Consider the following 56,350-nt stretch of genomic DNA (forward strand, 5'->3'; position numbering starts at 1 on the left):
ACGCCGATGGACGTGTGGCAGCGCACCGGCAGGAAGCTGCGGGTGTTGACCGTGCCCCCGTTCCGCGGTGCGGAGAGCAGTACCAGCTTCGGCACGGTCTTGCCGGACACGTCCCCCATGCCCATCAGCTTCGCCGCCTCAACCCGGATCCGGGCCAGCCGGTCCGCCAGGGCGGTGTTAGTTTCCAGCTCGGCCGGGTCCTCGTAGCCGGTGACCCCGAGATCGGCCGCACGCAGCAGGACCGAGGGCATGCCGTTGTCCACGCACGTAACGTCGACGCCGTCCGCCACGTCCGTCTCCTGCCCGGTGGGCAGCAGCGCTCCGGTGGAGGAGCCGGCCGTGTCGGCAAAGTCCAGGGTGATTGGGGCGGCGGTACCGGGCACGCCGTCGATGGCCGCGTCCCCTCGGTAGTCCACCCTGCCGCCGGGCGTCGGGAAGGTGGCGGTGGCCATGCTGTCCGAATTCACCATTCGGATGCGCACCGCCGTCGTGCTTCCCTGTGCCGGGAGCAGGCCGCGTTCGACGGCGAAGGGTCCGACGCCGGCGAGGATGTTGCCGCAGTTCTGGCTGTCCGTGACCGTCGCCTCGTCCACGGCGACCTGCAGGAACAGGTAGTCCACGTCGGCCCCGGCACCGGTCGACGGCGAAATGACCGCCACCTTGCTGGTCAGCGGGTGCGCCCCGCCGATCCCGTCGATCTGGCGGGCGTCCGGGCTGCCCATGATCCGCAGCAGCAGGTCGTCGCGCTCGGCAGGATCCGCCGGCAGGTCTTCGGCCAGGAAGTAGGCGCCCTTGGACGTGCCGCCGCGCATCAGCATGCAGCGGACGCCGTTTCCGTGTTCCCCGCCGGCGCCGAAAGGTGCACCCGCGCCCATGCGCCGGGCATCGCCGTCGTGATCAGCCGTCATAGTCCTCGGCCGCCACGTACTGAACGCCGAGCTTCTCCAGCAGCGGCCGCAAACCGTAGTAGTCCAGCCCCAGCGTCCCCTCCTGGAACCGTGACCGGGTCTTCTCTTCCTTGTCCAGGCGCGCCTGCGAAGCCTCGATCGCTGCCGGTGCTTCCAGCCGCGGCACGCAGACCACGCCGTCGTCGTCGGCCACGATCACGTCGCCGGGCCGGACCGTGACCCGGCCCAGGGTGATGGGGACGTTGACCGCGCCGGCGCTCGCCTTTACCGTGCCCTGGGCGTGGACGGCCGCCGACCAGGCGGGGAAGCCCATCGCCTGCAGCTCGGTCACGTCGCGCACCCCGGTGCTGGTGACCACGCCGCGGACGCCGCGGTACTGCAGGGCGGTGGCGAACAGTTCGCCGAACAGGCCGTCGGTGCATTCGGAGGTGGTGGTGACCACCAGGATGTCGCCGGGGCGGCACTGCTCAATGGCGGCGTGGATCATCAGGTTGTCGCCGGGCCAGCAAAGCACGGTGACGGCGGTGCCGGCCACCCGGGTGCCGGACTGGATCGGCCGGAACTGCGGGCCGGCCAGGCCGGTGCGGCCCATCGCTTCGTGGACCGTGGCGACGCCGAAGCCGGCGAGCGCGTTGGCGTCGGCCAGGTCGGCGCGGGGCGGGTTGGTGACGATGACGTTTTTCATGCCAGCGTGTCGGTTACTTGGGGGTAGTAGCGCATGTAGGCCTCGCCCTTGGTGTCCGTGGGGAGGCCGAGGTTGGGGCCGGCGTTGCGTTTGACCTGCACCCCGCGGCGGGTCGCCAGGTCCGTGTAGTAGTCCCACATGTGCTGCTGCGCCGGCAGGCATTCCATCGCCTTGCGCTTGGCCGGGAAGGCTTCGGTGATGTCGAGCAGCACGTTGGGCTTGAAGTCGCTTTGCTCCGGCTGGTGCGGTTCGAAGAAGAACACCGGCGGGGCGCCCAGCGGGTCGCCCGGGGCGTCGTAGCCGATGGCCTGCGCCAGCACCCGAGCGTCCAGCGCCATCCGGGCCGCGGCCGGGTGGTCCCCGTTGTAGGGGTCGGCGAGCGGATGGGTCAGCACCACCGTGGGCTTAACCTCGCGGTAGATCTTCACCAGCTCGTCCACCAGTTCCCGCGTGGGCACCAGCGGATAGTCGCCGGCGTCCAGGAACCGGACCTCGGCCCCCAGCGCGGCGGCTGCGTTCTCCGCCTCCTGCCGGCGGATCACCTTGATCTCTTCAAGCTTCTTGCCTTCGCGCCAGGCCTTGGCGGACTCGCCGCGTTCGCCGTAGGACAGGCACACGACGACGGCGCGCTCGCCCCGCTGTGCCGCGGCGGCGATGGCGCCGCCCGCCCGCCACACAAAATCTCCCGCGTGCGCGCTGACCACTAATAGGGCCGGCTCGGTGTCGCTCAAAAGTCCTCCCGGCGTCGTTGTCCTAGGGGAAGTCAACCACCGGGAACCAGAATCGTCAACAATTCTGGTTCCACTTCCCGAACGGCCACCGCATAAGCAAAATCGTCCCCCTTTGGCCTCCGTCTCCGGGCCGCGGGCCTGCTAAGTTATTGGCAACAAATTTGTCGCTGCACCGGGCCGACGAATCGAGACGCAATGACCACCTACCCGCAGAAGCCCCCGGCGGCAGGCGCGCCCTCGGCAGAGGACCAGGGTCGACTGATCGTTCAGGGCACCGACCGGCCGGGCATCGTCGCCAGCGTTTCCACCCTGCTGACCGAGGCCGGCGCCAACATCGTCTCGCTCGATCAGCACTCCACCAATCCGGAAGGCGGCCGGTTTTTCCAACGGACCGTCTTCCATTTGCCCCATCTCACGGCCCGGGTGGAGCAATTGGCGCACAGCCTGGAGCAGCAACTGTCCGGCGACCCGGACCTGTCGTGGCGGCTGGTGGAAGTCAGCCGGCAGAAGCGCGTGGCAATCTTCGTTTCCAAGTCCGACCACTGCGTGCTGGACTTGCTCTGGCGGCAGCGGCGCGGCGAGCTGCCGGTGAACATTGCCATGGTTGTCTCCAACCACCCCGACCTCAGCTCCGATGTCCGCCAGTTCGGGATCCCCTACTTCCACGTGCCGGTGGACAAGGAGGACAAGGCCGCGGCGGAGAGGCGCCACCTCGAGCTGCTTAAGGGGAACGTCGACCTGGTGGTCTTGGCCCGGTACATGCAAATCATCTCGCCCGGCTTCCTCGAGGAGGTGGGCGTACCGGTGATCAACATCCACCACTCGTTCCTCCCCGCCTTTATCGGCGCGGCGCCCTACCGCAAGGCCAAGGAACGCGGCGTCAAACTCATCGGAGCCACGGCCCACTACGTCACGGAAGACCTGGACGAGGGCCCGATCATCGACCAGGACGTCATCAGGGTCTCGCACAGCGACTCCGCAGAGGACCTCGCACGGCTGGGCGCCGATGTGGAACGCAGCGTCCTGTCCCGGGCGGTGATGGCGCACTGCGAGGACCGGGTGCTGCGCGACGGCAACAGCACGATCGTGTTCCAGTAGCCGCCGGCGCGGCCCGGCTTCCGTTCGTGTTCCAGGAGGCGCAAGGCTCAGCCCGGCTCCCGTTGCTGCCTCCGATGGCCCGTTGACCATCGACGCCGCAGCCGCGCATCCGGGTCAGGCGCGGTAGGCCTTCCGCGCGAAGTCGGAGTACGGCACCGGGGCGACCGTTGCCCGGATCTCCACCTGGCGGTGCGGCTCGACCTGGGGCTTGCGAGTGTTGGGTTCCTCGCCCCAGAGCACGGTCACTTCCGTGCCCGCTGCGCTGTGCCGCTTGTCGAGGGTGGCCAGCGAGAGGAAGGCCTGCTCGTTGGCCGCATAGCCGCAGTCGAAGGACAGGCCGGCGGGCTCTCCGCCTGCCAGCACCTGGTCCACCTGGTAGAACGCGTAACGGGCCTTGGGCATGTCGAAGTACTTGGCCGGCAGCCCGTCTTTGCCGAGCGACTTGAACACGCTGGCCACGTCGTCGCTGTTCCAGACCAGGGTGACCTTTTCGCGGGCAGGATTCTCCCGCATCCGCTCCAGGGCGCCGCGACCGATGAAGTCATGGTCGAAGGAGACCACGCGGCCGTAGTTCAGGTCCCATGGCGTCAGGTAGTAATCCTCGATGTCCGGAGACGCGAAGCTTCCGCCGAGCGACCCGGCGGACGCGAGCGGCAGCCACTTCCGGTATTCGGCGAGCCGGTCCCCGCTGAAGATGGCAGGCACCGGCGTCGGCACCCACCCGGAGCCGAGCGGGGACGTGGAGTAGGCCTTCGCCCCCACTTGGCGCAGCTCGAGCTCTTCGCCCGCCTCCAGGATGGCCTGGTGGACGCGTTCGCCCTCCGCCCACGGGCCGAAGATCTCGAACCCGGCCTGGCCGGCGATGCCGTGCCTGATCGCCCGGACCCGGCAGCCCGCGATCGTGAAGTCGGTCATGTGGAAGAACTTCACGTCGGGAACCGGGGAACCGATGAGTTTCTCCACCAGCGGAAGCGCCTGCGGCCCCTGCAGCTCATACCGGTAGATCTTCGGGTTGCCCTTGCGGACCAGGGAGTTGCCATCGCGCTCGGCGGTGGCGTCGTAGCCGCCCTTCTCCAGGTGGAACTGCACCCAGTCCAGGACCATGTGGTGGCCCACCAGGTTGAAGCTGCCCTCGGCCAAGTAGGCCAGGATGGCGTCGCCGATCAGGTGGCCGTCCTCGTTGACCGCAACGAACTGCTTCGCGGTGTTCGGCCTGAAGTTCGCGAACTTGTTCACCCCCAGGCCGCTGAGCAGCGTCAGGGCGTCCGGCCCGTTGAGGTACAGGTCGGTCATGTGGTGGGACTGATCCAGCAAGGCGACCGATTGGTCCCAGGCACGTTGCTCCGACCGCCAGTTGGTGAACTCCGGCTGGATCGGAAAGACGATGGGAAGCGCGGGCAGGTTCCGCAGCAGCTCCACCGGGTTTCCGGTGCGCTGGATGGCATTCTCAAGGTTTTCGGCAGGCATGTCGCTCTCCATTCCGTGATCTGGTTCTGCGGCCGGGGCCGCCGGCTCGCGGCCTGGGCGGCGGCCGCCTGTGTCGTTTAGCCGGAGGTTTCGGTGAACACCGGGATCACCACGTGCGAGGCGGACTGGCCGCCGGTGTGGATGCGGTGCTCCCCGCGGTTGACTAAGTCCTCGTGGCGGGCGTAGAGGTCGGGCTTGGGGTAGCGCATGACGTCGGACCCCTGCACCACCAGGACCAGGGTGTCCCCGGCCTCGAAGCGGGTACCGGAGGGCAGGATCTCGATCTCCAGCCGGACCGGGCCCTCCTGGGGCAGCGGCAGGGCCCGCCGGTGGGCCAGCACCGGCAGGTAGTCGGTGGAGCGGTCCGGATCGAGTTCGCGGTGGGAGGCGCGCTGCCAGCCCACGGCGACGGGGCCGTCGTCGAAAATGGCGTAGTAGGGGAAGCCGACCACCGTGCCGTCCCGGCCCTTCTTGAACAGCGCGACGAAGACGTCCATGTCCTCGGCGTCCGGGGCCGACAGGAAAAGCACGGCCTTGGCGTGGCCCACGAGCATGGTTTCCTCGCGGAAGGCCAGGCTGAATTCCGCCCGGTGCGGCCGCAGCCCGCTGGCCAGCGAGTCGTAGCCGGCGGTGGCTTCCGCCGCGGGCGGCTCGTCCGCGAGCGCACCGCCAGCGGCATCCAGGTAAAGGGTGCGGTACCGGGTCTGCGGCGGCGGCCACTCCGCGGCAGCATGGGTGCTCCCCTCGTAGTAGCGGTCCCGCACCTCCAGCCGCACCGGCGGCCAGTCCGCCAGGCCGCTGTCCCGCCCGTGGAGGAAGTGGTCGAAGAAGATCCGCTGCTGCTCCACCATGTCGGGGCGGTAGTACTCGGCCCACTTCTTCCGGCCGTGCACGTAAAGCCATTTCCGCTCGGAGGCGATCCGGCGGAAGCCCTCCAGGGTCCCCCGCGTGTGCAGCCCCTGGTCCGACCAGCTGGCGACGACGAACGCCGGGACGGTGACCTTCTCCAGGTCGGCGCTCTTGGACTCCCAGAAGCCGTCGTAGAACGGATGCGCGGCCGTTTCGGCTTCCAGGTCTTCGATGGGGCCGGTGGCGTACCCCCAGCGTTCCCAGATGTAGGGCCAGAACCACGTTTCCGGGATGCCGCCGTGGCGGGCAACTTCCCGGTAGGTGTCGGTCCAGCCTTCCCAGGGGTTGATCGCGGCAAGGTGCGGCGGGTTCAGCTCTGCCACGCGCCACTGGGACACGGTCAGGTAGGAGACGCCGGACAGCCCGACCTTGCCGTTGCTCCATTCCTGCCCGCCGACCCACTCGATCAGGTCGTAGAAGTCCCTGGCTTCTTCCGGAGAGCAGTAGGTTGCCGCGCCTTCCGAGTACCAGGTGCCCGGGATGTCGGCCACGACGACGGCGTAGCCGTGCGGCACCCAGTAGGCGGGATCCGGTGCCTCGAAGGTCGTCAGGTCGCTGGTGTAACCGGCCTGCACGCCGCTGGTGGGGCGGACCACGCCCAGCTGCTCGGTGATGTGCTTTCCGTACGGCGACCAGCTGACCAGCGGAGCGGCGGGCTCCGGGCCGTCGGGCCGGTACACATCCACGCGGATCACCGCGCCGGACGACGCGGCCACGGCGATGTCCCGCTCGATGACCATGCCCGGCAGATGTTCGGTCCGCGGCTGGGGCGGACGTCCGCCGCGCTCTTCGGGAGCATGGCGGTGTCCCCTGAAGAGATAAGGGATGGAGCCAGACATCGTGTCCGCCTTTCCGCGGTGCAGCCCTGGCAGCCGCCGAACGCCTGTTGTTTCCCCTGCCTTACTACGGCGGCCATAACGTTCCCGTAACCGCCTTGACATGAGATAGATCACATCGTTAGCTTCAATGTCAACATTCTTGTTAGCACCAGCCGGCCAACGGCGCCGGAATTGAGCAGTCTCCCGCCTCCAGGAAGCGTTGAATCCATGTGGCGTATGGCAGAGAGTGTGCGGCCATGACGGCCAGGCTGACCGTCGAGGATGTTTCTCTGCACTTCGGCGGCATCAAGGTGTTGGATTCAGTTTCGTTCGAGGTGGAACCGTCGACGGTCTTCGGGCTCATTGGCCCCAACGGCGCCGGCAAGACGTCTTTGTTCAACTGCGTCAGCGGACACTACAAGCCGTCGTCGGGGTCCATCGGCATCGACGGCGCGGACGTCCTCTCCCGGGCACCGTCCGCCCTGGCGCGGTTGGGGCTGGCCCGCACGTTCCAGCATCCCGCACTGCAGCTGGACAAGACGGTGCTGGACAATGTGCTCCTCGGCGGCCACTCGCGGCTGTCCGGCGGCGCGCTGTCCTGGGCGCTCCGGCTCCCGCATGCCGTCCGCGGCGAGCGCACGCTCCGGCGGCAGGCGCATGACGTTCTTGCGCGGTTGGACCTGGACTGGGCCACCCACCTGCCGGCTGGCGAGCTGGCCCACGGCTTCCGCAAGCGCGTGGAGTTGTGCCGGGCGCTGCTCAGCCAGCCCAAACTGCTGCTGCTCGATGAGCCGGCCGCCGGGCTATCCCACGCGGAAGTCGAAGACCTGATCGGCTGGATCAGGAACCTGCGCGTGGAATTCGAGCTGACCATCGTCGTCGTCGAACATCACATGGGCCTGATTTCCGCGGTGACGGACCGCCTGGCCGTGCTCAACCAGGGGCGGAAGCTGGCGGAGGGCACGGCGGCCGAGGTCCGGCAGGACCCGCGCGTGATCGAGGCTTATCTCGGGCAGGGGGCGGCGTAATGGGCCTCCTCGAACTCTCCAACGTGCGCGCCTGGTACGGCCGGGCGATGGCGCTGCACGGCATCAACCTGAGCGTGGCCGACGGCGGTGCGACCGGCATCCTGGGTGCCAACGGCGCCGGCAAGACCACGACGCTGCGCACCATCAGCGGGATGGTCAAGACCAGCGGGGACATCACCTTCGAGGGCCGCAGGATCACCGGGATGCGGCCCGACCAGGTGGCCCGGCTGGGCATTGCCCACGTGCCGCAGGACCGCGGCACCCTGGCCAACCTCAGCGTGCAGGACAACTTGCTGGTCGGTGCTTACCGGCGCAAGGACCAACGCGGCGTCGCCGCCGACCGGGACCACTACTTCGACCTCTTCCCGCAGCTCGCGGCGCGGAGCAAGACACCCGCCGCCGCGCTGTCCGGCGGCGAGCAGCAGATGCTCGCGATCGGCCGCGCCTTCATGTCCGGCCCCAAACTCGTGCTGCTGGACGAGCCATCCCTGGGGCTGGCGCCCAGCACCGCCAGCCAGGTCTACGAAGCGATCACCAAACTGCGCACCGAAACGGGGTTGTCCATGGTGGTGGTGGAACAGAACGCCGCCCTCGCGTTCTCCATCGTGGACGAGGCCACGGTCCTGGAAACCGGGCACACCGTGCTGTCCGGACCGCGCGAAGAGCTCATGGGCATGGACGCCATCCGCAAAGCGTACCTGGGAGGGTGAGCCATGGATTCACTGTTCCTGCAGCTCATCATCGACGGCCTGGGCAACGGGGCCATCTACGCCGCCCTGGCGCTGGCCATCGTGCTGGTGAACCGGGCCACCGGGCTGATCAACTTTGCGCAGGGCGCCATGGCGGTCTTCTCCACCTTCCTGGCCTGGACCCTGTGGCAGGCGGGCGTACCGCCGGCGCTCGCCATTCCCCTGGCCATCCTGGTCTCCGCGCCGCTGGGCGCCGGGGTGGAACGCCTGATCATGCGGCGCTTCGAGCGCGGGCTGCCCGACACCGCCATCATCGTCACGGTCGCCCTGCTGGTGCTGTTCACCGGGCTGGCCGGCCTGTTCTGGGGCTACAACTCCCAGCAGTTCCCCTCGCTCTTCCCGCTGGGCACCTTCCAGGTCGCCGGGGCCTTCATCAGCTATCAGTCGCTGGGCAACATCGTCGTGCTGCTGCTGGTGGTGCTGGCCCTGCAGCTGCTGTTCAAGAAGACCAAGCTCGGCCTGGCCCTGCGGGCGGTGGCGGACAACCCGGAGTCCAGCGCCCTCTCGGGCATCCCGGTGGGCCGGCTGCTCATGGTGGGCTGGGCCCTGGCCGCGGTGCTGGGCGCCATCGCCGGCGTGCTGATCGCGCCGAAGGTCTTCCTGTCCCCGCACATGCTGGACCAGGTGCTGGTCTACGCCCTGGCCGCCGCCATCCTGGGCGGCCTGAACAGCCCGCTGGGCGCGGTGGTTGCCGCCGGCCTGATCGGCGTGGTGGAGAACCTCGCCGGCGCCTACATCGGCTTCATCGGCGATGACCTGAAGATCGCCGTGCCGCTGGTCGCCATGTTCATCGTGTTGCTGGTCAGGCCCCAGGGCCTCTTCGGACAGAAAGAGGTGGTGCGGGTATGAGGCGCCAGGTGTTCGCCTCGCGCTGGTTCCGGATCGCGGCCACCGTCGTCGTGCTGGTGGTGGCGGTCCTGGCACCGCTGCAGCTCATTCCGTATGTGAACTACCAGCTGACCGTGGTGGCCGCCTTCGCCGTCGCGATCCTGGGCCTCAACCTCGTGACCGGTTACGCGGGGCAGATCTCGCTGGGCCAGAGCGCGTTCGTGGGGCTGGGCGCCTACGTCACCGCGTATGGCGTCACCGAGGGCTGGCCGGTGCCGCTGACCTTCGTGCTCGCCGCCCTGATCCCCGCCGTCGTCGGTTTCCTGGTCGCCCTTCCCGCGGTCCGGCTGCGCGGCGTGTCGCTGGCCATGGTCACCATCTCGCTGCCGATCATCGCGGACCGGCTGGCCAAGCGGCTGGACGATTTCACCGGAGGCTCCGTCGGCATCACCGTGCAGTGGATGAACGCCCCGGACTGGAGCGGCCTCGCCGACGACCAGTGGCGGTACTACGTGGTGCTCGGCGTCGCCGCCGTGTTCTTCCTGCTGGCGGCCAACCTGACCCGTGGCCGGATCGGGCGGGCCTTCGCCATCGTCCGCGAGAACGAGGCCGTGGCCACCGCGATGGGCGTCTCCAACTACCGGTACAAAGTCCTCGCGTTCACCGTCGCGTCCCTGTACGGCGGGATCGCGGGCTTCCTCTACCTGGCCGCCGTGCAGTACATGTCCCCCGCCACCCTCAGCTTCGTGGTTTCCATCAACATGCTGGCGGCCATGATCATCGGCGGGTCGGCCAGCATCGTCGGCTCCCTGCTCGGCGGGCTCTTCTTCGTTTTCATTCCGGTCCTGGCCGGGCAAATCGACCCCTCCCACACGCCGATCATCTACGGCGCCGCCCTGCTGGTGATCCTGTTCCTGGCCCCCGGCGGGCTGGTGACCCTGCCGGCGCTGCTGCGGCGAATGCGCCGCAAACGCACCGAGCCGGAGGCCGCCATCAAGGCTCCGGACACCGGCCCGGAAGTCCATACCCCGACCACTACAGCGATGTGAGCCGGCAGGGGCAAGCATTTCGATCCAGCACAAGGCCCACAAGGCTAAGGAGAAAACAATGCGAACACGGCAGATCGGACGCGGCGCCAAGGGTGCCCTGGCCGCCGCGGCAGCCCTCGCCATCACGCTCAGCGGATGCGGCCGGGGCGACGGCGGCGGCTCGCCCGAGGGCAGCCCGGGCGCTACCGAGGGCGGCGCAGCCGAGCAGGGCATTACCGACACCAGCATCCTGCTCGGCAGCACCACCTCGCTCAGCGGTGTGGCCGGAGCGCCGGGCAGTTGCCTGGTCGCGGGCATGGAGGCCTACTTCGGCGCGGCCAATGCCGACGGCGGCGTGGAATTCGGCGACGGCAAGACCCGCACAGTGGAACTCAAGGCGTACGATGACGCCTACGATCCCGGCCGCGCCGTGGCGAACTTCCGGCAGATGATCGCCGAGGGTGTCTTCGCCAACGTCAACGGCCTGGGTACCCGGACCAACCTGGCCATCATGCCGGTGGCCACCGAGGAAGAGTTCCCGCAGGTGTTCGTGGCCTCCGGAGACTCGGTGTTCAGCGAAGACCCCGAGGCCAACCCGTGGACCATCGGCTGGATGCCCACCTACTACGCCGAAGGCAACTCTTTCGGCAAGTTCCTGGTGGACTCCGGCGACGCCGTGACCGTCGCCGTGCTGGAACAGAACGACGACGCCGGCAACGAGTTTGTCGCCGGGCTAGAGGACGCCATCGAAGGCTCGGAGGTGGAGATCGTCCAGCGGGCCACGTTCGAGCCGGGCGACCCGACCGTCGACGCGCAGATGGCCCAGCTGGCGGACAGCGAGGCCGACGTCTTCTTCTCGGCCAACACGGTGCCGGCGCTGACGGCGTCGTCGATGGTCCGCGCCCAGGACCTTGGCTGGACCCCGTCCATCTTCCTGGCAGCCGTCGCCGCCAACGAGCGGGACGTCCTGGAACCGGGCAATGCCAGCGCCTTCCCGAACGTGTACAGCACCGGCTTCACCAAGCAACCCACGCAGACCGACGACGAGGAAGTGAAGCAGTTCCTGGCCGACATCGAGGAGCACGCCCCGGATACCGCCGACCAGATCATCCCGCACTGCCTCTGGGGCTACGCCACTGCGGCCACCCTCGAGGAGGCGTTCAAGAGCATGGCCGAGCCGACCCACGAGGCCCTGATGGAAGCGGTCCGCAACGTCAAGGACTTCGAGCCGCCGCTGCTGCTCGACGGACTGAGCGTGGACACCACCACCAACATGGCCCCGATTTCCGAGGTGCAGGTCCAGGAGCACACGGGCGAGGGATACGTGCCGGCGGAGTCCTTCACGCCGTAACGGGATCATGCCGACGGCGCCGGTTCCGCCATCCACACATCACGACGGCGGTGCCGGCGCCTTCCCGTGCGCGGCGCCTTGGGGTTTGCGTCGCCGGCTTCCGGTGCCGGTTTCCATTGCCGCCGTCGCCGGCCCCGGGTAGGCTCGCGCTTGTTTCCACCCACCCCCGCGGAACAGGAGCCAGCCATGCCCAAGCCCACCATCGCCCCCGGTGCACCCTGCTGGGTGGATTTGATGACCTCCGATCCGGAGAGAGCCAAGCAGTTCTATACCGAGCTTTTCGGCTGGACCTATGAGACCGGAGACCAGGAGACGTACGGCGGCTACATCATGGCCTTCAAGGACGGCAAAACCGTTGCGGGCATCATGCAGAGCCAGGAGGCCGGCAACCCGGATACGTGGAGCACCTACCTGCGGGTGGACGACATCGACGCCATCACCCCCATCGCCGCGGCCCACGGCGGCCAGGTGCACATGGAGCCGATGGATGTCCCGGAGCAGGGCAAGATGGGCATGATCGCCGACCCGGGAGGGGCCGCCGTCGGCCTGTGGGAATTCGCCGGCCATACCGGCTACCAGCTGGCCGCCGAGCCGGGCTCCCCCGCCTGGCACGAACTCTTCACCCGCGACTACCCCGCCACCGTGAAGTTCTACCAGGACGTGTTCGGCTGGGACACCGACGTCATGAGCGATACCGACGAGTTCCGTTACACCACCCTCGGCTCCGGCGACACCGCGGCGGCCGGCATCATGGACGCCGGCGCCTGGCTGCCCGAGGGCGTCCCAGCGCACTGGCGCATCTACTTCGCCGTCGAGGACACCGACGCGGCCGTCGAAAAGGCCACGGCCCTGGGCGGCAGCGTGGTCCAACCCGCCGAAGACACGCCCTTCGGCCGTGTCGCCACCCTGACCGACCCGACCGGCGCCATGTTCCTCGTTGTCCAGGGGCTGCCCGGGCAGTAGCCGTCCGGACATGCGGCCGGTCACCACTCCTTGAGCGCCTTGTGAGCCGGTCCTGCCGTCAGCCCAGCCGCGGGGTCCGGGGCGGCTCGGTGCGGCGGTCGCCGGTCGCCTCGAAGGCGGCCGCCACAGCCAGCAACGCGTTGTCGTCGTAGGCTCGCCCGGCGAAGGTGAGTCCCACGGGCATGCCGATGTCCGCCGTCGTGCCCATGGGCACGGTGACGGTGGGAATGCCCAGGTGGCGCGGGACGAGATTCCCGTTGGCCACCCAGACGCCGTTGCGCCAGCCGAAGTCTGCCGAAGCCGGGTTAACGTCCATGTCCGCGGGGCCGATGTCCGCCATCGCAGGGAAGACGACGGCGTCCAGCGCCTGGTGGTCCAGCCAGGCTTCCAGGTCCACCCGGCGGGTTTCCTCGAGTCCGCGCAGTCCCTCCGCGAGATGGGGGATGTCGGTGAACGAGGCAACGCCGTGTTCCCGCACGTGCGCCGGATAGGACGCGATGTCGTCGAAATCGTCGTAGGGGTCCGGCAGGGCTCCGGGCGGATGCGGAAAAATTTCCGACCCATCCACGTCGGCCAGGGTCCGAAGCGCCGGGTCCCCGTTGGCCGCGAGGAAGTCCTCCCACGCCCACGCGGAGAGATCCAGGATCTCCCGCCGCAGGTACTCAGGACTGACCAGGCCGCGGGTGCCGATTTTCGCGGCACCGGGCCGGTCGCCCTCGTAGTTGGAGACGACCGGGAAATCCACGGGAACCACCTCGGCCCCCGCGGCCTCAAGGTCCCGGCGGGCTGCTTCCCACAGCTCGATGACGGATGCCCGGGTCTCGATCCGCTGCCCGGTGGGACCGCCGATGCCGGGGTGTTCGCTGGTGCCGGCATCGGGGTCGGCGTTGATGTACATACGGGGCACGCCGAAGCGTTTTCCCTGCAGCGCGTCCCGTGCCTGCTGCAGTCCGCGGGGCGCCAGGGCCGGATAGGAGTCGGGCCGGACCGACGAGGCGGCGGGGATGGGCACCCAGGGCTGCAGGCGCCAGAAGTCGCCGCGCGTTTCGGCGTCGTCCGCCACGATCACGTCCAGCACTTCCAGCAGGTCGGCCATGGTCCGGGTGTGCGGCACCACCACGTCCATGGTGGGAACCAGCGGCCAGTTGCCCCGCACGGAGATGATGCCGCGCGACGGGGTGTAGGCACACAACGCGTTGTTCGACGCGGGCGCCCTGCCGCTGGACCAGGTCTCCTCGGCGAGGCCGAAGGCGGCGAAACTTGCCGCCGTCGCGGTTCCCGATCCGTTGGATGAACCGGAGCCGAAGGCGGCCGTCAGGAAGTCGGGGTTGTAGGGGCTTTCGGCGCGTCCGTAGAGACCCCGCTGCATGCCCCCGTTGGCCATCGGCGGCATGTTGGTGAGTCCCAGGAGCACTGCCCCTGCCGCGCGCAGCCTTTCAATGGCGAACGCGTCGCGCCGGGCCACCAGGTGCTCGAAGGCGGGCGAGCCTGCGGCGGCGGTGAGGCCTTGGGCCAGGTAGCTGTCCTTCGCCGTGTAGGGAATACCGTCCAGCGGTCCCAGGGTTTCTCCGCGGGAACGCCGCCGGTCGGCAGCGCGGGCGTCCGCGAGCGCCTCGGGATTCATGACGACGACGGCGTTCAACCGGATGCCGCCGTGGTCGTAGGCGGCGATGCGTTCCAGGTAGGCGTGCGTGAGTTCCTCGCTGGTCGCCTGCCCCGTTTGCAGCGCCTCGCGCAGCTGCGCAATCGAGGCCTCCACCACGTCAATCCGGCTCATCCTGCCGCCTTCGCGCCGAGCTTGGGTTGCTGCTGCGTGATGCAGTGTATTCCGCCGCCGCGGGCCAGTATCGGCCGCGCGTCCACCGTGACCACGCGGCGGCCGGGATAGGCCTCGGCGAGGATTTTGGCTGCCAGCGCATCGGCGCGTTCCTCCCCGTAGCCGCAGGCAATCACGCCGCCGTTGACCGCCAGGTGGTTGACGTAGCTCCAGTCGACGAATCCTTCCTCGTCCTTCAGGGTGTCCGGGGCGGGCAACTCAACGATGTCGAACGGCTTTCCTGCCGCGTCGATCTGGGTCTCGAAGAAGGGCCGCAGGGACCGGCTGACGTCGAAGTCGGGGTGTGCCGGGTTGTTTTGCATATGCAGCAGGATCCGTCCGGGCGAGGGCAGGGTGGCCACCATGTCTATGTGCCCGCGCGTGCCCAGGTCCTCGTAGTCGCGGGTCAGTCCCCGGGGTACCCACACGGTATGCGTGGCGCCGAGGGTGCGGGCCAGTTCCGCCTCAACCCGTCCCTTGTCCGCATACGGATTCCGATCAGGATCGAGCTGCACGGTTTCGGTCACCAGCACCGTCCCCTCGCCGTCAACGTGGATGGCGCCGCCTTCGTTCACCAGCAAGGAGGTGACGAGTTCGGCCTGGGCCTGCGCGGCGACAAAACTTCCGATGCCGCGGCTCTTCTCCCACTCGGCCCAGGCCGGCGCGCCCCAGCCGTTGAAGGTCCAGTCCACCGCTCCGAGCACGTCCGGCCGCTCGTCGTCGACCACGAAGGTCGGGCCGATGTCCCGCATCCAGAACTCATCCAGCGGTTCCTCGAGCCGTTCGATGCCGCTGTCCAGCATGCGGCCGGCGCGCTTCCGTTCCGTCGGGTCGACCACCATGACAACGGGTTCGAACTCCGCGACGGCATGCGCCACCGCGGCCCAGGCACCGTACGCTTCCTCGGCCGACGCCGCATCCGCGCCCAGCGTCAGGCCGGCCCGGGGGAACGCCATCCAGGTGCGCTCGTGGGGATCGGTTTCCGCCGGCATTTTCCAAGCCACAGGGGTCTCCGTCTCGTGAGGAACAGCAAGGCCGTCCGACCCGCCTTGTTGATCGCATGATCAATAATGCAGCGAAGCTACTCTAGACTGTTCTGTGATATCAAGCACACCCAAACGCACTCCGCGCAAGGCGCCCGCCGAGCGTGCCGCGGAAATCGCCGAAGCGGCCCGGGCCATCGGGATAGAGCAGGGTCTTTCCGCGATCACCCTGCGCAACGTGGCGGGCAGGGCCGGGGTAGCCCCGGGCCTGGTGGCGCACTACCACCCCACCGTCGATGTCCTGGTGGCCGGAGCCTTCACCTCCATCGTGGCCGCGGAAATCGATGAGGTGTCGGCCATGGTTGCAGGGCGGCCCACGCCGCGGCAGGGCCTTGGCCTGCTGCTCGACACGCTCCTGGACGACCGCCGGCTGGATGTGACAGCGGTGTGGGTGGAAGCGTGGTCCTTGGGCCGCCGCAACGAGGCGCTGGCGGTGAGCGTGCGCGCCCAGATGGATGCATGGCAGGCGGTGATCCGGGATCTGCTTGAGGCGGGCGTTGCCGCCGGTGAGTTCACGACGCCGGACGCGGAAACCGTGGCCTGGCAGGTTCTGGGCATGATCGACGGGCTGAATGCCCAGGGGCTGGTGCGCTGGAACGGCGTCAGCGACCGGCACACCCACCTCGCACGCGCCGTGGAAGTGATGGTGGGAGCGGCCCCGTCGTCGCTGCTGCCACACGCGGCGCCCGTCGCGGACCAATAGCCCGCGGCCGCCTACCGGTGTGCAGGACGACGGCGGCCGCGCGCCGTGGGAGGTGAGCCGCTGTCGTCGTTCCGGGTGTTGGGTTATTTGTCCTGGTTGATGCGGATCATGTTGCCCGATGGGTCCCGGACGGCGCAGTCTCGCGGCCCCCACGGCTGGTCCATGGGCTCCTGCAGGACCTCTGCGCCGATCGAGCCCAGCCGTTCGAACGCAGCGTCCAGGTCATCCGTGCGGAACACGAGCATGGGAAGGACTCCTTTGACCAGCAACTCCTGGAGCTGGTCGCCGTCGGCCTGCGAGCGCCCGGCATGGGGTGCGGACAGCACCAGCTCCAATTCGGGCTGGTCGGGGCTGCCCATGGTGATCCAGTGGAAGCCGTCGTTGGCAACGTCGTTGCGGGCCTCAAGCCCGAGGCCATCCCGGTAGAACGGGATGGATTCCGCGGGATCGTTCACGGTGATGTTGCAGTACTGGAGTGAAATAGTCATGCGGCAAAACTACGCCGGGGCCGGAGTTGCCGCTTCTTCGATCCTGCTCGATCTCGGGTCGACGGGCCGGGTGAGCAGCTTCGCGATGCACGGCGGCATGGCCTCGGCCGCCGGATGCTCCCGGCTGCGATAGGCGCTGGGGGTTTCGCCCACCAGTTGGGTGAACCGCGTGCTGAACGATCCCAGCGAGGTACAGCCCACCTGCATGCAGGCGTCCGTGACGCTCGTACCGGCGCGCAGCAGCGCCATCGCCCGCTCAATCCGGCGGGTCATCAGGTAGTTGTACGGCGTCTCCCCGTAGGCGGCCTTGAAGCGACGCGAAAAATGCGCCGGCGACATGAGCGCCTTCGCCGCCATTGTCGGCACATCGAGCGGCCGGGCAAAGTCCCGGTCGATCAGGTCCCGCGCCCGGCGCAGATGCGCCACATTGGCCAGCTCCTCAGGAGTCACACGTTGAGAATACTGCTCGGTTTGGCGACCCGGTAGTTGCCGGGAGGACGGGCTGACAAGTGCGGTGCTTCAGGGTCAGCACCCGACAGTCATGACGGCACGGTCTGCTGCCTCGAGCGTGAGTGTCCAGCCCTCCAGCAACTTGTCCATAAATTGACAGTATCCGTGGCATAATTCGTCCATGGCCACAGCAGACAGCGAGCCCCAGCAGTTGGACGTTTCGAAGCTCACGGCCGTGGAATACGGCCGCTTGGCCGATGCTTATGCGCAGTCGGTGGCACCTTCTGCAGATCAGCTCTCACTCGGGCTAGGGCTACGACTCGTGCGCGCTTCGGGAGCCTTCGTCAAGGCTGCGGAAAGCGAAGTGCAGCGTCCGTTGAAACTCAACTGGAGCAGTTTCAGCGCTCTCTATGTCATCTCGGTGTTCAGATCCCTGGAAGCGCGCACCATCGCGCGGTTTACTGGTCTGACCCGCCAAGGAGTCTCGCTGGTATTGACCGGACTCGAAAAGGCCGGCTTTATCAGCCGGTCCTCGGGAAACCAGGATGACGGCAGGTTGGTCAACGTCCGATTTACTCCAGAAGGCGAGCAGGCCGCCGACAGCGCGGTGAAAGGACAACTCCAGTTCTCGGAAATATGGTTCTCAGTGTTAGACGACGACGAACGCTCGGAGTTGAACCGCCTCCTGGAGAAGCTGCTGGAGAAAGGCCCCCAGCAGGCTTACCGTCACGGCTAAGCTGCTTAGCTCATGCCGTGCATGCGGCCGAACTGTCGGGCAAACGCCTCCACTTCAGTCAGGGCGCTCGGAACAGCGAGTGCATCAAGGCTTAGTGCTTCCGCCGCCGGAACACCAGTCAGGATTTTCTTGACCGGAATCTCCAGTTTCTTTCCGGTCCTGTTCCTGGCCACATCCTCCACCAATACGATGTGATCAGGAACGTGCCGTGGTGACAGCTTGATTCTGAGTTCCCGGATTATTTGATTCCGACGCTCAGCTTCCAACGTGCCGTCGAACGTGGCCACGAACAGAACCAGTTGCCCGTTCCCGCCAACCGGGTCTTCCACATGGACGATGAGGCTGTCCACCACGTCCTCGCGGTTTTCCAGGACGTTGTAGAACTCGGCTGTCCCCATGCGGACGCCACCGCGGTTAAGCGTCGCGTCAGACCGTCCGCTGATTATGCTACTTCCCGTGTCGGAGCGGAAACGGATGCGGTCCCCGTGCCACCAGAGACCGGGGTACTTTGTGAAGTAGCTTTCCAAATATCGTTGGTTGCCGTTGTCGCCCCAAAAACCCACCGGCATTGACGGCATGGGCGAGAGCACAACCAGCTCCCCAAACTCATCGATCACCTCGTGACCGTCTTCATTCAAGGCAACCACATTGACGCCAAGGCATTTGCCCGACATCTCACCGGCCCAATCCGGCTGCCATGGCCCGCTTTGGACGAAGGCTGTACAGACATCCGTGCCCCCGCTGCCAATATTGAAAACTACCTGCGGGCCGAAGTTTTCGCGCACCCAGTGATAGCCGGTATCAGGCAATGGGCTGCCCGATGAACCGAGGGTCCGGATCGAGTCCAGCCGATACTGTTTGCCGGGCTGCAGCCCGGCATCCGTGCACGACATTATGAAGCCGGGGCTGATTCCCATCAGCGTAGGGCGAAGCTCTTCGGCCAACCTCCACTGGTGTTCCATGTCGGGGTACGCCGGATCACCGTCAATCATAATGATCGATGCCCGCAGCATCAGTGCCGACACCAGGGAGTTCCAGACCATCCACGCCGTCGTGGTGGACCAGACCATCCGGTCGCCGGCCCGCAAATCCCAACTCAGCGCACTGTTCTTGACATGTTCGGCGAGGAATCCCCCGTGGCTGTGGACGATAGCCTTCGGCTTGCCCGAGGTGCCTGACGAAAACAGGATGCACAGCGGGTGCAGGAAGTCTACGCGCTCAAAGTCCAGCGGTGGCGCTTCATCTGCTGCGCGGGACAAGTCCGCCCAAGACACTGCCTCCGGAGCTGTTTCCACTCCGAAGTCGCCGTAGGGGACGGCGACAGTAGCCTCCAAACCGGGCAGCGCCGAGCGGATCTGCGTAAGCTCCCCTGCCCGATCGATATGCTTTTTGCCGTAGACGTAGCCGGTAACAGCAAAGAGGACCTTGGGCCGAATCTGCGCAAACCTGTCAATGACACCCTGCGCACCGAACTCCGGCGGACACGCCGCCCAGACTGCACCCAGGCTGGCCGTGGCGAGAAAGGCCACGGCGGCTTCGGGGATGTTGGGCAGATATCCGGCCACGCGGTCCCCTTTGCCCACGCCCATTTGCTTTAGGCCTCGCCGTACGCGGGCCACACCCTCCTGCAGTTCCGCGAACGTCAGTTCCAGCCGTCCCCGGGTCTGGGAAACGCCGATAATGGCCGTGTCCGTGTCTTCGGACCGGGCCACTCCCTGCGGTGCGGTCCGGGCCACTCCCTGCGGTGCGGTCCGGGCCACTCCCTGCGGTGCGGTCCGACCCACCCCCAGCAGCGCGTTTTCTGCATAGTTGACGAGCGAGCCTTCAAACCAGCGGGCGCCCGGCATGGTCGCCTCACTCAGGGCCTCCGCGTAGCTGCCGTGGTCGCGAATCTGGAAGTAGTCCCACACCGAACCCCAAAAGCTGTTCAGGTCACGCACTGTCCATCGTTGCAGCTCGTCATAGCTGCCGAAACGCATGTCGCGATTTTTGCGCAGCCACTCCAAATAGTCGCCCAGGAACGTTTTCTCCAGGTCGTCCCCTTGCACTGGTCCGCGCAGCAAGGCCGGCAAGGGCCCAGGACCGGATGTGTCCGCGCGGGCTCGTTTCGCGTCCATCCTGCCTACCTCCTCGTGATCGACGCGCGAATCTGCGCTGCAGCCTCTGGGGCGGCCAAGCTCTCCACAAACCGTTTCGCCTCCCGGTCCAAGGCCTCGGCAAGCGGCAGGTCCGGGCCGTCGCGTAAACTATCTTTTAACGCCTTAAGCCCACTGGGAAATTTGGCAGCAGCGCGAGCCCATTCCATGGCTGTTTCGACCAGGATGCCCGCCTCCACCACTTCACCTACAAGTCCGGCGGCGAAAGCCTCCTCTGCGCTGACGGCCCGTGGACGCAAGAGCCAGTCAGTGGCTTTTGCACGACCAACGCATTCCGCCAGCATCTTGGTGGTGCCAAAGTCTGAAGATAGGCCGAGCGACAGAAAAGCTGTGTTGAACTTTGTGTTGCTTGCCGCCACCCGCAAATCGCAGGCGCTGATCCAGCCGATGGCTGCACCGACACAAGCACCCTTAACCGCAGCAATACTTAGCTGCGGCATAGCCCGCAGCAGCTCGACCAGCCGGGCATTGCTGCGCATACGCGCTGTCAGGGCTGATCGGCCGTCCAGGCTGCCCGTTTCCATGGCCAGGCCTGTCAACATCTGCAGCTTGCCGCCAACACTGAAGGCACGTCCTGCGCCGGTAAGCACGAGGGCGCCAACATCCGGGTCAGCGGCTACCTGCTCCAGTGCTGCGACAACGCCAGATGTCATGTCGTCGTCCAGGGCATTCATAGTGTCCGGGTCGTTCAGGGTAAGCACGGCGACGCCGTCGGATATTTCCAGTTTCACCGACACTGTCATGCCCCTTCTTCGGTGGCCAACTGCTTCAAGTCGCGGTGCTGGATTTTGCCATTGAAATTCTTCGGCAGTTCATCCATGAAGGTGATCTGGCGGGGAACCTTGTAGGCTGCAAGGCTCTCCTTGCAGTAGGCAATAAGTTCATCGGCCGTAGGACGTTGCACACCGTCCTCCAAAAGTGAGACGAACGCGCTGACCGTTTCGCCGCGATAGTCGTCGGGGACGCCGACAACAGCCGCTTCACGCACTGACGGATGCCGGTAGAGAACATCCTCCACCTCGCGCGGCCACACCTTGTAACCGGAGGCTATGATCATGTTCTTGGTCCGGTCGACGATGAACAGCCAACCCTCTGCGTTGACGAAGCCTATGTCGCCTGTGTGCAACCAGCCATGACGAAAGGTCTCCCGGCTGGCTTCTTCATTGCGCCAGTAGCCGCTGATGATCCCCTTGCCTCTCAGGCACACCTCGCCGCGTTCTCCTGCGGGGACTTCCTTCCCGTCAGGCCCTTCGATGCGCAACTGGGTATCGAACATGGGCAGACCGACGGAGATGATGCCCGATTCCGGGTCCACCAAGGGGTCGATGCCCGGGGGAGTGCTGGAAACTGCGGCCGTGGATTCGGTCAGCCCGTAACCCGGTTGCAGCTTCACTCCGAAGACTTCATGGATGGCTTTGGCCATTTCCGTGGGGATCGGTGCCCCGCCTGAGCCCAAAACCCGAAGGCTCGTCACGTCCCGCGGCCTTTTCCTAGCCGCCTGCAACAGCGCGATGTAGGCAGTGGCGGCACCCGTTGTCCACGTCACTTCGTGTTCTTCGATCAGGTCCAGGAAAACGTTCGGCTCGAAGCGGTAGGCCAGGACGAGCTTCGAGCCGTGGTTTACCCATGCACTCAGATGCAGGGCCAGCCCTGTGATGTGAACGAGCGGCGCTGTGCAGATTAGTACCTGGTCGGGGCCCGCGATGCCATTGTATTCGGGGTAGGCGGCGCCGGCCCAGAGGAGATTCGCATGACTGGTCAGTGCACCCTTCGGCGGGCCGGTGGTCCCCGAGGTGTAGGTGAAGATGGCAGTATCGTCCGGATCGATGACAACGGCCGGTGCTGGGACACCACTGTGTGCTCTGACCAGTTCCATTAGGTCCAGGACCTCCCTGTCCCTGACATCGTCCGCCGGACGCTTCAACAAGGTTGGAACATCCGCGGCGCAGTCCGCCATCCCTGTTGTGATCACGGTCTTGACGGTGGTTCCGGCAATGCTCTCACTGCCTTGCGCAGCCCACGTTTCATTCGCGGTCACCAGCACCATCGGTTCCGCGTCTCTGGCAATCTTGTTCACTTCCGGAGCGCGGTACATCGGGCTAACAGGAACGATGATTGCCCCTAACCGCCAGGCGGCAAATGCGGCGAAGACGAACTGCGGGATGTTCTGCAACTGGACGATGATCCGATCCCCCTTGCTTACCCCTTGGCGGGACAGGGCCGCGGCGAGGGCGTCCGAAGTCTTCCGCACGTCGGCGAATGTGAAATCGCGGCCGAAGTAGTGGAGTGCTGTCTTGGCCGGATATTCGTCGGATGCTTCGTCGAGCGCCTCCGGCATCGTGGAATACATAGGGTCATTCGGAGCCGAGAGGATGGCCCGGCGCTCGTCGTCGAGCATCGGGGCCGCGGACATCGGGTTCACAAGCTTTCCTTCCCCACCACCCCGGAACGGGATCGTGTGATTGCGCTAACATCGAGATAAGATTACTAGACATTTAGCGAAAAAAGCTAGGTGCGGTCAGCGCTTCCATCTTCTGAGGCGCACGTCGGAGGCCGCCCAGCCACAGCGCACGACCGGCATGAAGGCGAGGAAAAATGGCAGAGAGTTCTTCCGAACAGCTGCCAGGGTTGGAGTTGAACCGCTTCTCCACCTGGCTGCAAAGGCATCATCCGACACTGGGAAAACCGCGCTCGGCCCGAATTCTCACCGGGGGCCGCAGCAACCTGACCTACAGTATTGACTGCGGGGACAATCAGCTCGTTCTTAGGCGTCCGCCCTTGGGCCACGTCATGGAGACGGCGCATGACATGTCGCGGGAATACACTGTCCAACAAGCACTGCAAGGGACGGGGTTTCCTGTCGCGCGAATGCACTTCATCCACGAAGACCAGGATGGTGAAGCCGGGGTCGGGTCCCGCTTTTATGTCATGGACAGGGTCTCCGGACGCCCTTTCGAGAGGGTAGAAGACAACCACGGATTTTCCCCTCAACAGTTGCATGACCTGAGCATCGAAATGGCGAGAACTCTAGCTAGATTGCACGCCACTGGACCCGCTGGGGTCGGGCTGGAAGACTTTGGCCGCCCGGAAGGCTACCTCGAGCGTCAGGTGCGCCGCTGGACAAAACAACTTGCGGCCTCGAGCAGCCGTGACCTTCCGGAGCTGCAACAGCTCTCAAAGCGTCTTGCCTCGGTCCCCGAATCCTCCGGGGTGTCCATCGTCCATGGCGACTACAAACTCAACAACGCCCTGGTTGACGCCTCCGGGGATAAGCTCGAGGTGGCGGCCATTCTCGATTGGGAGATGTCGACTCTTGGAGACCCGCTGGCTGATGTGGCGCTCTTCGGCTTGTACTGGCAGATGCCCTATTTGGACCCCGTAACCGCCGCGGTCTTCGAGTCACCGGTTGACTACGGCCTCGGTTATCCGGACTTTGACGCGTTATTGGCTGCTTACTCGGCTGCGCGCGGCATACAGACCCCGGACCTGACGTGGCATCTGGCGTTCGCGGCGTTCAAGACCGGAGTGATCACGGAGAGCATTCATTACCGTCATTTGGGTGGCGGGACTGTCGGCGAGGGCTTCGAACGGATTGGCGACATGAGCCTGCCGCTGGCCCGGGCCGGACACCGGTTCCTGGACGGGGAACGGGCGGCGGGCGAATCTATGGTGAGGAACTAACAATGCACTTTGAGTTTGACGACGTCACGCGGGACTATATGGAACGTGTGCAGGACTTCCTGAAGACAGAGATCTATCCCGCCGAGCCAGTGTTGGAACAGCAATTGGCCGAGGATCCACACCGCTGGGAGCGCCAGCCGGTTCTGCGGCAACTGCAGGAATCCGCCCGCCAGCGGGGACTGTGGAACCTTTTCTTGTCCGGAGACGGCGGTGCGGGCCTGACCAACCTGCAGTACGCCCCACTTGCCGAGCTGTCCGGGCGCAGTCCGAAACTGGCCCCCGCCGCCATGAACTGCAACGCCCCAGACTCGGGAAACATGGAACTGTTGCGCGATTTCGGCACCGATGAACAGAAGGAACGCTGGCTGCTGCCGTTGCTGGAAGGACACATCCGTTCCGCATTCTGCATGACGGAACCCGATGCTGCCTCTTCGGATGCCACCAACATCACCACCTCTATCGTGCGGGACGGAGGCGAATACGTCATAAATGGCCGCAAATGGTGGAGCAGCGGGGCGATGAGTGCCGAAGCCAGGATTTTCATCCTGATGGGCAAGACCGATGCCCATGGCCAGCGCCACCGCCAACAGAGCATGATCCTGGTACCCAGGGAGACGCCGGGGGTGAAAATAGAGCGTGCCTTGACTGTTTTTGGTTATGACGACCGGGACCATGGCGGCCACGCAGAAATATCGTTTACGGATGTCCGGGTCCCTGTGGGAAACATCATCAAGGGCGAAGGTGAAGGCTTCGCCATCGCCCAGGCACGCCTGGGTCCTGGCAGGATCCACCATTGCATGCGTGTGCTGGGGATGGCGGAACGGACGCTGGAGCTCATGACCGAACGTGCCCGTGAGCGCGTTGCGTTCGGTCAGCCGCTGGCCAAGCAGGGCGTAGTCCGGCAGTGGGTAGCCGAGTCGCGGATCACCATCGAAAGCTTGCGCCTACTTGTTCTGAAAACAGCGTGGTTGATGGACCGCTACGGGAACAAGGAGGCACACACCGAAATTCAGGCCATCAAGATTGCCGTCCCGCGCGAGGTTCAAACGATTGTGGATCGGGGCATCCAGCTGTTCGGGGGTGCCGGAGTCTCCCAAGACACTCCGCTGGCGGAGCTGTACGCCCAGGTTCGTGCCCTCCGCCTGGCCGACGGCCCCGACGAGGTGCATCTGTCTTCGCTGGGCAGGGCGCAGCTTCGGCCAGCAGGCGTTTAGGGCGTTGATGAGAAATGCCCGGCATCCCTCAGAAAGCCGGGCATTTCTTCGTTAACAGCAACCGGTTGACGCATCTATTCTGCGGTGACCAAGGTTGCACCGCCATCAATGACGAGAGTCTGTCCGGTGACCCAGGCCGCGTCTTCGGACAGCAGGAAAGTCACCGGTCCTGCAATGTCCTCCGGTTCGCCAAGCCGGTTCAGCGGGTATTTTGCCGCGAGTTCTGTTTCACGGCCTTCGTATAGAGCCCGAGCAAAATTGGTCTTGACGGCAGCGGGCGCCACTGCGTTGACGCGCACGTCCGGCGCCAGTTCTGCCGCGAGCTGGCGCGTCAAGCCGAGCACGGCCGCCTTGGACACGCCATACATGCCGATACCGGGGCTTGAGGTTACCCCGGCGATAGAGGCGATGTTAACGATGGCGCCCCTCCGCGCGCGAAGACCGGCGGACACTGCGTCCTGGGCCATCTTCAACGCTCCGACCACGTTGACGTCCAGAATCTTGCGTGCCGCACCGTCATCGAGATCCATCATTGGCCCGTAAACGGGATTGATGCCCACATTATTGACCAGGAAGTCCAAGCCGCCGAACTGGGCACCGATGACATCAAAGACCTCCGCACGGTGGTCCGGGTTGTCGGCCTTGCCCGCGACCCCCACTGCCGATGCACCAAGGACTCGTACCGCGTCTTGCAGCTTGTCCTCCCCGCGCGCTGTTATCAGCACCCTCGCGCCGCCGTCGACAAGCTGCCTGGCAACGGCCAGGCCAATCCCCCGGCTCGCACCCGTAACCAGCGCTGTCTTACCTTCGAATCTGCGGCCCACCCGGACCTTCCTTTCACTGGGGTCTTCGCGGTTCAACTGCACATCCGGCCGCCCGCTAGACAAAGGCCGATATCCCCGTGATGTGCCTGCCTACGATCAATGTATTCATTTCCCGGGTACCTTCGAAGGAGTACAGCGCCTCCGCGTCATTGAAGTACCGGATGATGTCGTAGTGCAAATCGATGCCGTTGCCGCCGAAAAGCTCGCGGCACCAGGCCACCACTTCCCTGGTTTTGCTGGTGACAAAGGCCTTGGCCATGGCCGAGTGGTGGTCTTGCTGCGTGCCGCGGTCCAGCATTTCGGAGGCACGGACGCACATTCCAATGCAAGCGGTGATATTGCTCAGCGACTTCACCAACAGATCCTGCACGAGTTGGTAGCTGGCAATCGGCCGGCCAAACTGCTCGCGCTGCTTGGCATAGGCCAACGCCGTCTCGTAAGCTCCGACAGCCGTCCCCACCGCACCCCAGGCGACGTCGATGCGCGTGCGCATCAGAATGCTTGCTGTATCCCGGAAGGAATTGGCGAGGGGAAGCTTTGCGCTGGCAGGCAGGACAAGATCCGTTAACTCGATATCCGCGTTTTGGACGGTTCGCTGGCTGTATTTGCCGTCGATCTTGGTGGCTTGGTAGCCGGGAGTGTCTGTAGGGACGACGAAGCCCTTGACCTGTCCGTCCGCTTCATCCCGTGCCCAAATAATGATGACGTCACCCCAGGTGGCGTTCCCGATCCAACGCTTTTGTCCGTTGAGTATCCATTGGTCGCCTTCCCTGCGGGCGGTCGTGCGCAGTCCCTTGGCTGCATCAGAACCGGAGAATGGCTCGGTCAGGCCGAAGGAACCGACCGCTTCACCCGTGCCGAGCCTGGGCAGCCATTCGGCCTTCTGTTGTTCAGAGCCGAGCAGCGCAATGGAACCCATCACCAAGCCGCTGGATACTCCTGTCAAGGTGGAGAACCCGGCATCCACCCTCGCCAATTCCATGGTGACAAAACCTCGGAATACGGCTGAGTTCTTGAACGGTGCGGTTTCCTCGTAGGGGAAGGCCAGCACGCCGAGTTCACCCAAGCCGCTGACCATATGTTGGGGAAACTCCGTACGTTCCCAGTAGTCATTTATCTCGGGCCTGACTACGGTGTCCATGTAATCGCGGATGCGTGCGAGGGCGGCGAGCTCGCACGGTTCGAGGTCCTGCTCATAGCCGTAAAAGTCGCCGGTCAAGACGGTGAAGCCAGGTGCCTGGCTCATTGTCGAGGTGCCTGTCATTTTAGGCCTTTCTGTCGAGCTGAAAGATGGTCGCTAGAGACGTTCAATTACCATGGCCATACCCTGCCCGCCGCCGACACAGAGTGTAGCCAGACCGAACTGGCCGTCCTTCGCCTGAAGCCCATTAACCAGGGTGGTGAGCATGCGGACGCCGGTCGCCCCAAAGGGGTGGCCGAGTGCGATGGCGCCGCCGTGGGGATTGAGTCTGTCGAAGTCGATGCCGAGTTTGCGGGCCGAAGGCACGACCTGAGCGGCAAATGCTTCGTTAAGCTCCACGATGTCAATGTCGTCGATGGACAGGCCTGCCCGGTGCAGGGCCATTTCGCTTGCCGCGACCGGCCCCAGACCCATGATCTCGGGCGAGAGCGCCGTGACGCCGCTGGAGATGATCCGTGCCAGCGGGTTCAGTCCCAACTCTTTGGCCTTGACTGCCGACATCATCACAGCCGCCGACGCGCCGTCGTTCAACGGACAGGCATTCCCGGCGGTGACGCTGCCTTCCGGCACGAAGGCCGGAGTGAGCTGGGATAAGGCCTCAACAGTCGTCCCCGCTCGCGGGGAGTCGTCTGCGCCGACCACCGTACCATCAGGCAGCACGACGGGCACGATTTCCCGCTCGAAGAAACCTGAGGCGATTGCCTCCTGCGTGCGTCTCTGTGAGAGGGCTGCGTAGTCGTCCTGATCCTGCCGGCTGGTGCCCGTATGCGTTGCGACGAATTCCGCCGTGTAGCCCATTTGGAGATAGATGTCGGGCAGCCGCCCGGAACTCCGCGGGTTCTGCCACGGCCGCCCCGACTCCGCTGTCTCTTGGGCAAACCGGGCGGCGGGACCAAAGGCAGGGTGCTCGTTCATGGCGATATCGCCATACCGCGATACGCACTCCACGCCGCCCACCAGATAGGCATTGCCCTCGCCGGCTTTGATCGCGTGAAACGCCATTCGGGCTGCTTGCAGCGAAGAAGCACAGAACCGGTTGACGGTGGAGCCGGGGAGCCCGTCGTGGCCCAGCAGGACGGCGACGCGGCGCGCCATGTTCTGACCGTGTTCACCATGGGGCTCGGCACAGCCGAGATATAGATCTTCCACATCGGCTATGTCCAGGGCCGGCACTTTGCCCAGGGCAGTCGTGAATGCCTGGGCGGCCAGGTCGTCCGGACGCATGTCCTTGAGGGAGCCCTTGCGTGCCCGCCCGATGGGCGTCCGCGCGCTTGCGACGATCACGGCATCGTTGTCGGCCATGTGTTCCATGACGTTCCTTTCCAAAGTCCGAAGTCAACCGTCGGAAGAAATCGCTTGACTTCTAGCAGAATACTGAGCAACTATAAATTGGTCAAGATATTGACAATCACATGGCATCGACCCGGCCCTGCTTTGTCTGCGGGCCAAAGCTGAGGAGAACCCCTTGTCAACCGAAACACGGACCGCAACTGGCGGCGGGACGAATACATCGTTGCGCTTTTCCGAGATCGGCATCGTCGGAGCCGGGCTTATGGGAGCCGGCATCGCCCAAGTGGCAGCCGCAGCAGGCATAAAGGTCCGTTTGTACGACACCGACGCCGCCGCCGTTGGCCGAGGCAAGGACCAGGCCGCCAAAGGGCTGCAACGGCTGGTCGATAAAGGACGCCTCAACCAGGACGGGTTGGATTCCGCGATGGGGCGCATTGTCGCGACAGCGGACTTGTCCGAAGTCGCCCGGGCGGGGGCTGTTATCGAAGCGGTCATCGAGAACCTGGACATCAAGCAAAAGGTTTTCTCCGCTTTGTCCGCCGAAGCCGATGATTCGACTGTCCTGGCCAGCAACACCAGCGCCATGTCGATTTCCGAGATCGCCGGTTCCTCCAGCCGCCCCGAACAGATCATCGGCATGCATTTCTTTTCGCCGGTTCCTGTGATGCCATTGTGCGAAGTGATCCGTGGCTACAGGACCAGCGACAGCACCTTGGAAGCGGCCCTCGCACTGGCTGCAGATTTGGGCAAGCAGAGCATTGTGGTTAACCGGGATGATGCCGGATTCGTGACGTCTCGCCTGATGACGGTCCTCATGCACGAAGCAGTCCGCTTGGTTGAGCAGGGTATCGCCACTGCGGAGGACATTGACAAGGCCTGCGAACTTGGTTTCGGCCATAAGATGGGCCCCCTTGCCACTGCCGATCTCACGGGTGTGGACGTGGCGTACCGGGCTGGGCGGGCCATCTTTGAGGGCACCGGCGATCCCGCCTACCGTTCTCCCCAACTGCTGCGGCGGATGGTCGCCGCCGGGTATCTGGGCCGAAAGTCCGGCCAGGGCTTCTACGAATACGAAGGCGCCAAGTGAGCGCGGCACTGGTGGAGACCTCGGACCGGATCATGACAATTACCCTGAACCGCCCGGAGGCATTCAATGCCGTCAACATGGAGATGTCCAACCTAGTTGCAGAAGCACTGGAACGTGCTGAAAGCGACGACGACGTCCGGGTGGTCGTCGTCCGCGGGGCCGGCAACAAGGCATTCTGCTCGGGTGCAGACCTGAAAGCCGTCGCCCGCGGCGAGGAACTGTTTGATGCACAGGGCCGGTACGCCGACTGGGGCCTGGCCGGCTGCACCGAACGCACCATCGCCAAACCGGTCATCGCAGCAGTAGAGGGAATCGCGTACGGCGGCGGCTTCGAGGTAGCCCTTGCGGCAGACATCGTGGTGGCATCGTCGGCGGCGAAGTTCGCGCTCCCCGAGGTTAAGGTGGGCCTCATTGCCGGCGCCGGCGGTGCCGTGCGGTTGCCGCGCCAGCTTCCCCTAAAAGTAGCAATGGACATGCTGCTGACCGGAGAACCGATGGGAGCAGAGCGCGCTTATTCCTTGGGGCTGGTCAGCAGGCTCAGCGCCCCCGGGGAAGCCTACGCCGAGGCACTCCGCCTCGCCACGGCGATCAGTGAGAACGCCCCGTTGTCGCTGCAGGCCACCAAGACGGTGGCTGTCCAACTGGAAGCGGGCCGGGCCGGAACGGAAGAAGCAGGCTGGAAAGCCAACTCCGTGGAATTTCACGAAATCCTGACCAGCAATGATGCGAAGGAAGGTGCCACGGCGTTCGCTGAGAAGCGGACGCCTCAGTGGACCGGAACCTAAAAGCACCTGACAGAGGAACGTTTGAAGGGGGTGGCCGGTACCGGCCACCCCCTCGTTGTCCACGAATCCTCTCCTAGGGCCACCCGATCTGTTTCGGCGCCCGCTCGTTTCAAGGACTAAGGAGAGGAGCCTGCCAGGGCCGGCCGGCTCCTCTCTTCGGTGCTGCTGGCTCCTGTCCTAGTCAGCCAGTTCTTCGCTCGTGTACAGCCCGTCGGTCACATTGCGCAGTCCGCCTTTAACATCGGCGTCCATGCGGAACATGAATAGGGACTTTGTCGGGGACTGTCCCGGAACACTGAAGTCCATGTCCGGCATGATGCCGTTTGAGGCCAACGGTCCCATCGACTTCTTGGCCGCTATCACGCCCTCGGGAGTCAGGTCTCCGGCAGCGCACGCTTCCTCGAGGACCTGGTGGACCATCCAGGCCGAACCGTAGCCCATCGATGCCTGGTTGGTGAGGTTCTCCCCCGGGAACTTTTCCTGCAACTTGGCAAGCAGCTCCTGGCCCTCTTTGGTGTCATAGGTTGTGGCAGGAGAGCCTGCGTAGAAGTGCTTCTCCAGGTACTCGCCGCCCGTGTTGTCCAGCATCGACGGCGTATAGGACGGCCATGATCCGCCCATCGTAATGTCATGTCCGCCCGACTGCAGCACGGCGGCAACGGAACTAGTATGGGCTGGAATGGAAGCAACAAGAATGGCTGACGCTCCGGCACGCACGGCGTCGTTGACCGGGGCAGTCATGTCCGAGTCCGAAGCCTTGACCATGTATTCCTTCAGGTCCAGTTTATGGGTTTCGGCCGCAGCCATCGCTCCCTTGTGCCCACTCTCGCCGAAGTCGCCCTCAAGGTAGATGACACCAACGGTGTCGCCGTCCTTGATCAGGCCTTCTTCGATCAGGTAGGCCGTGACGAGTTCCATGTCCAGGTTGTAGAACAGTGCGGGGACCATCACCACATCGCTCTCCCCCAGATGCTCAGTTGAGGAACTGGGGACGATCAGGCGGTGGTCGCGCTCGGCCTGTTCCAAGATCGCTGCGGTGTGTGATCCGCCGACAAAGTCCTGGTAGGCCAGGATTTTCGGCGTCATCTGGCTGTACATGGACACCGCGTTCTGGACGTTGTAGCCATGGTCCTTCACGTCCAGCTCTACCTGAAACTGCTCGCAAACGCCACCTTCGGCGTTGACTTCGTCCCAGTAGGTCTCGACGCCACGGGTGTGGTCGGTCGTGAGTGCCGCGAAGGGCCCCGTCAGGTCGCCGAGGACACCCAGCGTGATGGTGTCGCCGGATATGCCTGCGCCGGTCTTGACGCCACCGGCATCGCCGGCACTTTCATCACCGCTGGCCTTGGTGCTGCACGCCCCCAGTGCCAGTGCAACCGAGGCCGTGACTGCGGCTGCCAGCATGCGCTTCGAACGGACTGCGCTCATTGTTGATCCTCCATTGGATTCGTGGTTCTTCAGTTGTTGAATTAGGGCTGGATGGTCTGATCTGGTGATGGTGCTGGTTCTCGGCGGACCTTTGACCGCTTGCCCCCGGAGCGCCACCGGGTAACTGTTTCGAGACCCGAATCCCACATGCCGGCCAGTCCGGACGGTTTGAGGATCAGGACCAGGATGACGGCCGCCCCGTAGATGTAGCTCGCCAAATGGGACGCCGAAACCCCGCCGGGGGCGTTGGAAACGAAAGGGATATATTCGGAAACGTCTTGGATGACGAGTGGCAACGAAGTGACAAATGCCGCCCCGGCAATAGCACCCCCGACCGAGCCGAGCCCGCCGATCACGATCATGGCCAGGAACTGGAGGGACAAGTCCATACCGAACGATTGCGGGGCAATGCTTCCAATTGCCAGCGCGTACATGACGCCTGCCAGCCCGGCATAGATGGAGGAGAGAAAGAAGACCTTGCCTTTGTACTGCATTACGGGGACGCCCATGACGGAGGCGGCCAGTTCGCTGTCCGCTACGAGTTTCATCGCCCGGCCGGGCCGGGACTTCAACAGGTTCCGCGCAAACCAGGCGGCCATGACCAGGAGAACGATCCCGAAGTACCACAGGAGCTCGGCCCGACCGAAGGGAACACCCAGGATAACGGGGGGATTGTCTGAATAATCGAACGGTACGCCGAACAGTTCGAAGGCGGGTGTGGAGCGTCCATTAAAGCCGCCGGACAACGCGCTGACGGTATTCAGCACATGCAGGCCAATGAACACCAGTGCCAGGCTGGCGACACCGAGGTAGATGTCCCGGAGCCGCGCCGACATAGGAGAGAACAGCAGGCCGGCCAGCCCCGCGAGCAGCACACCGCCCACCATGCCGAGGAGCGGCGGGAGTCCCAAGCCGATAATCGGACCCAGACTGGTCTCCTGCGATTCTCCCGACAAGACCACGTAGGACAAAGCGCCGATGCCCATGAAGAAGGGATGCGCCAGGGATAGTTGTCCCGTTGTCCCGGTCAGGAGGTTCAGGCCGATGGCCCCCACTGCCAGTGCGCAGACAGTAAAGCCCAACTGTAGCCAGAAGGCGCTGACGTAGAGAGGGGCCACCATCAGGATGACGGCCACTGCGAGCAGAGCAACTGGTTTCGTGACTTTCTCAAACCGCCTGACGCGTACGCGTGGCCGTGAGACCCGTCTGGATTCTTCGAGATTGATGGTCGTGTTAGGCACGGACAAACTCCTTTCGTCCGAAGAGGCCCTGTGGCCGGATGATCAGGACGATGATCATGACGATGAACGGCATGACCTCGCCGATTCCGCGTCCAAGGAACGACAATTCCGACTGGTACCCGACGGCGAACGCCTCGACCAGCCCGATAATCATGCCGCCGGCCAGGGCGCCGGCCACGGAGTCCAGACCACCGATTATCGCGGCGGGAAACGCACGCATGGCAATCACGGCCAAGCTCGGCGCCAGGCCGGGGGTGGGCGCGCCGGTCAGAAAGATCCCAGCCACGGCGGCCAGCGCACCGGCAATGACCCATGAAACCATGGAAATCCGGCCGAGTTTCAGCCCCACCAGCTCGGCTGTCTCACGGTCCTCGGCCGCCGCCCGCATCGACACTCCCCAAGAGGAAAACCTGAAGGCGAGCAGGAAAAGGCCGATTACAATGACTGCGGTGAGAATGGCCACGAGCCGATTGACCGGAATGGTCATGTCGCCCAGGACCCAGGTCGAGGCACCCCAGGGATGCCCGAGGGGCAGGATGTCAACACCCATCTGGCGAACCAGTTCGGTATTCATCAGGACTTCTACCCCAATGGTCATGATTGCCAGCGAAATGACAGGAGCGTTGCGGATCGGCCGCACCAAAACGCGCTCTATCAGCAGCGCGACAGCCGCGGCCGCAATGATCCCGGCCACCACGGCGCCGAAGAAGCCGAGCGCTTCATGCGTGCGGGCGGTGACGTACGCCCCCGCAACTACCAACGAGCCGTGCGAAAAGTTCAAGACCTCGGATGCCTTGAAGACAATCACGAAGCCAAGGGCCACCAGTGCATAAACGGCGCCGAGTGAAAGCCCTGTGATCAGAAGTTCCAGATTCATGATGCTTTCTCCGAAGGGGTACCAAGGTAGGCGCCGATGACGGCAGGGTCGTTCTGGACCGAGGACGGCGTTCCATCCGCTATCCGTCTGCCGAAATCCAGCACCGTGACACGGTCCGAGATGGACATGACCATTTCCATGTCGTGCTCAACGAGAATGACCGTGATAGCCAGGGACCGTGCGATTTGGGCTATCAGCGCGGAGATATAGCGCTTTTCTCCCGCGTTCATGCCGGCCACCGGCTCGTCTAGCAGCAGTACTTTCGGTTCCATGGCCAGCGCCCGTGCTATCTCGACACGTTTCTGCCCACCGTAGGACAGCTCGCCAACCGGGCCGTGCAGCTGGTATGTCAGGTCCAAAAATTCTGCTATTTCCCGAACGCGGTCCAAGTGCCGACCCTCCTCGACCCGCGCCGAGGGAAGCCCGAGGCCAGCAGCCAGGAACCCTGTGCGGGTCAGGGCATGGCGGCCGAGCAACATGTTTTCCTCGACCGTCTGGTGCCCGCTCAGAGCCAGGTTTTGAAAGGCACGCGCCATGCCGAGTTTAGTGATCTTGTCCGCCCGCAGGCCGACGAGCTCTTGATTTCCAAGGCGGACAGACCCGGACTTCGGCCGATACACGCCGGACAGGACGTTCAGCATGGTCGATTTCCCGGCACCGTTCGGACCGATGATGGAATGGATGGTCCCCGGCTCCACGGAAAAACTTACTCCGTCGAGTGCGGTCACAGCACCGAACCGGACAACGACGTCGGTGACCTCTAGTGCGGAAACGTGCTCGTTCATGCCTTCTCGCTCCACGGTCGCAGGGTCTTGCCGGCCAGACTGGGTGCCGGCACTCCAGTTTCTTCCTGCCCTCCGCCTCCGTGGCCGAGGTATAAGTGTTTGATCTCGTCCGTTGCCGAAAGCTCTTGGGCCCTGCCATGCAGCGAAACCCGCCCTGTTTCAAGCACGTAGGCGTAGTCCGCCACGGACAGCGCCATGTTGGCGTTCTGTTCGATGATGAGGATCGAAGTCCCCTGCTCGTTGATCGTACGAATGACGTCTCCGACCTGCGCCACCACGAGCGGAGCAAGACCGAGCGAAGGCTCGTCCAGCATCAATAGCTTCGGTGACGCCATTAGGGCGCGCCCGATTGCCAGCATCTGCTGTTCCCCGCCGGATAACAGCAAACCGCGCTGGTTGCTACGCTCTCGCAGCCTGGGGAAAAGATCGTAGACGTACTCCCTGGCTGCTGCTGCGCCTGCCTTGGTCTGCCGCAGGCCGCCGACCCGAAGGTTCTCTTCCACCGTGAGCCTGCCAAAGATTCGACGCCCCTCGGGGACCTGCACCACCCCGTTCGATACGATCCCGGCTGCATCTTTACTCCGAAGGTCGACTCCGCCGAAGCTGACGCTTCCGGAGACCACCTTGCCCTTATGCCGTTTAAGGTTGTTCGACACCGATCGCAGCAAAGTTGTTTTGCCGGCGCCGTTGCTGCCGAGCAGTGCCACGACGCCACCCTGCGGCACCTCCAAGGTCACGTTGCGCAGAGCTGTGAGGGTGCCTCCGTAAGTCACCGACAGATCTGAGATTTGGAGCATCGACGCTCACCTTTCGCGTTGCCAAGTCCGCTACCCGTTGCCGTTCTCTAGAGATCTAGCTAGATCCCTAGTTACGATAGCACCGCGTGATGGACGCCACAAGCGTCAGCTGGACACAACCTCCCCCGAAGCGGAGGCGGGCGCAGTTTTGCGGCCCGACCGAAACATCAGAGGAACAAAGGGTGGCCAAGTAGTGTGTTCCGGTCGAAAAAAAACTAGACTTCTAGTAGACCCCGGGTACTAAACCGTCCAATGGACTTGAGGAGACTTTCCATGCCATCGTCAGTATCAGAGTTGCAGACAGACACCGTGGAGGATCGGCTGCGTCAGCGCTACGAGGCCGATGAGTCATCGAAAAACCTGGGAATTCAATTTGTCCAGGCTTCGGAAGGACGCGTCGTCATGTCCATGCCTGTCCAGGACAGCATGCTGAACGGCCATGGGATCCTCCACGGCGGGTACGTCTTCACCCTAGGAGACACATGTTTCGCGTTTGTGTGCGAATCCTCCGGGCATCCGTCCGTGTCACGCCAAGCCGAAATTACCTACATTGCTCCCGGATCCGGAGACAGCACCTTGGTTGCCACCGGTGTCGAACGCACGCGGTTTGGTCGAAACAACATCGTGGACGTCACCATCACCAATGAAAGCGGAACGCATCTAGCCGAAATGCGGGTCTTCGGCGTCGTCACGAATCAGAAATAGAGTATGAAAATGCAGAAGCGGACGCAGCGGGTTGGACCCGCCGAATACGAAGAACTTGCGCACAAGGCCGCCACCGAACTCTACCCGGACGTGGACTTCACGGCGATGTCAATGTGCTTTAATCTGATCCGCGTCACCAACAGAATCCTTAAGGACCTTGAGGTTTCCGTACACCGCCCCGGCGGCATCAGCTTCGCGGGCTATCAGCTCCTGTTTAGCCTGAAAGCAGTTGGACAGGTACACCCCAATCTTCTGGCACGCCTCGCAGGCGTCTCAACTGCCTCAATGTCGAGCCTGCTCAACACTTTGGAGAAGTACGGTCTCGTGACACGTGAGCCGGATCCGAGCGACGGCCGCAAGGCCATCGTGAGCCTGACCGCCGAAGGCGAATCTGTTGTTGCCGAGCTGTGCATGAATAACAACCAGCGCGAACAGGAATGGGTTGCAGGGCTAACCGAAACAGAAGCCAGTATCCTGACCGAACTGCTGAAAAAGCTCCTGCTCCACCGGCCTCAGCCGGCAACGAGCCGCGCTGCCTCCTAAGCACCGGCCTGCTTGCCGCGTCAAACTGTATGCGCCAGAGAATCGCGATGGCCGTCACTCGCTTTGACCAATTCCGGGGGATACGACGAAAATTCAGGTCTGAACTCTGGTGTATTTCCGGGAACCACGGCTAGCGTCTCCTTACCGGCAGTTCTCTCGGGCTGTCGATCCCGCCAGCGCAGCCGCATTACCCGGCTGCGCTGGCGCATGAATCGCTCAACCTTTGGAGGACATGCAGTGACGCACCAGCCCAAAAGCACCACCAACCACGGTTCGGCCAAGCCCCGGCGTTACCGCAGCCTGGCAGCGGCGGCGGCCCTCGCCGTCGTCATTCCCTTCAGCGCCGCCACTCCGGTCCTTGCCGATGCCAACTTCCCCTCTACCGAGGGCAACACCAATACCGCCAGCATCCTGACCTATGACGACCTCGTGAAGGAACTGCGGAAGCTGGAAAAGAACAGCCGCTTCGGCGTGGACGCCTTCACGCTCGAAGAGGCCGGCACGCAGGTCAACAAGTCCGAGCAGGGCCGCGACCTCTGGGTGGCCACCGTCGGCACCGGCGCCGAGCATGTGTGGATCCAGGGCCGCATCCACGGCAACGAGCCCTACGGCACCGAGTCGATCCTGTCGCTGCTGAAGGACCTGGGCACCAACGGTTCGGCGGACTATCAGCTGCTGCGCGAGAAGTTCACCTTCCACTTCATCCCGATGTACAACCCGGACGGATCAGAGGCAAACATCCGCCACACCGTTCTCTGGGACCAGGCAGCCGATCTGCCGGAGTTCGGCGCCAACGGGCGGGAACAGCGGATCGACCTGAACCGGGACTGGACGCCCAACGGATTCGTGGCCAACGAGTCGCTGGCCTTCTACGAGTACTGGACCGATGTGAAGCCGGCCTACGGTATCGACATCCACCACCAGGGCCTGAAGAAGGAATGGGGCACCGGCGACGACGTCACGCTGTCCTTGGGCATCTCGCTGGCCCCGGGCGGTCCGACCCTGCCGGGGATCAAAGACGGCGCCTACGACGAACTGACCCGCCAGATGCACGTCCACGTCTACGACGAACTCTCCAAGTACGGATCCATCAACATGGACCGCTACCAGGTGGGCAATGGCCTGGAGATCGACATCAAGGGCGGTGTGGTCTCGGCGATGATGCTGGGCCTGGACTATCAGGGCATGAACCCGGAGGGCCACTCCAACCCCGTGGTCTTCTTCGAGACTTCCGGCAACACGTCGGACGGCAGCCTCGGCCAGAAGGCCAGGGGCAAGAGCGTCCAGCAGAATCTGCTCGCCATGAAGGAACTGCTCCTTGGCCTGGCCACCGGCGAAGTCCAGCAGGAGGACGCCGACCGCTGGGAGGAGATCCCGCATCAGCCGGTCACCGGCTACAACACCGACTACGCCGGGACCATCCCGGTCCCGTAGCCGGCCTTGCCACCAGTGGCGCGGCGCGTTCCCGCGCTGCGCCACTGCTCCAACAACGACGGCGGTGCGAGCACACCAGCGGGCCGCAGGCCCGACCAGAGGCGGGCGCCGCCGTCGCGCCTTGCGCCCATTGCATAGTGTCCGCTTTTTGCGCCACGCTGATCTCGTGGCACAACCCCGGGACGGCGAACCGCCTGCACACGGCGCGGGCCCCGAAGACTCTGCGGAACGTTCCGAACCGCTGGAGCGCAATTCCGCCAGGTTGGCCCGGGAGTCCAGCGAGTTTGACCGCGGCATCGGCTTTTACGACGTCATCTACGGATTCGCCATCACGCTGCTGATCACCAACCTGGATGCTCCTTCGCCGGAGGCATGGCAAGACCTCCGGTCGCTGGCGGGCTCCGGCCTCGTGCATCAGCTTGCCGGTTTCGTCCTGAGCTTTGTGGTGATCGCCGTGTTCTGGCGGATGAACCTCCGCCTGATACAACGGCTCTCGGCTCTTGATTCCGCAACGACGACGGCGAACCTGGTGGCTGCCTCATTCGTCATCCTGATTCCGTTCACCACGCAGGGCATCAGCGACCCCGAGACATCGCCCTTGGAACTGTCGACAGTGCTGTACGCGGCCAACCTTGCGCTGGCAGCCTTGGCCCAACTGGCCATGTTCGAGATCGCCCGCAGGAACCGCCTCGAGATCGAGCCGATGAACCGCAGGCAGCATCGGGCGTTCGTGCTCGACTCCCTCATCCCGCCGCTGGTCTTCGGGATATCGATTCCGGTGGCCTTCGCCGCAGGCGGGACAGCAGGAAAGCTCACCTGGGCGTCGCTCATCCTGCTGGGGCCGCTTTCGGGCCGGCTCGCCGCCCGGGGAAGCCGGCACCCAGCCGCTGATTCACGGCGGAAGGAGCGCCGGTGACCAAGGGCTCCTCCACGGATTAGCGGAATCCGCCGACCCCCGGCCCCCGTGAGCCGGAGGCAGGAGGGCTTTAAAGGTGAAAGGACGGACGGGCTTGTGCCCGTCCGTCCCTCCCTGCTTCTTCGCTGTGGCGAATCCGGCCGGCTAGGCCTCCACGATGATGACCGTGACCACGGGCTTGCGCCGCAGCGCCCGGTCGGACCAGCGCACCAGTGCCTGGGCGATCGCCTTTTCGGCGTCCGGGCCGGTCTTGTCCCCGCGAAGTTGCATCAGCGTCTTCTCCACGATGCCGGTGGCCTTCTCCAGTTGCTCGACCGCCGGGGCGAAGCCGACCGGGAAGAACTCCGGCTCTTCCTCAAGCCGCCCGGTGTCGGGGTTGACGATCAGCAGCGCGGTGACGGCGCCATCTTCGGCCAGCCGCAGCCGGTCCTGCAAGGAGGCTTCGGTGGCCGCCCCGGCCACCATGTTCTCCACGTAGACGTAGTCGGCGGCGATCTGCCCGGAGACCCGTGCCACGCCGTCCTTGAGGTCCACCACTATGCCGTCTTCGCCGATCAGCGCCCGCTTCGGGTCCACGCCGGTGCGGACGGCCAGTTCCGCGTTGGCCTTCAGATGGCGGTGCTCGCCGTGCACGGGGAGCACGTTCTTCGGGCGGACCAGGTTGTAGCAGTAAACCAGCTCGCCGGCCGAGGCGTGGCCGGAGACGTGGACCTTCGCGTTGCCCTTGTGCACCACGTTGGCGCCGCGCTTGGTCAGGTCGTTGATCAGTCGGTAGATGGAGGATTCGTTGCCCGGCACCAGCGAGGACGCCAACAGCACGGTGTCGCCTTCGGTCAGGTCAATCATGTGGTCGCCGCCGGCCATGCGGGCCAGTGCCGCCATCGGCTCGCCCTGCGAGCCGGTGCAGATCAGCACGGCCTTGGTGGGCGGCAGCTTCTCCAGTTCCTTGAAGTCCACCAGCACCCCGCGCGGGATGTTCAGGTAGCCGAGCTCGCGCGCCGTCGTCATGTTGCGCACCATGGACCGGCCCACGAAAGCGACCTTGCGACCGTACTTGTGTGCCACGTCGATGACCTGCTGGATGCGGTGCACGTGGCTGGCGAAACTGGAGACGATCACGCGGCGCGGGGCGGTGCGCATGACCGTATCGATTGCCGGCACCAGATCGGCCTCGGCAGCGAGGAAACCCGGAACTTCGGCGTTGGTGGAATCCGGCAGGAACAGGTCCACGCCCTCGTCGCCCAGCCGCGCGAACCCGGCCAGGTCGGTGATCCGGCGGTCCAGCGGGAACTGGTCCATCTTGAAGTCGCCGGTTGCCAGCACCAGCCCGGCGCCGGTGCGGATGGCCACGGCCAGTCCGTCCGGGATGGAGTGGTTGACGGCCAGGAATTCCAGGTCGAACGGACCGAACTTCTTCCGGTCGCCTTCCTTGACCTGCACCATCTTGGCGTTCAAGCGGTGTTCCTGCAGCTTGGTCTTCACGAAGGCCAGCGTCAGCTTCGCCGAGATCACGGGAATGTCGGCGCGTTCCTTCAGCAGGTACGGCACGCCGCCAATGTGGTCCTCGTGCCCGTGGGTGAGGACAATGCCGACGACGTCGTTGAGGCGTTCCCGGATGTAGGAGAAGTCGGGCAGGATCAGGTCCACGCCCGGGTGCTGCTCCTCGGGGAACAAGACGCCGCAGTCCACGATCAGCAGCTTGCCGCCGAACTCGAACACCGTCATGTTCCGGCCGATCTCGCCCAGTCCGCCCAAGGGGACTATGCGCAAGGCGTCCTTGGCGAGTTTCGGAGGAGTTTGCAACGGCTTGGTGTTCATGGATTCCGATCTGTGGTGCGGTGTGTTGCCGGGCGTCAACGCCCGAAGCCGGAGTTGCCGGCACTGAAGTCTTAGGTGGCCGAGGCGCCCGGGGGCGCTTCGACGGCGTTCCGCGCAGCAGGTGCGGACGGAAAGCATACTTGTCCCGACTTTACCACCGGGCAGAAGGAATACCGCCCCGGTTCCGGCCTGCCGGGAATAATGACGGCGCCGGCACCCTCCAGGTAAGTCATCAGCGGAGGCACCAATCGCTTCGGCTAGGGTGGCTGGGGAGATTTCCCGCGGGGGATTCCCCGCTGCCGGCCACACACGACCCGAAGGAGCCAGCCACGGTCCGCGCATTCGCCTCACGGCCGGCGTTGCCGTGGGTGATTCTGGGCATTGTCGTCCTTGCTTTGAGCCTGCGCGCGCCGATCATCGCTCCCACCGCCGTGGTCCCGGCCATCCAGTCCGACACCGGCCTGACGGCAACCGGGGTGGGCCTGCTCACCGGTCTTCCGGTGCTGCTCTTCGCGCTGGCCACTCCGCTGGCCACCCGCACGATCCGCCGATGGGGGCCCGAGGCCACCGTCCTGCTGTGCCTCGGCGGCGTCCTGGCCGGCACGGTGATCCGGTCCCTTGGCCCGGTGTCCGTGGTGCTCGTCGGCACCGCAATCATTGGCGCCGCCATCACGCTCGGCAACATCGTGGCGCCGGTGCTGATCCGGCGCGATGTGCCCTGGAAGCGGGTCTCCGCCGTCACCGGCGCCTACACGGCCACGATGAACGTCGGGTCCATGGCGACCCTGCTGGGCACGGCACCGCTCGCCGCGCTCGTCGGATGGCGGTGGGCACTGGTGGCCTGGGGCGTGTTGGCCGTCCTTGGCCTCGCCTTTTGGCTGCCGATGGCACGACGGCGGGGCGCGGCTTTGGCATCCGGTCCGAATGGCAGGTCCGGTGAACCGCCCGTCGACAACGCCGCCGCCAGACCCGCTGGCGCCGGTGGCTCCGGGGCGGTGGCGGTGCCGCGCCCGAAGACCGGCGGTGGGCGCGGCAACCGGCGGGTCGTCTGGCTGCTGACCCTGGCCTTCTGCGGGCAGTCGGCTGCCTATTACGCCACGACCACGTGGCTGCCCCTGCTGCTGTCGGACGTTCGGGGCCTGTCCCTTGCCGGCTCGGGAGCCACCGCCTCGCTCTTTCAGATCGCCGCCATTGTCGGCGCATTCGGGGTGCCGCTCCTGGCAGCACGAACCCGGCTCTGGGTGCCCACTGCCTGCATCGCGATCCTGTGGATGACGCTCCCCATCGGCCTGCTCTTGGCACCCGATGCCTACATGCTCTGGTCGATTACGGGCGGCATCGCCCAAGGCGGGGGATTTACGGCCATCTTCTCCGTCATCCCGCGGGTCGCCCGCAACGACCAGGAGGCCGCCTCCGCCTCCGCGCGGATCCAGACCGGCGGATACCTTGCCGCGACCTGCGCCCCGCCGGTGGCCGGATGGCTGAACACGGTGACCGGCGGCTGGACCGCTCCCTTGTTCCTCGTCCTCGCGTGTACGGTGGCGTTCGCCGCGGGCGGGATGCTGGCCGTGCGGGCGTCCGAGCGGCAGTAGACGCCGCGGAATTATTTGCGACGGAAGCACCGGCAAATGTCGCACCCTATGGTCCCTCTCCTTTGATGAATCGTATAATTGTGTCGTCGTTCGGCGAGGCCGAATCGGGGTAGTTGGGGGAAGCAGATGCCGCACCGGGCAGAGGGACTGGCAAGGGACTCATCCCCCGGCGCGAAAACCCCGCTAAGACAACCGAACGTTAAGCGGTCACCCAGCGGGCGAATTCCTCAATGGGCCTTGGACGAGGCAATCGGGGCACCCACCCCGCCCCGGCCTGCCGAAGGTCTCACCGCGGGCAGGACGCCGCCGCAAGCCAAGACGCGACCACAAGCAGCAAGATGGCGGCGCACCTCCCCCCGGCGCACCTCCCCCCGCCGCGCCGGCCGCCTGTCGACCGGGCTGGCCATCGCCTTCGTCATCGCTCTGTGCTTCGCCCCGGGTGTATTCAGCCGGCACGTCATGCCGGCGGTTGCCCCCTATCTTCCCGGCGCGGACATTCCGCCCCGCGGTGTCGAAGCCGCCGACAGTCCCCTGGGCCAACCACCCGCCGTCGCGGAGTCGGACGCCTACGAGTTGTATGCGACACCGCCGGGGTCCTCGCAGCCCTTCCTCGCCTATGACCCCTGCCGCCCCATCCACTACGTCGTCCGCCCGGACAATGCACCGCCGGGGTCCGACACGATCATCCACGAAGCCATCGCCGAGGTCTCCGCGGCCAGCGGACTGCAGTTCCTTTACGACGGCGCCACCGACGAGGCATTCGCCGAGGAGGGCCGCGAACGCTTCCAACCGGATCGCTACGGCAAGCGGTGGGCGCCGGTGCTGATCACCTGGTCGGAGCCCAGCGAAGTGTCCGGACTCGCCGGAGATATCGCCGGACTTGGCGGCAGCTCCTCGGTTGGCGCACGGGGAACGCCGCACGTTCTCGTCGCGGGCCAGATCACCTTGGATGCGCCGGCGCTCCGGAACGTCCTTACGTATCACGACGGACGGGAGCATGTGCGCGCCGTCATCATCCACGAGCTCGGCCACGTGCTCGGGTTGGCGCACGTGGATGATGAGGAGCAATTGATGTTTGCCGGAGCCAACGGCGTGACGTCATTGGCCGACGGCGACCGGGCTGGCCTGGCGCTGCTGGGCACCGGACCGTGCGTGCCGGAAATATAGGCCCAACGGCATAATCAGGACTGCTGGTTTATCCGGAGGGCTGCCGGGACAACGGGGACCGGCCTAGGCAGGCAAGGAGGCCGCCCGCATGCAGGAGAAGCTGTGGAGCAGGAACTTCGTGCTGGCGATCGGCGCGAACCTGTTCATCTACATCGTGTTCTACCTGCTGATGACGTCGATGGCCCTCTACGCGGCCCAGCGGTTCCTGGCATCCGACACCGCGGCCGGTTTCGCGTCCAGTGCCTTCATCGTGGGGGCGCTCTTCTCGCGGTTCTTCGCCGGGCCCCTGATCGACAACGTGGGCCGGCGGCGGATGCTGCTGATCAGCTTGGCCGCCTTCGTCGCGGCTTCCCTCTTGTACATTCCGGCGGACTCCCTGGCCTCGTTGTTGGTGCTGCGGTTGGCCCACGGCGTGGCTTTCGGCCTCGCCAACACCGCCGTCACGGCCGGTGCGCAGGCACTGATTCCGCCCGCCCGCCGCGGTGAAGGCACCGGCTACTTCGCCGTTTCCACCACGCTGGCAACCGCCTTGGGACCGCTGCTGGCTGTGGTGCTGGTTGTTGACGGCAGTTACGAGCGCGCGTTCCTCTTCTGCGCGGTCTGTTCCGTCGCCGCTCTGGTGGTGACCCTGATCCTGAAACTGCCCGAAGCGCCACCGGAGCCGGCCGCCGTCGTCAATCAGCGCGGCGCGGGCGGCGACCCGGAAAAGAAGCGCCGGACGCCCGCGGCCCTGCTGGGAAAGGTGTTCGCGCCGCAGGTCCTGCCGATCACCACGGTCCTGCTGGTGTGCGGGCTGGCCTTTTCCGGCCTGCTTTCGTTTCTGACCTCGTATGCGGAGGCGGCGGGTACGGCGGATGCGGCGGCCCTGTTCTTTGTGGTTTTTGCCGGCGCGGTGCTGGCGTCGCGGCTGAGCATCGGAAGGGTCCAAGACCGCCGCGGCGACAACGTGGTGCTGTATCCCGCGCTGGCGCTGTTCGCCGCCGGCCTGGCGCTGCTGGCGCTCGGACCGGCCACCTGGATAGTCGTCGTCTCCGCGGTGCTGAGCGGCCTCGGGTTCGGGACCCTGCTGCCCGGGACGCAGGCCATTACCGTCCGGCTGGTTTCGGAGCGAAGGTTCGGCACTGCCCTGGCCACCTACTACCTGATGCTCGACATCGGCACCGGCTTCGGCCCGGTGCTGCTGGGCCTGCTGGTGCCGCTGACCGGTTTCGACGGCATGTACGGCTGGCTTGGCCTGCTGATGCTCGCCTGCATCCTGCTGTACTACCTGGTGCACGGCAGGGCGGCCAGCCGGGCGGCCGCCTGACCGGAGACTCGGCGCCTGCTGTCGTGCCGGCAATTACCTCACAGTCTTATGCCTTTTTGATCGGCCGCAACGCGCCTACCGTAGTGAGTGGAGCCGCTCAACCCGGGGCGGACCCAGGATGGAAGGAAGTGCCATGACCGTGACTTCACACGTCAGCGAATGCGCAGTAACCAACTGTTCCTTTAACGATCACAGCGAATGCAACGCCGCCGCAATCACCGTGGCGGGTGGCGAGAACCACGCCGAATGCGCCACGTTCATCGATACCGGCGTGCACGGCGGGCTCCCCAAGGTGCTGGCCAGCGTCGGCGCCTGCCAGCGGAGCGAGTGCACGCACAACGACCACCTCATGTGCCAGGCACCGGAAGTGCACGTGGGTCCCGGCGCGGACAACGCGGACTGCCTCACGTACGAGCACCGGTAACGCGCACCACGCCTGGGTTCCGTAGTAACCCAGGCTCCGCTACCCTCCCCCTCACCCGCGGAACCAGCCGCCGCGCCGCGACGCCACGCCATGCCATGGCCCGTGACCGGCGCACTCGTCGTCCGCCGTCCGGAGCCCGCCGCCCTGAGCCCGCGTGCCCCGGGCCCTGCGGTTTGGCCCCCGCGGTCGCCGACATCACACCGGTTTCCGGAATGCCCCGGGTTTTTATGCGTTTGCATAGATGTGGGCACCGGTACGAGCGCCCACTCCATCCAGGAAGAGGGAAAGTATCATGCAGAGATTCTCTGGCAAGTCCGTCATCATCACTGGTGCAGGTTCCGGCCTGGGTCGGTCGGCAGCGCTGCAGATCGCCAAGGAGCAGGGCAACCTGACCCTGGTCGACCTCAACGAGGCCGGCCTGAAGGACACGGTCGAGGAAATCCGCGCGGTTGCCCCGGACGCCGACGTCCTGACCGTCACCGCGAACGTAGCGGATGAGGCCGCCGTCGAGAGTTACGTCGCCCAAGCCGTCGAGCGCTTCGGCAGGATCGACGGCTTCTTCAACAACGCCGGCATCGAAGGCAAGCAGAGTCCCACCGAGGACTTCGGCTCCGACGAATTCTCCAAGGTCGTGTCCATCAACCTTAACGGCGTCTTCTACGGCCTCAAGCACGTCCTGAAGGTCATGAAGGAACAGGGCTCCGGCGCCGTCGTGAACACCGCGTCCGTCGGCGGCATCCGCGGAGTCGGCAATCAGTCCGGCTATGCAGCCTCCAAACACGGCGTGGTCGGCCTGACCCGCAACTCCGGCATCGAATACGGCCAGTACGGCGTGCAGATCAACGCCATCGCGCCCGGCGCCATCATGACCCCGATGGTCGAAGGCTCGCTCAAGCAGATTGACCCGGAGAACTGGGAAGAGGTCGGCAGGGTCTTCGTCGAACCCAACCCGATGAAGCGCTTCGGCAAGCCCGAAGAGGTCGGCCAGCTGGTCGCCTTCCTGCTGTCCGGCGACGCCGGCTTCATCAACGCCGCCGTCATCCCGATCGACGGCGGCCAGTCCTACAAGTACTGATCCATAGCTTCTGGTTCTGATCGGCACCTCATTCGAGGGCGCTCCCCCAAAAGGAGGACGACGGCGGCGCGCGAGCACCGTCGTCGTCCTTTTGTTTAAGAATTTCCAACCGCGGTTCGGGATCCGGGCAGACGCGCGATCCCACGCCCGCCCGGACCCCTTCCGTTACCCGGGTTACTTGTTAGCTGCGTCATGTTTGCCGTACAGTATCTGCAACCGAACGGTTATTCAGTTATAGAACCCGGTGTTCAAATACAGAACAACGGCGACGGCCGCAGATGGCAACAGAAGTGAGGACACCCGTGCAGTTCCACCACCACGGTTACGTATCCGGAGACCCGCGCGTCAAGCCGGCAGCCGGCGTAGGCATCGACCGCCCCGAAGAGCTTCCCGACGAGGTCGACGTGCTCATCGTGGGCTCCGGTCCCGCGGGCATGCTCGCGGCCGCCCAGCTGGCCCAGTTCCCGAACATCACCACGCGGCTGGTGGAGCGCCGGGACGGACGGCTGGTCCTCGGCCAGGCCGACGGCATCCAGGCCCGCAGCGTGGAGACCTTCCAGGCCTTCGGCTTCGCCGAGCGCATCACCGCCGAGGCCTTCTGGCTCACCGAGATGAACTTCTGGCGGCCGGGCACCGAGAACCCCAAGCACATCGTCCGCGGCGGCCGCGCCGTCGACGACGAGATGGGCATCAGCGAGTTCCCGCACCTGATCGTCAACCAGGCCCGCGTGCTGGACTACTTCGCCGAGGTCGCAGCCAACTCGCCCACCCGCCTGACACCGGATTACGGCTGGGCATTCAAGACCCTCGAGGTCACCGACGAGGGCGACTATCCGGTGAAGGTGACGCTGATCCGCAGCGCCGGCCCGGATGAAGGCGCCGAGCGCGTCGTCCACGCCAAGTACGTGGTCGGTTGCGACGGCGCACGCAGCAAGGTCCGCGCCTCGATCGGCAGCACCCTTGCCGGCGACAGCGCCAACCACGCGTGGGGCGTCATGGACGTGCTGGCCCAGACCGATTTCCCGGACATCCGCACCAAGTGCGCCATCCAGTCGCACGACGGCGGCACCATCCTGTTGATCCCGCGCGAAGGCGGCTACCTGTTCCGCATGTACGTGGACCTCGGCGAGGTGCCCGAGGATGACAACGGCAAGATCCGCCAGACCTCCATCGAGCAGATCGTCGCCAAGGCCAACGAGATCATGACCCCCTACACGGTCGACGTGCGCAGCGTTGCCTGGCACAGCGTGTACGAGGTAGGCCACCGCCTCACGGACCGGTTCGACGACCTGCTGCCCGAGGACGTCGGCACCCGCACCCCGCGCGTCTTCATCACCGGCGACGCCTGCCACACGCACAGCGCCAAGGCCGGCCAGGGCATGAACGTCTCCATGCAGGACGGTTTCAACATCGCCTGGAAGCTGGGACACGTGCTGGAGGGACGCAGCCCGGAGAGCCTGCTCTCCACCTACTCCGCGGAGCGCCAGGTGGTCGCGAAGGACCTCATCGACTTCGACAAGGAGTGGTCGACGATGATGGCCAAGAAGCCCGAGGAGTTCGCCGATCCGTCGGAACTCGAGGACTTCTACGTCCGCACCGCCGAATTCCCGGCCGGCTTCATGACCGAGTACGCCCAGTCGATCCTGACCGGCGCGCGCAACCACCAGGACCTGGCCACCGGCTTCCCCGTCGGCAAGCGGTTCAAGTCGGCCAAGGTCTCCCGCGTCTGCGACACCAACCCGCTGCATTTGGGCCACCTGGCCGAGGCCGACGGGCGCTGGCGCATCTACGTCTTCGCCGACCAGGCGAAGGCCGGCGAGTCCACGGCTGTTGTGAACCTGTCCGAGTGGCTGGTGAACGCGCCGGACTCCCCGCTCGCCGCCACGCCGGAGGGCGCTGACCTCGACGCCTGGTTCGATGTGAAGGTGGTCTACCAGCAGCATCACGAGGAGGTGGACATCAACGCCGTGCCCGCCGTGTTCAAGCCCGAGGTGGGCCCGTTCCAGCTGACCAACCTCGAGAAGGTCTTCGGCACCGCCAAGGACGAGGACATCTTCGACGTCCGCGGCATCTCGCGCGACGGCGCCATCGTGGTGGTCCGGCCGGACCAGTACGTGGCGAACGTGCTGCCGCTGTCCGCGACCGCGGAACTCGCCGGGTTCTTCGCGCCCCTGCTGAAGGCCCGCGAGCCGCAGCACTGATCCAGCCTAAAATGGTAGAACGACGACGGCGCGAAAGTGCCGTCGTCGTCCTTTTCTGAAAAACAGACCACCACCGTTGGCCCCGCGCTGCCCACCTCCCTGGCGCGGGCATGAGGAGATGGATATGAAACGGCCAGTCGTCGCCGCGGCGGCGCTTACCCTGATGCTGACCGCCTGTGCGCCAGCCCCCGAAACTACCCCCGCAGGGGAGGCCACGGACGCCGAGTTCCTCGCCGGCTTCGGTCTTGACGATATGGACGCGGTTGGCATCATCGACCACCTCGACCGGCTGGACATCGCCGAACGGCCCACCGACTTGATGGCATCTGTCCGGCAGGGCGATTTATTCCTCACAGACGGCGGCCACAACGAGGTCACGCTAGACCTGCCGGACGACAGTTCGTACATCTCGGTCGCCCCGTATCTCAACCAGACCCACGACTGCTTCTACCACAGCCTGACGACCTGCCTCGGCGAACTGGGCAATGAAGACATGAGCGTAAAGATCATCGACGACACCACCGGGGAGACGCTGGTGGATGAGCGGATTGAAACCTTCAGCAACGGGTTCGCAGGGTTCTGGGTTCCCGGCGACATCCACGGCACCATCGAAGTAAGTTACGACGGGCACTCCGGCTCGGCGGATTTTTCGACGACCGACGACAGCGCCACCTGCATCACGGATCTCCGGCTAACTTAAGGCCGCCGGGACCTTGCCGCACGGCCGCAGGTCTCAGGCGTTCGCTTGGCGGCTCACCATTTCGTTGATCCAGACGGGCGCGTACGGGGACGTGCAGTTCGGCGGCGTCGGGTAGTCCTTGAGCACCTCGAGGCGTTCGCCGATGTCGATCGCGCGGGCGCGGTGCTCGGCGTGCTCGATGCCGATCTGGGCAAGGGTGTGGTTCATGGCCCACTGCAGGCGGTCCGGTGCGTCCTTCAGTTCCGCCTCGACGGTGTCCAGCAGTCCCTCGAGGTTCAGTCCCTCCGGCTTCTTCGCCACCCGTTCGGTGGTCAGCGCCCAGCCGGCGCTGGCGACCACGGGATCCGCGTCGCCGGTCCAGGCCACGCGGAGCTCTTCGGCGTGCGGGCTCTTCTTGACCACGTAGTTCACCAGCCAGTCGTGCGCCTTGGGAGCTCTCGCCTCGCGCAGCATGGCGTCCAGTTCGTCGCGTCCGAAGGCCTTCGGGCGGCAGATCAGCAGGGCCAGCAGCCGTGCCGCCGTGTTGCCCGTGGCCCACAGCCCGCGCGCCAAATCCTGCTGGGTCTTCAACCGCTTGGCGACAGCGCGCAGCTTGCTCAGGTTCACGCCGTGGTCGTCGCCGCGCTTCTCATTCGCCTCGCGCACTTTCGAGTCCTCAAGGGCGGCCAGCTCGGCCATCACCTCCGCCACCGTCGTCTCGGACATCCACCCTCCCGGTTGCTCGTGTCTGAAATCCAGCGTACTGGTGTTTCAATCACGGGCGCTCAGGTTCTCCAAGCCCCAGGGTTCTGGTGTTCCAAGCCTCGCGGGGCTCTTGTGCTTTAGTCCCTGTGCCCTGGTGCTCCAAGCCTCGCGGCCCCACCACGTCCTAATTCAGAGGCACGCGCGTCGAAACCGGCACATATCCGACAGGACGTCGACTTTATCGGCCGGTTTCGGCGTTTCACATCGGTCTCGACGTTTCTGGCCGCTGTCGATGGAACCAGGATTCAGCGCTGCCCTACGGCGCGTATCCCCCTCCGCCGGTTGGCAGGACTGTAGGCTACGTCGCCACCGGAGCAGCCGCTTGACGCGGGATGGCGTATGGTCAGGAGTACGGAGCAAATCTGTGCTCCCGTTAAAGCGCAGCATTCTTGCTGGCGCTGAGGAGGCACTCATGGCCGACAAATCTCCCCGACAGACCGCATCGAAGAAATCGGGCAAGTCCATCAAGGAAAAGCGCAGCGACAAGAAGGCCAAGGCCGCCGGCACCGCAGCCTCCGAGACCCTGTCCTCCATCAAGAAGCGCTGAGGCTCTTGACTCTGCTGTCGCTCGGAGTCCTGGCAACGACGCGCAAGCCCGATGAGCGCAGGCTGGCCCTCCACCCTGCGCACATCGAGCGCCTCGACGCCGACCTCCGCGAGCGGATCATCCTCGAACAGGGCTACGGCGAGCGCTTCGGCATTTCCGACGCGCACCTGGAACAACTCGTGGGACGGATCGCGCCGCGCCAGGAACTCATCGAAGCAGCGGACGTGGTGGTGCTGCCCAAGCCGCAGCCGGAAGACCTTGCCGAACTCCGCGACGGCCAGATCCTCTGGGGCTGGCCGCATTGCGTCCAGGACCGTGCCATCACCCAGTTGGCCATCGACAAGCGGCTGACGCTGATCGCCTTCGAAGCCATGAACCATTGGGCCGCGGACGGCAGGTTCGCCCTCCACGTCTTCCACAAGAACAACGAGATGGCCGGCTACTGCTCGGTGCTGCATGCGCTGGAACTTGCAGGATCCACCGGCGACTACGGCCGCCCGCTCACCGCCGTCGTCATTGGTTTCGGCGCCACCGCCCGGGGCGCGGTCACGGCGCTGAACGCGCACGGCATCCACGACGTCCAGGTGCTGACCAACCGCGCGGCGGCCGCCGTCGGATCCCCGATCCACTCCGCACGGATCACCCAGTTCGACCACGACGCTGCTGCCCCGCATCTCAGCCACGTCATCACCGACGACGGACGGGTGCCGCTGGCCCCGTTCCTCGCCGAGCGGGACATCGTGGTCAATTGCACCCTGCAGGACCCCAACAACCCGCTGATCTACCTGGACGAGGCGGATCTGGACGGCTTCCGGCCGGGCAGCCTGATCGTCGATGTCTCCTGCGACGAAGGCATGGGCTTCAGCTGGGCGAAGATGACGACGTTTGCCGAACCCACCTTCGAGGTCGGCGACCACGTGAGCTACTACGCCGTGGACCACACGCCGTCGTACCTGTGGAATTCCGCGACCTGGGAGATCAGCACGGCCCTGATCCCGTTCCTGCGCACCGTCATGAGCGGACCCGACAGCTGGCTCGGGGACGAGACGATCAGCCGGGCCATCGAAATCCGCGACGGCGTCATCGCCAACCCGGCAGTCCTCGCCTTCCAGGACCGTTCGGACGAGTACCCGCACCTGCCCGCTTAACGACGACGACGGCGGGCCGCGGACCGGGCGGTCCGTCGCCTGGGCTGCACTCACGCCGGAATAAGTTGATCCTTCAATCGATTGCACCAAGCGGAGGCTAAGCCTTTTGAGAGACATCCAGCCAACGTAAGGACAGCATGAAAATCGGAATCATCGGAGCCACGGGCAACGCCGGACGCGCCCTCTTCCACGAGTCGGCCAAACGCGGCCACCAGACAACAGCCATCGTCCGGAGCGCTGCCAAGGCCGCGGACGTCCTGGGCGCGGACGCCGCGGTGCTGGAACGCGACGCCTTCTCCCTAGGCGCCGAGAACCTCGCCGCTTTCGACGTCGTCGTCAATGCCTTCGGCACGGCTCCGCACGAGGCCTACCGGCACGTGGACCTGGCCCGCTCGCTGGTCGAACTCGCCGGGGAAACCACTCCCCGCCTAGTCTTCATCCTGGGCGCCGGCAGCCTGACCACCGGCGACGACAACCACCTGTTCGTCGAGGACATTCGCAACATCCCCGGCGCCGAGGCGTGGATCTCCATCCCGGAGAACCAACTGAAGGAACTCGAATACCTGCGCGGCGTCACGGACGTCGACTGGGTCGGAGTGTCCCCCTCGGCGCTGTTCACGCCCGGCGACGCCACCGCCCCGGTGCTGGGCGCAGACCGGCTCCTCTATGCCGGCGACGGCGAATCCCACACCACCACCGGCACGATGGCCGTGGCCATTGTGGACGAAATCGAAAAGCCCGCGCACCGCCAGACCCGCTTTACGGTCAGCGACAGCTAAACCTCCCCTGCCACAACACGACGGCCTCCGCAGCTGGTCCGGCCCGGGCAACCTGAGCCCGGTCGCAGACAGCGCGGCGGCCGTCGTTCGCCGTCTCGACAGGCCCCTGTCCACGCGCCCCCGCCCGCTGGAAGATCAGCGCCGGCGCCCGCGGTCGGTCGGGCGGGTACCGGCACCGGCCGGTGCTTTCTTCTGCATGGCCAGCAGCCTCGCCAACGCGTAGCGGTTCACCGTTCCCACTTTCTGCCCCTGCAGCAGCCAGTGGCCGATCCCGTCGACGCCGGCCTGCACCCCCGTGATGGGAATGCCCGTGGGAGAAATCTGGTGCCCCGGCGTGAACGTGAGCGGGCCCGGGGCGTTCGCATGGGCAATGACGTGGCAGGCTACCTGGGCCGCCACCCTGGCGGTGCGCGGATGGGTCTGCACAACGTCCATGTGAATGGTCCGCCGCTTGAACCCGCGCGGATGGACGGAGGCCAACGTCTCCCGGTCGATCCACTGGTATTGCCCGGGTTTCCAGAACTTGGAGTCAATATAAACCACCCGGTCCCCGTTGATGACGGCGTGGTCGATGTCCGCCACGTGGCTGCCCGGGAACCGCAGCCCGTGGAAGATCCGGGTCCCGGGGATGGCAAGCAGTGTCTCCAGCGCCTGCGCCGTCCACCGCTCACCTTCTGCGCCCTTGGCGATGTCCTCGCGCCGAAACCGGGACCATCCGCCCGACAGGGCCGCGCCGCCCTCACCGAAGACCAGTTGCCGGGCAACCTTTTTCGGCGCCGCGACGCCCCAGTGCCTGCCAATCGCGCTCAGGCCCAGGAAACAGGCTGCCGCAACGACGACGGCGACCGGCAGCTGAGGGGGAGCGTCGCCGGCGACGGCCATCGGCATCGTACCGACGATGCCGAGCACCAGCCCGAAGCAGCTCCACAGCAGGATCAGAACAACCAGGACGCGAAGGCCGTTGTAGCCGCGGCCGATGCGCTCCGCGGCGGGCGCGGGCTGGTTCCGCCACGACAGCTGGCCCGGATCGAATTCCATGAACGGCGAATACAAAGTTTCGGGCGCCATCGGCCGCCGGGCGGCCCCCAACTGTTCCGGACGTTCCATGCAGTTACCCCCGTTAACGCTTCAACAAAGAGCCCCCAGTATGTCCCCCACCCCGCGCTGGGGCCATAGGTTCCGGGCCGCGAAGCTGCCGGGAGCCCCAAATCGATAAACCATGGGTAGTCGTCCCCATTCAGTTCCGCGTTGCCGCATGGGACAGTGTGAAAGAAACGGTTAAGCGGGAGGGCGGCGGGATGGGCAGCTGGCGGATCAATCCGAGGCAGCTCCACATGGTTCTGGTGGACGTGGCCGCGGACGGCCAGTCGCTGGACAAGGCGGCAGGTGACACGGCGGCGGCAGGCGACGAGGCGGCGTCGTTGTTCGGCAGCGCCACGGACGTGGCCGACGCGTTCGCGGGGTTCTGGTCGCCGCGGCGGGACGTGGGCCACAGGATTGCCAGCCTCGTGTACAACAAGTCGCGGGTGGTCGCCGAAACCGCCGAGCTGTTCGTCGAGGCGGACGGACGGATGTCCGGCGACGCCGCCGCTTTCGCCGAGTCCCTGAACGCCGGCCACTCGGCCGTCCTTACCTCGCGCGGCTTCGGGCCGGTGCCGCAGCCGTGACCGTGCGGCTGGGCAGCGTCCCGGAGATCAACGTCCCCTGGGACCAGCTCGGCGATGCGGTCCAGGAGATGTCCCTGCGCGCCGCGTCCGCGGCAAACTACCTGGCCGATGCCGGCGCTGCGTGGGCAGGGCTGAGCGTTGCTTATCAGCAACCGGACACCGAGCTGGAGGTTTATTCCGCCCTGAACGAGCTGGAGGGTCCCTCGCAGGAATGGACTGCAGCGTTGGCCGCCGCCCGGGAGGCGGTCACGGCCTTCGTCTCCTCGGGCCGGGCGCTGCAGGCGGAGGCCGAAGAACTCGCGGCGGCACGCCCCGGTCTGGCGAGGGAGCTGAACGGCACCGGCTCACAGGAGGGGGCCGAGGCGGACCAAGCGGAGCAGCGGGCGGAGGCCTTCAACGGACGCGTCCGCTCCCTGCGGGCCGACTGGCAGGCGCTGACCACGGAAACCGCCGCGGTTCTGCGGGCCATCAGCGGCGGAACCGTCGGCTCGCTGCCGCCCACCCCGCTGCTGGCCGCTGCCGCCGCCGCTCCGTCATCCCCGCCGTGGGCTCGCTTCACCAGCGGGCTCGACGAGCGGTTCGGTCCGCTGACGCCGCAGTCATACCTGCCGTCCCTGGCCGGCCTCACCGACGCGGAACTGCGGGCCTGGGCCGCGGCCAACCCCGAGGGCGCCGCCCTGCTGGCCGCCAACAAGCTCCCCGCGTGGCGGATGCCCGGCTCGGCCGAGGCCGTCATGGCGGAGGCGATGGCCGGCGACGCCGCACTGACCGAGGGCGGGATCGCGGGAATCCGCGAGGCCTGGCTCAACCTGGCGCCGTCCGAGCAGGAACGGCTGCTGTTGCTCTACCCGGCAGTGTTCGGTGCCCTGAACGGCATCCCCTTCGCCGGCCGGATCCGCGCCAACACCGTGACCGCCGCCGGTTACCGCGAATCAGTGGCGACCCGGCAGGCACAGCTGGGGCCACAGCCCGATCTCAACGACTACCTCGCGGCCGCGGGGAATCAGCCGGGCCACCCGCGGATGGTCTACCAGCAGGCCTATCGGCAGTACACCGCCGACCTCGAAACCTGGCAGTCCGAACACGACCGGCTGGCAACGCTGAAGACGGGACTGGACTACGCCGTCGGCCATCACTCCCAGGTGGTCCTGGTCAGCCTGGACGGCGACGGCCGGATCGTCACCATGAACGGCACGCTGACGCCGGACACCAGGACCGTGGCCGCCCTGGTCCCGGGCACCGGCGCCGACCTTGGCCAACTGGAGGCCTACTCGCGCCGGCTCGACGCCGTGAACGGCGAACCGCCCACCGGCACGGTCTCCTTCTACTGGCAGGGAACCGACCTGCCGGATGAGGTCCCCGACAACATCACCACCTCGTTCAACGAGCAGGGCGGGCCCCTGCTGGCCGCCTTCGACCACGCCCTCGACCTGGAGACCCGGCCCGACGCCCGCACCACGTACATCGGCTACAGCGCCGGCGGCTCGCTGCTGGGCACCGCCGAACGCGAGGGCCTGGATTCCACCAACATCGTCTACGTCGCACCGGCCGGCACCGGGCACAATGTGGGCAGCCCCGCGCACACCGCCAACCCCGACGCCCACCGCTACTGGCTGCAGACCCGCGACGACCCGATCAGCGCGGCCCAGATCCTCGGCGGCGGCTACCACGGCCCGTCGTTCTGGCGCGGCGGCAGCCCCACCGCCATGGACCCGGTCCGGCTCGAGACCGGCTTCCTCAAGCCGGAGGACCCCGGCTCGCTGATGGACGGGCACACGGACTACTTCTGGCCCGGCTCTACCTCGGCCACCAACATCCAGGGCGTCGTTGAAGGCACGAGCGTCAGCCCGTTCGTCGAGAACCGGATCCAGCAGACCTACTCCCCCTACGGCCCGCTCATCACCAGCCCGCTCGAGCAGAATCCCGAGGACTACGCATATGGCAACCTTGAAACCGTGACGGTCGAAAGTCTGGAGAAATGAACATGCGGGCTTACTCCCCCTGGCACCGCCCGGCCCGCCCGCGCGGCGAAGAACGACGGCGGCGCCCCGGCTTCGCCGCCGCCCTCACCGCGACTGCCGCCCTTTCCGCCGTCATTTTAGGAGGCTGCGCCATGCCGCAGGAAAACCAGCCGCAGGAGATACAACCGACGTCGCAGGACTACGGCCGCCAGCTCGAGCAGCTGCTCCCCCAGGCCATCGCGGAGGCGTCCACCGCCGCCGACCTGAAGATCAACCTGCTGCGCGAACAAACCTGCCTGCGCCCCGAGGACGAACAACCGCAGACCCAGACCGCCTGGATCGCCCGCGCCACCGGCAAGGTCGCCGACGCGGATCAGGCCAACGCCGCCCTCGACGCCGCCGCCGGCTACCTGACCGCACATGGTTGGGAGCAAATGAACGAGGCTACCGCCGAAACC

General features: G+C 65.5%; 53 protein-coding genes (2 of these 53 running past the window's edge). 30 read left to right on the top strand and 23 right to left on the bottom strand.

From position 1 onward, the window contains the following. The 3 genes in view from AC5RUK_RS09665 to AC5RUK_RS09675 are tightly spaced (each overlapping or abutting the next) and all read right to left on the bottom strand, a layout consistent with a single transcriptional unit that may run on beyond the window. Window positions 1-908, bottom strand: the 5' portion of a protein-coding gene (locus AC5RUK_RS09665) for a 4-oxalomesaconate tautomerase (protein ID WP_494152018.1). The gene continues 262 nt to the left of window position 1, outside the view; only the first 908 of its 1,170 coding nucleotides appear in the window; the start codon lies at window positions 906-908; its stop codon lies beyond the left edge, outside the window. Beyond that, the gene (locus tag AC5RUK_RS09670) at window positions 898-1,593 is read right to left on the bottom strand and encodes a 4-carboxy-4-hydroxy-2-oxoadipate aldolase/oxaloacetate decarboxylase (RefSeq protein ID WP_494152019.1); all 696 of its coding nucleotides are present in this window, start codon (window positions 1,591-1,593) and stop codon (window positions 898-900) included. Before AC5RUK_RS09670 ends, AC5RUK_RS09665 begins: the two co-directional genes overlap by 11 nt. Continuing rightward, window positions 1,590-2,324 carry a PIG-L deacetylase family protein gene (locus AC5RUK_RS09675; protein ID WP_494152020.1) on the bottom strand — a complete coding sequence of 245 codons (735 nt, stop codon included), beginning with the start codon at window positions 2,322-2,324 and terminating at the stop codon, window positions 1,590-1,592. The genes AC5RUK_RS09670 and AC5RUK_RS09675 overlap by 4 nt, the downstream gene beginning before the upstream one ends. Before the next feature lie 195 nt (window positions 2,325-2,519). Here AC5RUK_RS09675 and purU point away from each other — a divergent pair, with 195 nt between their 5' ends. Further along, window positions 2,520-3,422, top strand: a complete 903-nt coding sequence (gene purU, locus AC5RUK_RS09680; protein ID WP_493988704.1) for a formyltetrahydrofolate deformylase — start codon at window positions 2,520-2,522, stop codon at window positions 3,420-3,422. Window positions 3,423-3,536: 114 nt separating this feature from the next. Here purU and AC5RUK_RS09685 read toward each other — a convergent pair whose 3' ends face one another. Together AC5RUK_RS09685 and AC5RUK_RS09690 are read right to left on the bottom strand one after the other, a co-directional pair. Continuing rightward, window positions 3,537-4,889 carry an aminomethyl transferase family protein gene (locus tag AC5RUK_RS09685; protein WP_494152021.1) on the bottom strand — a complete coding sequence of 451 codons (1,353 nt, stop codon included), beginning with the start codon at window positions 4,887-4,889 and terminating at the stop codon, window positions 3,537-3,539. A 77-nt stretch (window positions 4,890-4,966) separates the two neighbouring features. Next, window positions 4,967-6,637 (bottom strand): CocE/NonD family hydrolase, encoded by a 1,671-nt coding sequence (locus AC5RUK_RS09690; protein WP_494152022.1) that lies wholly within the window; start codon window positions 6,635-6,637, stop codon window positions 4,967-4,969. A gap of 236 nt (window positions 6,638-6,873) precedes the next feature. Between AC5RUK_RS09690 and AC5RUK_RS09695 the strand changes: the two genes are divergently transcribed. The 6 genes from AC5RUK_RS09695 to AC5RUK_RS09720 all read left to right on the top strand — a co-directional run bounded on the left by AC5RUK_RS09695 (window position 6,874) and on the right by AC5RUK_RS09720 (window position 12,563). Further along, a complete protein-coding gene (locus AC5RUK_RS09695; protein WP_494106776.1) occupies window positions 6,874-7,644 on the top strand; it encodes an ABC transporter ATP-binding protein in 771 nt (256 codons plus the stop codon). Then, window positions 7,644-8,354: an ABC transporter ATP-binding protein gene (locus AC5RUK_RS09700; protein ID WP_493988700.1), complete on the top strand. Its 711-nt coding sequence runs from the start codon at window positions 7,644-7,646 to the stop codon at window positions 8,352-8,354. Before AC5RUK_RS09695 ends, AC5RUK_RS09700 begins: the two co-directional genes overlap by 1 nt. A gap of 3 nt (window positions 8,355-8,357) precedes the next feature. Continuing rightward, on the top strand, window positions 8,358-9,242 hold the full coding sequence (locus AC5RUK_RS09705) for a branched-chain amino acid ABC transporter permease (protein ID WP_493988699.1): 885 nt from the start codon (window positions 8,358-8,360) through the stop codon (window positions 9,240-9,242). Next, window positions 9,239-10,270 carry a branched-chain amino acid ABC transporter permease gene (locus tag AC5RUK_RS09710; RefSeq protein ID WP_494152023.1) on the top strand — a complete coding sequence of 344 codons (1,032 nt, stop codon included), beginning with the start codon at window positions 9,239-9,241 and terminating at the stop codon, window positions 10,268-10,270. Before AC5RUK_RS09705 ends, AC5RUK_RS09710 begins: the two co-directional genes overlap by 4 nt. A 58-nt stretch (window positions 10,271-10,328) precedes the next feature. Further along, window positions 10,329-11,600, top strand: a complete 1,272-nt coding sequence (locus AC5RUK_RS09715) for an ABC transporter substrate-binding protein (RefSeq protein WP_494152024.1) — start codon at window positions 10,329-10,331, stop codon at window positions 11,598-11,600. A gap of 186 nt (window positions 11,601-11,786) precedes the next feature. Beyond that, window positions 11,787-12,563: a VOC family protein gene (locus AC5RUK_RS09720; protein ID WP_494152025.1), complete on the top strand. Its 777-nt coding sequence runs from the start codon at window positions 11,787-11,789 to the stop codon at window positions 12,561-12,563. Between the two features lie 58 nt (window positions 12,564-12,621). Here the strand turns inward: AC5RUK_RS09720 and AC5RUK_RS09725 are convergent, their stop codons facing one another. Next, the gene (locus tag AC5RUK_RS09725; RefSeq protein WP_494152026.1) at window positions 12,622-14,340 is read right to left on the bottom strand and encodes an amidase; all 1,719 of its coding nucleotides are present in this window, start codon (window positions 14,338-14,340) and stop codon (window positions 12,622-12,624) included. Beyond that, on the bottom strand, window positions 14,337-15,383 hold the full coding sequence (locus tag AC5RUK_RS09730; protein WP_494152027.1) for an agmatine deiminase family protein: 1,047 nt from the start codon (window positions 15,381-15,383) through the stop codon (window positions 14,337-14,339). Before AC5RUK_RS09730 ends, AC5RUK_RS09725 begins: the two co-directional genes overlap by 4 nt. Window positions 15,384-15,477: 94 nt before the next feature. Here AC5RUK_RS09730 and AC5RUK_RS09735 point away from each other — a divergent pair, with 94 nt between their 5' ends. Then, window positions 15,478-16,125 (top strand): TetR/AcrR family transcriptional regulator, encoded by a 648-nt coding sequence (locus tag AC5RUK_RS09735; protein ID WP_494152028.1) that lies wholly within the window; start codon window positions 15,478-15,480, stop codon window positions 16,123-16,125. Between the two features lie 83 nt (window positions 16,126-16,208). Here AC5RUK_RS09735 and AC5RUK_RS09740 read toward each other — a convergent pair whose 3' ends face one another. Both AC5RUK_RS09740 and AC5RUK_RS09745 read right to left on the bottom strand, forming a co-directional pair. Next, a complete protein-coding gene (locus tag AC5RUK_RS09740) occupies window positions 16,209-16,613 on the bottom strand; it encodes a VOC family protein (protein ID WP_494152029.1) in 405 nt (134 codons plus the stop codon). Window positions 16,614-16,622: 9 nt separating this feature from the next. Beyond that, on the bottom strand, window positions 16,623-17,063 hold the full coding sequence (locus tag AC5RUK_RS09745; RefSeq protein WP_494152030.1) for a helix-turn-helix transcriptional regulator: 441 nt from the start codon (window positions 17,061-17,063) through the stop codon (window positions 16,623-16,625). A gap of 181 nt (window positions 17,064-17,244) precedes the next feature. Here AC5RUK_RS09745 and AC5RUK_RS09750 point away from each other — a divergent pair, with 181 nt between their 5' ends. Next, complete coding sequence (locus AC5RUK_RS09750) at window positions 17,245-17,799, top strand: MarR family winged helix-turn-helix transcriptional regulator (protein ID WP_494152031.1); 555 nt, start codon at window positions 17,245-17,247, stop codon at window positions 17,797-17,799. Between the two features lie 5 nt (window positions 17,800-17,804). On the opposite strand, the gene AC5RUK_RS09755 is transcribed toward AC5RUK_RS09750, so the two are convergent. The 3 genes from AC5RUK_RS09755 to AC5RUK_RS09765 are packed head-to-tail and all read right to left on the bottom strand — an operon-like array spanning window position 17,805 to window position 22,368. Continuing rightward, a complete protein-coding gene (locus AC5RUK_RS09755) occupies window positions 17,805-19,916 on the bottom strand; it encodes an acetoacetate--CoA ligase (RefSeq protein WP_494152032.1) in 2,112 nt (703 codons plus the stop codon). A 5-nt stretch (window positions 19,917-19,921) separates the two neighbouring features. Next, on the bottom strand, window positions 19,922-20,698 hold the full coding sequence (locus AC5RUK_RS09760) for an enoyl-CoA hydratase/isomerase family protein (RefSeq protein WP_494152033.1): 777 nt from the start codon (window positions 20,696-20,698) through the stop codon (window positions 19,922-19,924). Continuing rightward, window positions 20,695-22,368, bottom strand: a complete 1,674-nt coding sequence (locus tag AC5RUK_RS09765; protein ID WP_494152272.1) for a class I adenylate-forming enzyme family protein — start codon at window positions 22,366-22,368, stop codon at window positions 20,695-20,697. The genes AC5RUK_RS09760 and AC5RUK_RS09765 overlap by 4 nt, the downstream gene beginning before the upstream one ends. 182 nt (window positions 22,369-22,550) lie before the next feature. Here AC5RUK_RS09765 and AC5RUK_RS09770 point away from each other — a divergent pair, with 182 nt between their 5' ends. Beyond that, window positions 22,551-23,636: a phosphotransferase family protein gene (locus AC5RUK_RS09770; RefSeq protein WP_494152034.1), complete on the top strand. Its 1,086-nt coding sequence runs from the start codon at window positions 22,551-22,553 to the stop codon at window positions 23,634-23,636. Between the two features lie 2 nt (window positions 23,637-23,638). Beyond that, the gene (locus AC5RUK_RS09775; RefSeq protein WP_494152035.1) at window positions 23,639-24,850 is read left to right on the top strand and encodes an acyl-CoA dehydrogenase family protein; all 1,212 of its coding nucleotides are present in this window, start codon (window positions 23,639-23,641) and stop codon (window positions 24,848-24,850) included. Window positions 24,851-24,924: 74 nt separating this feature from the next. Here AC5RUK_RS09775 and AC5RUK_RS09780 read toward each other — a convergent pair whose 3' ends face one another. From AC5RUK_RS09780 to AC5RUK_RS09790, 3 genes are read right to left on the bottom strand one after another with little or no spacing between them, the layout of a single operon-like run. Next, window positions 24,925-25,674, bottom strand: a complete 750-nt coding sequence (locus AC5RUK_RS09780) for an SDR family oxidoreductase (protein ID WP_494152036.1) — start codon at window positions 25,672-25,674, stop codon at window positions 24,925-24,927. Window positions 25,675-25,729: 55 nt separating this feature from the next. Beyond that, window positions 25,730-26,920 (bottom strand): acyl-CoA dehydrogenase family protein, encoded by a 1,191-nt coding sequence (locus tag AC5RUK_RS09785; RefSeq protein WP_494152037.1) that lies wholly within the window; start codon window positions 26,918-26,920, stop codon window positions 25,730-25,732. Between the two features lie 51 nt (window positions 26,921-26,971). Next, a complete protein-coding gene (locus AC5RUK_RS09790; protein ID WP_494152038.1) occupies window positions 26,972-28,186 on the bottom strand; it encodes an acetyl-CoA C-acetyltransferase in 1,215 nt (404 codons plus the stop codon). 154 nt (window positions 28,187-28,340) lie between these two features. Here AC5RUK_RS09790 and AC5RUK_RS09795 point away from each other — a divergent pair, with 154 nt between their 5' ends. Continuing rightward, on the top strand, window positions 28,341-29,252 hold the full coding sequence (locus AC5RUK_RS09795) for a 3-hydroxyacyl-CoA dehydrogenase family protein (RefSeq protein WP_494152039.1): 912 nt from the start codon (window positions 28,341-28,343) through the stop codon (window positions 29,250-29,252). After that, window positions 29,249-30,037, top strand: a complete 789-nt coding sequence (locus tag AC5RUK_RS09800) for a crotonase/enoyl-CoA hydratase family protein (RefSeq protein ID WP_494152040.1) — start codon at window positions 29,249-29,251, stop codon at window positions 30,035-30,037. The genes AC5RUK_RS09795 and AC5RUK_RS09800 overlap by 4 nt, the downstream gene beginning before the upstream one ends. A 177-nt stretch (window positions 30,038-30,214) precedes the next feature. On the opposite strand, the gene AC5RUK_RS09805 is transcribed toward AC5RUK_RS09800, so the two are convergent. The 5 genes from AC5RUK_RS09805 to AC5RUK_RS09825 all read right to left on the bottom strand — a co-directional run bounded on the left by AC5RUK_RS09805 (window position 30,215) and on the right by AC5RUK_RS09825 (window position 35,165). Beyond that, window positions 30,215-31,465 carry an ABC transporter substrate-binding protein gene (locus AC5RUK_RS09805; protein WP_494152041.1) on the bottom strand — a complete coding sequence of 417 codons (1,251 nt, stop codon included), beginning with the start codon at window positions 31,463-31,465 and terminating at the stop codon, window positions 30,215-30,217. 41 nt (window positions 31,466-31,506) lie between these two features. After that, on the bottom strand, window positions 31,507-32,601 hold the full coding sequence (locus AC5RUK_RS09810; RefSeq protein ID WP_494152042.1) for a branched-chain amino acid ABC transporter permease: 1,095 nt from the start codon (window positions 32,599-32,601) through the stop codon (window positions 31,507-31,509). Between the two features lie 97 nt (window positions 32,602-32,698). Next, the gene (locus AC5RUK_RS09815) at window positions 32,699-33,583 is read right to left on the bottom strand and encodes a branched-chain amino acid ABC transporter permease (RefSeq protein ID WP_494152043.1); all 885 of its coding nucleotides are present in this window, start codon (window positions 33,581-33,583) and stop codon (window positions 32,699-32,701) included. Further along, window positions 33,580-34,311, bottom strand: coding sequence for an ABC transporter ATP-binding protein (locus tag AC5RUK_RS09820; RefSeq protein WP_494152044.1), 732 nt, complete (start codon window positions 34,309-34,311; stop codon window positions 33,580-33,582). The genes AC5RUK_RS09815 and AC5RUK_RS09820 overlap by 4 nt, the downstream gene beginning before the upstream one ends. Window positions 34,312-34,364: 53 nt before the next feature. Continuing rightward, window positions 34,365-35,165, bottom strand: a complete 801-nt coding sequence (locus tag AC5RUK_RS09825) for an ABC transporter ATP-binding protein (protein ID WP_494152045.1) — start codon at window positions 35,163-35,165, stop codon at window positions 34,365-34,367. A 273-nt stretch (window positions 35,166-35,438) separates the two neighbouring features. Between AC5RUK_RS09825 and AC5RUK_RS09830 the strand changes: the two genes are divergently transcribed. From AC5RUK_RS09830 to AC5RUK_RS09845, 4 genes are all read left to right on the top strand, one after another. Beyond that, window positions 35,439-35,870 carry a hotdog fold thioesterase gene (locus AC5RUK_RS09830; protein ID WP_494152046.1) on the top strand — a complete coding sequence of 144 codons (432 nt, stop codon included), beginning with the start codon at window positions 35,439-35,441 and terminating at the stop codon, window positions 35,868-35,870. A gap of 3 nt (window positions 35,871-35,873) precedes the next feature. Continuing rightward, window positions 35,874-36,413, top strand: coding sequence for a MarR family winged helix-turn-helix transcriptional regulator (locus AC5RUK_RS09835; protein ID WP_494152047.1), 540 nt, complete (start codon window positions 35,874-35,876; stop codon window positions 36,411-36,413). Window positions 36,414-36,650: 237 nt separating this feature from the next. After that, complete coding sequence (locus tag AC5RUK_RS09840) at window positions 36,651-37,847, top strand: M14 family zinc carboxypeptidase (protein WP_494152048.1); 1,197 nt, start codon at window positions 36,651-36,653, stop codon at window positions 37,845-37,847. Window positions 37,848-38,013: 166 nt separating this feature from the next. Next, window positions 38,014-38,763: a TMEM175 family protein gene (locus tag AC5RUK_RS09845; RefSeq protein ID WP_494152049.1), complete on the top strand. Its 750-nt coding sequence runs from the start codon at window positions 38,014-38,016 to the stop codon at window positions 38,761-38,763. A 144-nt stretch (window positions 38,764-38,907) separates the two neighbouring features. Here AC5RUK_RS09845 and AC5RUK_RS09850 read toward each other — a convergent pair whose 3' ends face one another. After that, window positions 38,908-40,581 carry a ribonuclease J gene (locus tag AC5RUK_RS09850; RefSeq protein WP_493988689.1) on the bottom strand — a complete coding sequence of 558 codons (1,674 nt, stop codon included), beginning with the start codon at window positions 40,579-40,581 and terminating at the stop codon, window positions 38,908-38,910. 368 nt (window positions 40,582-40,949) lie between these two features. On the opposite strand from AC5RUK_RS09850, the gene AC5RUK_RS09855 reads away from it, so the two are divergent. The 7 genes from AC5RUK_RS09855 to AC5RUK_RS09885 all read left to right on the top strand — a co-directional run bounded on the left by AC5RUK_RS09855 (window position 40,950) and on the right by AC5RUK_RS09885 (window position 49,046). Continuing rightward, on the top strand, window positions 40,950-42,173 hold the full coding sequence (locus AC5RUK_RS09855) for an MFS transporter (protein WP_494152050.1): 1,224 nt from the start codon (window positions 40,950-40,952) through the stop codon (window positions 42,171-42,173). A 237-nt stretch (window positions 42,174-42,410) separates the two neighbouring features. Then, window positions 42,411-43,340, top strand: a complete 930-nt coding sequence (locus AC5RUK_RS09860; RefSeq protein ID WP_494152051.1) for a matrixin family metalloprotease — start codon at window positions 42,411-42,413, stop codon at window positions 43,338-43,340. 88 nt (window positions 43,341-43,428) lie between these two features. Continuing rightward, on the top strand, window positions 43,429-44,646 hold the full coding sequence (locus AC5RUK_RS09865; RefSeq protein ID WP_494152052.1) for an MFS transporter: 1,218 nt from the start codon (window positions 43,429-43,431) through the stop codon (window positions 44,644-44,646). A 139-nt stretch (window positions 44,647-44,785) separates the two neighbouring features. After that, complete coding sequence (locus AC5RUK_RS09870; RefSeq protein WP_493977268.1) at window positions 44,786-45,070, top strand: DUF1540 domain-containing protein; 285 nt, start codon at window positions 44,786-44,788, stop codon at window positions 45,068-45,070. Window positions 45,071-45,362: 292 nt separating this feature from the next. Further along, the gene (locus AC5RUK_RS09875) at window positions 45,363-46,145 is read left to right on the top strand and encodes an SDR family oxidoreductase (RefSeq protein WP_494152053.1); all 783 of its coding nucleotides are present in this window, start codon (window positions 45,363-45,365) and stop codon (window positions 46,143-46,145) included. Window positions 46,146-46,447: 302 nt separating this feature from the next. Next, on the top strand, window positions 46,448-48,346 hold the full coding sequence (locus AC5RUK_RS09880; RefSeq protein WP_494152273.1) for an FAD-binding monooxygenase: 1,899 nt from the start codon (window positions 46,448-46,450) through the stop codon (window positions 48,344-48,346). 124 nt (window positions 48,347-48,470) lie between these two features. Next, window positions 48,471-49,046 carry a CueP family metal-binding protein gene (locus AC5RUK_RS09885; protein ID WP_494106790.1) on the top strand — a complete coding sequence of 192 codons (576 nt, stop codon included), beginning with the start codon at window positions 48,471-48,473 and terminating at the stop codon, window positions 49,044-49,046. A 33-nt stretch (window positions 49,047-49,079) separates the two neighbouring features. Here the strand turns inward: AC5RUK_RS09885 and AC5RUK_RS09890 are convergent, their stop codons facing one another. Beyond that, window positions 49,080-49,751 (bottom strand): DNA alkylation repair protein, encoded by a 672-nt coding sequence (locus AC5RUK_RS09890; RefSeq protein ID WP_494152054.1) that lies wholly within the window; start codon window positions 49,749-49,751, stop codon window positions 49,080-49,082. Window positions 49,752-50,202: 451 nt separating this feature from the next. On the opposite strand from AC5RUK_RS09890, the gene AC5RUK_RS09895 reads away from it, so the two are divergent. The 3 genes from AC5RUK_RS09895 to AC5RUK_RS09905 all read left to right on the top strand — a co-directional run bounded on the left by AC5RUK_RS09895 (window position 50,203) and on the right by AC5RUK_RS09905 (window position 52,264). Beyond that, the gene (locus tag AC5RUK_RS09895; RefSeq protein WP_494106792.1) at window positions 50,203-50,337 is read left to right on the top strand and encodes a hypothetical protein; all 135 of its coding nucleotides are present in this window, start codon (window positions 50,203-50,205) and stop codon (window positions 50,335-50,337) included. A 5-nt stretch (window positions 50,338-50,342) separates the two neighbouring features. After that, the gene (locus AC5RUK_RS09900; protein WP_494152055.1) at window positions 50,343-51,485 is read left to right on the top strand and encodes a N(5)-(carboxyethyl)ornithine synthase; all 1,143 of its coding nucleotides are present in this window, start codon (window positions 50,343-50,345) and stop codon (window positions 51,483-51,485) included. Between the two features lie 137 nt (window positions 51,486-51,622). Further along, window positions 51,623-52,264, top strand: coding sequence for an NAD(P)-dependent oxidoreductase (locus AC5RUK_RS09905; protein ID WP_494152056.1), 642 nt, complete (start codon window positions 51,623-51,625; stop codon window positions 52,262-52,264). Window positions 52,265-52,399: 135 nt separating this feature from the next. Here the strand turns inward: AC5RUK_RS09905 and AC5RUK_RS09910 are convergent, their stop codons facing one another. Continuing rightward, a complete protein-coding gene (locus tag AC5RUK_RS09910) occupies window positions 52,400-53,371 on the bottom strand; it encodes a nuclease-related domain-containing protein (protein ID WP_494152057.1) in 972 nt (323 codons plus the stop codon). Between the two features lie 158 nt (window positions 53,372-53,529). Here AC5RUK_RS09910 and AC5RUK_RS09915 point away from each other — a divergent pair, with 158 nt between their 5' ends. The 3 genes in view from AC5RUK_RS09915 to AC5RUK_RS09925 are tightly spaced (each overlapping or abutting the next) and all read left to right on the top strand, a layout consistent with a single transcriptional unit that may run on beyond the window. Next, window positions 53,530-53,931, top strand: a complete 402-nt coding sequence (locus tag AC5RUK_RS09915) for a hypothetical protein (RefSeq protein ID WP_494152058.1) — start codon at window positions 53,530-53,532, stop codon at window positions 53,929-53,931. Next, window positions 53,928-55,913, top strand: coding sequence for an alpha/beta hydrolase (locus tag AC5RUK_RS09920; RefSeq protein ID WP_494152059.1), 1,986 nt, complete (start codon window positions 53,928-53,930; stop codon window positions 55,911-55,913). Before AC5RUK_RS09915 ends, AC5RUK_RS09920 begins: the two co-directional genes overlap by 4 nt. Next, window positions 55,910-56,350, top strand: the 5' portion of a protein-coding gene (locus tag AC5RUK_RS09925; protein ID WP_494152060.1) for a hypothetical protein. It continues 198 nt past the right edge of the window; only the first 441 of its 639 coding nucleotides appear in the window; the start codon lies at window positions 55,910-55,912; its stop codon lies off the right edge, out of view. The genes AC5RUK_RS09920 and AC5RUK_RS09925 overlap by 4 nt, the downstream gene beginning before the upstream one ends.

This window comes from Arthrobacter sp. Y3223065 (genome assembly GCF_059090885.1).

Coding starts and splice junctions, on each gene's coding strand:
- AC5RUK_RS09670 (WP_494152019.1), bottom strand. CDS start 1,593: ATGAAAAACGTCATCGTCACCAACCCGCCCCGCGCCGACCTGGCCGAC.
- purU (WP_493988704.1), top strand. CDS start 2,520: ATGACCACCTACCCGCAGAAGCCCCCGGCGGCAGGCGCGCCCTCGGCA.
- AC5RUK_RS09685 (WP_494152021.1), bottom strand. CDS start 4,889: ATGCCTGCCGAAAACCTTGAGAATGCCATCCAGCGCACCGGAAACCCG.
- AC5RUK_RS09690 (WP_494152022.1), bottom strand. CDS start 6,637: ATGTCTGGCTCCATCCCTTATCTCTTCAGGGGACACCGCCATGCTCCC.
- AC5RUK_RS09695 (WP_494106776.1), top strand. CDS start 6,874: ATGACGGCCAGGCTGACCGTCGAGGATGTTTCTCTGCACTTCGGCGGC.
- AC5RUK_RS09700 (WP_493988700.1), top strand. CDS start 7,644: ATGGGCCTCCTCGAACTCTCCAACGTGCGCGCCTGGTACGGCCGGGCG.
- AC5RUK_RS09705 (WP_493988699.1), top strand. CDS start 8,358: ATGGATTCACTGTTCCTGCAGCTCATCATCGACGGCCTGGGCAACGGG.
- AC5RUK_RS09710 (WP_494152023.1), top strand. CDS start 9,239: ATGAGGCGCCAGGTGTTCGCCTCGCGCTGGTTCCGGATCGCGGCCACC.
- AC5RUK_RS09715 (WP_494152024.1), top strand. CDS start 10,329: ATGCGAACACGGCAGATCGGACGCGGCGCCAAGGGTGCCCTGGCCGCC.
- AC5RUK_RS09720 (WP_494152025.1), top strand. CDS start 11,787: ATGCCCAAGCCCACCATCGCCCCCGGTGCACCCTGCTGGGTGGATTTG.
- AC5RUK_RS09725 (WP_494152026.1), bottom strand. CDS start 14,340: ATGAGCCGGATTGACGTGGTGGAGGCCTCGATTGCGCAGCTGCGCGAG.
- AC5RUK_RS09740 (WP_494152029.1), bottom strand. CDS start 16,613: ATGACTATTTCACTCCAGTACTGCAACATCACCGTGAACGATCCCGCG.
- AC5RUK_RS09750 (WP_494152031.1), top strand. CDS start 17,245: ATGGCCACAGCAGACAGCGAGCCCCAGCAGTTGGACGTTTCGAAGCTC.
- AC5RUK_RS09755 (WP_494152032.1), bottom strand. CDS start 19,916: ATGGACGCGAAACGAGCCCGCGCGGACACATCCGGTCCTGGGCCCTTG.
- AC5RUK_RS09760 (WP_494152033.1), bottom strand. CDS start 20,698: ATGACAGTGTCGGTGAAACTGGAAATATCCGACGGCGTCGCCGTGCTT.
- AC5RUK_RS09765 (WP_494152272.1), bottom strand. CDS start 22,368: ATGTCCGCGGCCCCGATGCTCGACGACGAGCGCCGGGCCATCCTCTCG.
- AC5RUK_RS09770 (WP_494152034.1), top strand. CDS start 22,551: ATGGCAGAGAGTTCTTCCGAACAGCTGCCAGGGTTGGAGTTGAACCGC.
- AC5RUK_RS09775 (WP_494152035.1), top strand. CDS start 23,639: ATGCACTTTGAGTTTGACGACGTCACGCGGGACTATATGGAACGTGTG.
- AC5RUK_RS09785 (WP_494152037.1), bottom strand. CDS start 26,920: ATGAGCCAGGCACCTGGCTTCACCGTCTTGACCGGCGACTTTTACGGC.
- AC5RUK_RS09790 (WP_494152038.1), bottom strand. CDS start 28,186: ATGGAACACATGGCCGACAACGATGCCGTGATCGTCGCAAGCGCGCGG.
- AC5RUK_RS09805 (WP_494152041.1), bottom strand. CDS start 31,465: ATGAGCGCAGTCCGTTCGAAGCGCATGCTGGCAGCCGCAGTCACGGCC.
- AC5RUK_RS09815 (WP_494152043.1), bottom strand. CDS start 33,583: ATGAATCTGGAACTTCTGATCACAGGGCTTTCACTCGGCGCCGTTTAT.
- AC5RUK_RS09825 (WP_494152045.1), bottom strand. CDS start 35,165: ATGCTCCAAATCTCAGATCTGTCGGTGACTTACGGAGGCACCCTCACA.
- AC5RUK_RS09830 (WP_494152046.1), top strand. CDS start 35,439: ATGCCATCGTCAGTATCAGAGTTGCAGACAGACACCGTGGAGGATCGG.
- AC5RUK_RS09835 (WP_494152047.1), top strand. CDS start 35,874: ATGAAAATGCAGAAGCGGACGCAGCGGGTTGGACCCGCCGAATACGAA.
- AC5RUK_RS09850 (WP_493988689.1), bottom strand. CDS start 40,581: ATGAACACCAAGCCGTTGCAAACTCCTCCGAAACTCGCCAAGGACGCC.
- AC5RUK_RS09865 (WP_494152052.1), top strand. CDS start 43,429: ATGCAGGAGAAGCTGTGGAGCAGGAACTTCGTGCTGGCGATCGGCGCG.
- AC5RUK_RS09875 (WP_494152053.1), top strand. CDS start 45,363: ATGCAGAGATTCTCTGGCAAGTCCGTCATCATCACTGGTGCAGGTTCC.
- AC5RUK_RS09885 (WP_494106790.1), top strand. CDS start 48,471: ATGAAACGGCCAGTCGTCGCCGCGGCGGCGCTTACCCTGATGCTGACC.
- AC5RUK_RS09890 (WP_494152054.1), bottom strand. CDS start 49,751: ATGTCCGAGACGACGGTGGCGGAGGTGATGGCCGAGCTGGCCGCCCTT.
- AC5RUK_RS09895 (WP_494106792.1), top strand. CDS start 50,203: ATGGCCGACAAATCTCCCCGACAGACCGCATCGAAGAAATCGGGCAAG.
- AC5RUK_RS09905 (WP_494152056.1), top strand. CDS start 51,623: ATGAAAATCGGAATCATCGGAGCCACGGGCAACGCCGGACGCGCCCTC.
- AC5RUK_RS09910 (WP_494152057.1), bottom strand. CDS start 53,371: ATGGAACGTCCGGAACAGTTGGGGGCCGCCCGGCGGCCGATGGCGCCC.